Below are 56118 nucleotides of genomic sequence, written 5' to 3'. Positions count from 1 at the left end.
TGCGCATCGCGCGAGCTGGCGCGCGTCCAGCGGTGCGTCCGTGGCGACGACGATCATGCACGAGTTGCCCGCGGTGGCGGCATCCGGACCAGGGACCAGGTCGTGCGCAGGCATCGCGACACCCGCGATCGTCAGCGTGCCACTGAAATTCGACTGCACGAGAGCCCCGACCGTGTGCCGCTCGTCGCCCACGGGCACCGAACGCGAGGACGTGCCGATGCCGCCCTTGAACCCGAGCGCCACGGTGCCGGCTCCCGCGCCGACGCTTCCCTCGTCGACGGCACCCGTCGCGGAGGCGGCCAGCGCCGCTTCGACGTGCGTCTCCCCCAGAGGGCGGGAGCGGATGTCCGACAGGAAGCCGTCGTTCGTCTCGCCGACGACGGGGTTGAGGGTCGTCGTCGCCTCGTATCCGGGTCGCGCGAGCATGTGACCGAGCAGCGCATCGGCGACACGGTACACCGACAGCGTGCTGGTCAGCAGGATCGGCGTCTCGATCATGCCGAGCTCTTGGAGCTGGGTCGCGCCGACGAGTTTGCCGAACCCGTTGCCGACGGCCAGCCCGGCGGGCAGCCATCGTCGATTCGCACCGAGTCCCGTCGGGACGACGGCTGTGACACCGGTGTGCAGCCGGTCGGTGTGGACCGTCGAGTGGCCGACATGGATCCCGGGAACATCGGTGATCGCGTTGTGCGCCCCGCGCGGGAAGGCCCCGGGACCGACGCCGAGATCGGCCAGGCGTGCACGGGATGCGCCGGCAGTCATCGGTCCTCCGCGCCGTCGACACCGAACGCCGCCGCGCCGTCGACGTATGTCGCCACCGGACGGATGTCGCCGAGCTCGGCAGGCGGAACGCGGAAGGGATCACGGTCGAGCGCGACGAAGTCGGCGAGCTGTCCGACGGCGAGGCGTCCGACGCGGTGCCCGAGCCCGGCGGCGAAAGCGGGCGCGGCGGTGTACGCGACGAGCGCCTCTTCGACGCCGAGAGGACGGATGCCGGGCTCTCGGCCGACCGGCGAGTCCACGGTGCCGCGCGTCACGGCGTCGCGCACACCGCGCAGCGGCGCCGACGGCTCCACCGGCGCGTCCGATCCGAACGCGACCACTGCGCCCGCGTCGCGCAGAGCCGCCCACGCGTAGCTTGCGAGATCGTGGCCGTGCAGCATCCGCGCCACCAGCGGGACGTCCGTGCCCCAGTGCGTGGGCTGCTGCGAGGCGATCACCCCGAGCCGGGCGAACCGTGCCACGTCGGTCGGGGCGAGGTGCTGCGCATGCTCGACGCGCAGCCGCAGGCCCGCCCGTGTCGAGGCGGAGTGCGCGCGCTCGTAGGCATCGAGCACCGCCGCGTTGGCCCGATCGCCGATCGCATGGGTCGCCACCGCGATGCCGGCGCCCACCGCGAGGCTGATCAGCCGGTCCAGCTCATCGGGGTCGATCACCTCGATGCCGTGGTTGCCGGGCTCGTCGGTGAAGTCCTGCGCCATGTGGGCGGTATGCGATCCGAGCGCACCGTCCGCGAAGAGCTTCACCGGACCGTTCGAGAACCACACGTCTCCGGCGCCGGTGCGGCGCCCGGTCGCGATCGCCTCTGTCAGCGCATGGGCCGGCGTGCCCTTGTGCACGCGCAGGCGCAGGCCGCCGGCATCCTTCAGGCGAAGGTATGCGTCTCGCGCGTCTTCGCCGTCGAAGTCGGTCACGTGGGTGACGCCCTCCGAAAGCAGCCGCCGGTGGGCGCGCTCCAGCAGCGCGACGAGGTCGATCGAGCTCTCGCGCTCCGCCTGAGCAGCGACCGTATCGGCGGCGGTCTCGCGCAGCATCCCGGTGGGCATGCCGTCGGCATCGCGGTCGATGCGCCCGCCGATCGGATCGGGGGTGGATGCGTCGATGCCGGCCCGCCGCAGCGCCTCGGTGTTGACCCACACCGAGTGGCCGTCGACGCTCGACAGGCAGACGGGGCGATCCGGAGCGAGGGCGTCGAGGGCGTACCGCGACGGAGCGCCGTCCGGCCAGCTGTTGGCGTCCCAGCGACCGCCGGTCACCCATCCGTCGCCCGGCCGATCGTGCAGGTGCGCGCCGACGCCGGCGAGCGCGGCCTCGAGCGTGCGGGCTTCGCGCACGTCCAGTTCGTCGAGGCTGCGGGCCAGGCTCGCGGTGTGGATGTGGGCGTCGTGGAATCCGGCGGTCACCGCCCCGCCCGGCAGATCGCAGACCGGCGTGCCGGGCGGGACCTGCCCGGCGACGGCGTCGTCGTCGCCGATCGCCGCGATCACCCCGTCGACGACCAGCATCGCCTCGGCGGTGCCTCCCTTCCCGTCGAGGAGGTGGATCGCCGGGTGGCGGTACAGGGTCGTGACCATCGGGACTCCTGGGATCGGATTGCGCGGTCGGGCGGGGCTGAGGTCAGTCCAGCACAGCCCGGTGGTGGTCGGTGGCGCGAGAGGTCTCCCCGCGCGGCTTGCGGCCGTCGGCACCGGCCGGCTGGACGCTGAACTCCTGGACGAGGGGGGTGTGGAGGCCCACCAGCACGACGTCGCACACCAGCGAGCCGCGCTCGCAGGGCACCGTCCATCGGAGCGTCGAGCGGTCGGCTGCCGCCACGACGCGGGTGGCGAAGGGCGCGGCATCGTCGCGCACCGGCCCCACCTCGGCGAGCGCGTCGGCGAGCCGGCGCTCCCGCACGGGCTCGGGCACGTCGCGCAGCACGTTGCGGGCGAGCAGGGCGGATGCCTCCGACAAGGGCCGCCCCTCGGCGATGAGCGCGTCGATCCTGCGTGCGGCCGCCACCGTCTGCGGCCACGGCCGGACGATCGCGGCCGGCGCGTCGAGCCGCGTGAGGACGCCGGTCAGGATGTCGGCGGCCACCGCCCCCGCGCCGAAGGCGTCGGAGTTGCCGAACGCGATGACGCCCAGTCCTGTCGGGGCGTGCCAGCGCATGTGCGACGAGAACCCGGGGAGCCCTCCCGCGTGCTGCACGATGCGCCCGAATCGGCGGTCGTGCTCGACGACGAGCCCGTATCCGTAGCCGGCGCCGTCCAGCTCGCGTCCTTCGGAGGCGCCAGCCCCGGTCGGGATCAGCGTGCGGACGGTCTGCAGCTCGCGCCGGGACGACGCGCGCAGCACCTCGTCGGCCCCGGACTCATGCCCCGCGCGCGGGCCCTCGTCGAACGCGCACCCCAGGAAGTGCATCCACGCCGCGACATCGGCCACGGTGCTGAAGAGGCTGCCGATGCACGCCAGCGCCCCCGAACCGACGTAGGGCTCGGGGGTGAACGTGTCGCCGTCATCGAAGGTGCGGAACCCTCGCGCGAGATCCGCACCCCGCGGGTACAGCTCGGCCGCGGCGCGGGTGTCGTGCAGGCCCAGCGGATCGAGCATCCGCTCGCGGATGACATCTTCGACCGGGCGGCCGGTGACGGTCTCGATCGCGCGGCCAATCAGCGAGATGCCCAGGTTCGAGTAGTGGTACTCGGTGGCCGGCCGCGCAGCGAGCGTCAGCCCGGCGGCGACGAGCCCGGCCATCTCCGTGCGGTCCGAGCCGAGATGCTCGTCGCCCCACGGGTTGTCTTCGGCGAGGCCGCCGCGGTTAGACAGCAGCAGGTCGAGGCTGAGGTCGACCCGCTCGTCCCCGAAACGGGCGGCGGCCAGTTCGGGGACGTAGTCCGTCGCCGGCGCATGCAGGTCGAGCAGGCCCTCGTCGCGCAGCGACAAGGCGGTCGCGGCGAGGAAGCTCTTCGACATCGATGCGATGCGGAACACGGTGCCCGGCCGCGTCCTGTCGCCGTCGCGGCGTGGCTCGCCGTGCGCGGCGACCGTGATGATCTCGCCGCGGTGGACGACGGCGGCGACGGATGCCGGCGCCCGCCGCACGGTTGCCGTGTCCAGGCGTGCGGACACCGCGTCGCGGGCGTGATCCGCGAGAAGGCCGAGGTCGTTCACGCGCCGTTTCGCTCCGCCGCGTACGACCGGACGTGGGCCGCGAACCCCGCCACCAGCGCGCGGCTGGCTCTGGCGTTGTCGGCGTCGACGCGCCGCGCCTCGGCCACGAGTTCGGCGACCGGACGATCACCCGGCGCCGGAGTCGTCGGCTCCTCCCAGCGTGTCAGGTCTTCGGCGCCCACCTCGGGGTGGAACTGGACGCCGTAGACGCGCCTGCCGAGCCGGAACGCCTGGTTGGCGACGGCCGCGCTCGAGGCCAGCAGGACGGCGTCAGCCGGAAGCTCGGTGATCATGTCCTGGTGATTCTCGATCATCGGCGCGGTGTCGCCGAAACCGGTGACGAGAGGATCGTCACGGCCCGCCTCGGCGGGCGAGATCATGGTCGCCCCGCGCTCCTTCGGCCCGAACTCGGCCCGCACCTCGCCGCCCGCGACGTGGGCCAGCAACTGGCCGCCCAGACAGATCCCCAGCGTCGGAAAGTCCGCGTCGATGGCCGCTCGGGCGAGGGCGCGCTCCTGCGCCAGCCACGGCGCCTTCTCATCGTCATCGGGCATCAGTCCGCCGCCGAGCAAGACCAGCCCGGCGTATCCGTCGAGGCTCCCGGGCAGACCGTCCGAGCCCAGCACTGCGTCGACCGCGATGCCGTCGGCCTCCAGCCAGTCGCTGAGCCGCCGCGGCGCCGACGCCGCTGCGTTGACGACGACCAGCACTCGCGGCCGCTGCGCCGCTTCGGCGACCGCGCGCGCTGCGGCATCCGTCGCCGGTGTCAGCGCTGCCGCACGTGGCGGGGCCGCCGTCCCCGCCAGGAACGCGAGATGGTCCGCGTCGGATGCCTCCAGCACGCGCAGCACGTTGCGGTGCGCGACGGCTTCGAGATCGTCCTCGGACCACCCCCGACGACGCAGCTCGTCGAGCAGGTCCTGATAGTGCGAGACGTCCTCGAGGCCGTCGGGCATGGCGTCGGTGCCGTCGTAGTCGGCGCCGAGACCGACCGCGTGAACGCCCGCGACCTCGCGCACGTGATCGAGGTGATCGGCGAGGTCCGCGATGCCGACCGGGGGTGCGTCGCCGCGCTCGCCGCCCAGCACCCAGGCATGACGGGCGGGGGAGAGGAACGACGGGACGAAGGCCACCATGACGACGCCGCCCTGGGCGCCGATCGCCCGCAGCACGTCGTCAGGCACGTTGCGCGGATGGTCGCACAGCGCTGCGGCGGCCGAATGGCTCACGATGACCGGCCGGATGCTGGTCCGCAGCGCATCGCGCATGGTCGCTGGCGAGACGTGCGCGAGGTCGACCAGGACGCCGACGCGGTTCAGCTCGCGCACGACCTCGTGACCGAACTCGGTCAGCCCGCCGTGGCGTGCCTCGTCGGTGGCGGAGTCGGCCCAGTCCGTGGTGCGTGACCAGGTCAGCGTGAGGTAACGCGCACCGAGGCGCGCGTACTGGCGCAGCACGGCCAGCGAACCGCCCAGCTGCGCGCCGCCCTCGACGCCGATCAGCGAGGCGATGCGCCCTGCGCCGATCGCGGAGCGGGCGTCCGCCGCGGTGCGGGCGAACTGCAGCCGGTCGGGGTAGGCGTCGATCAGCCGGTGGACGAAGTCGATCTGTTCGAGCGTCGCCGTCACCTGCTCTGCTCCGGCGAGCGCCGGGTCGACCCACACCGACCAGAACTGACCGCCGACACCGCCGGCGGTCAGGCGCGGCAGGTCGGTGTGCAGACCGGGGACGAGGCCATCGAGCCCGGCCGTGCCGTAGCCGAACCTCTCGCGGCGCTCCCAGGCGAGATCGTTGTGACCGTCGATGACGGGGATCATTGTTGCTAGGCCTTCCGTGCGTCGAGTGCCTCGTTGAGTGAAGCGGTGACCTCCGCGTCGACGACGACGGCGGCGCCATCGAGCGAGCGCACCGGGGCGGCGCCGCGCGTGCTCGAGCACAGCCAGACGGCGTCGGCGTCGCGAAGCTCCGCGACGTCGACCCGACGGGTCGCCACCGCCTCGCCCCAGCCTGTCAGCGCCGCGAACACGTCCGCCTGCGTCGTGCCGGGCAGCAGCCCGAGATCCGTGGGCGGGGTCACATAGACGCCGTCCACGCGGGCCACGACGGTGGAGTGCGGTCCCTCGAGCACGAACCCGTCGATGCTCGTGAAGATGACGTCGTGGGCACCGCGTCGCCGGGCCTCGCGCAGCGCCGCCATGTTGACCGCGTACGACAGCGTCTTGGCGCCCTGCAGCAGCCACGGCGAAGTCTGGGCGACATCGTGCCGGTACCCGCGGTCCAGCAGCACCACGTCGAGCTCAGGTGCGCCGTCGCCGGCGCGGGTGTCGGGTGCGAACCCGAGCGCCCACCCCGTCGCGGAGGCGGTATTGGCTTCATCGCCGCGCGACAGCACGAACTTCACCGCACCGCGCGGGGTGTGCCGGCGCAGTTCCTCGGCCGCCGCCAGCACGGCCCCGCGCCACAGCTCCCGTCGCGGCGCCGGCAGATCCAGCATCGCTGCCGAGCGCTCGAACCGGTCCAGGTGCGGCTCCAGAGCCTGCGGCACGCCGTCGACGACGACCACCGTCTCGAAGATGCCGTCGCCGCGCGTCGCGGACAGATCGGTGGCCGTCAGCAGGGCCTTCCGCGGGTCGACGCGCGTGAGCGCGGCGGCGGGCTCGGCATCCGTGCCCAGGTCGAGACGATGCAGGGTCAGAGGGTGCACGAGGGCCTTCCAGGTCAGACGGCCGCAGCCGTGAGGTCGAGGGTGCGGGAGGTATTCTGCAGCACCCAGTCCACGTCGACCTCATATCCGAGGCCGGGTGCGGTCGGGACCTGCACGATCCCGCCGTGCGCGGTCACCGCGGGCACGATGACGTCGCGTGCGTAGTACTTGTCGGAGCCGGAGACGTCCGAGGGCAACGTGAAGCCCGGCAGCGACGAGATGGCGACATTGGCCGCCCGGCCCACCCCGAACTCGTGCATCCCGCCGCACCACACCGGCACGCCCGCGTCCCGCGCGATGTCGTGCGCGCGGCGCGCGGCGGTCAGGCCGCCCATGCGCGACACCTTGATGTTCAGAACGCGCCCGGCATCGAGTGTGAGCATGGTGCGCAGGTCGGCGACGTCGACGATCGACTCGTCGAGGCAGATCGGCGTGTCGAGCTGCGCCTGCAGACGAGCGTGGGCGACGAAGTCGCGAGGGGCGTAGGGCTGCTCGATCATCGTCAGGTCATATGCGTCCAGTGCGCGCAGCACCGCGGTGGACTCGGCCGAGTCGGCATAGGCGCCGTTCGCGTCGACGTGGACGTCGAGGCCGGGATGCGCCGCACGCACCGCCCGCACGGGTTCGATGTCCCACCCTGGGGCGATCTTGAGCTTCACCCGCGCGTAGCCTGCCTGCACCTGGCGCGTGACCTGATCGAGCAGTTCGTCCAGGGTGGACTCGATCCCGAGTGAGACGCCCGCGACGACCTCGGTGCGCGTGCCGCCGAGATCGGCGGCGAGCGGGATGCCCGCCGCCCGCGCGTGAAGATCCCATCCGGCGATCGAGAAGCCCGCTTTGGCGAATTCGTGGCCGCGGATGCGTCGCCATCCCGCTTCGAGGTCCTGGGGTGCCTCCCACGAGGTGCTCAGTGCCGCCGGCACGAGGTATCGCTCCGCGATCGTCCAAGCCGTCGCCGTCGTCTCGGGGCCGTAGTAAGGGTCCGCCGGCGAGGCGATCTCGCCCCAGCCCACGATCCCGTCCGTGTCGGTGGCCTCGACGAGCAGGTGAGTGAGGCCGGTCTTGCGGTGCGAGCTGGTCACGAACCCGTGGACCAGCGGGAGGCTCACCTCGAAAAGGCGCACCCGGTCGATCCTCATTCGCGGTCCTCCTTGTCGGAATCGGGGCGGTAAAGGTGCAGGTCCGCAGCGAGTTCATCGCGCACGGTGAGGCGCCGGCGCGCCCCCTTGGCGCTGGCTGTCGTGAGCGTGCTGAGCAGGTGGCAGGCCGCGGCGACCGCGGTGGGGGAGTCCGCGTACGACGCGGAGTGGGTGTGCACGTGGATGAGCGCCGTGGCGATGTCGGTGAGCGGCGCGTCGGCGCTGTCGGTGATGAGCACGATCTGCCCGCCAGCCTTGTGGAACAGCTCGCCGAAGCGCACCGTCTCTTCGCGGTAGCGACGCATCGTGAACGCGACGAGCACGTCGGATGCGCGGACGTCGGTGAGCACGGTGAGAGGAGTCAGCGCCCGCCCGTCCACCAGGAAGACGTTCGACAGCGTGGCCGACAGGTCGGCGCCGAGCAGCTCCGCGTACGCGGCGGCCTTTCCGCGTCCGCTGATGTAGCGTCGCCGGGCTCCGAGGAGGAGGGCGGCGGCCCGAGGCACGTCGCCGCTTCGGCTGAGCTCTTCGAAGGTGAGGGCGAGGGCGCGGGTCTCGGCCTCGATCACGCGCGCCTGCAGCGCCTCCGCTGAGATGTTCGTGCGGAACCGATCGCCGAACCGCTCACCCGGCGAGACCAGCGTGCGATCGTGCTCGCTGTCGTCGAAGTCGTCGATCGTCGTCATCGCGCTTGCTCCCCTCCGAGGCGTTCAACTGCCAGGTACGCGGCCGTGGTGGCGTTGATTCTCGTGCATGCCACGAGGACGCTGCGCTCTGTGACGAACATTGTCAGAGAGTCCCGCAGTCGGGCCCGGAGTGCGGCGACGTCGGTGCGCCCGGCGGGATCGACCGGACTCCCCGGCCTCGTGGACGGAACAGCGAGCCATGCGGCGCGGCGCACGGTGCCATCCGCTGCGGCGACGGTGCCGCGCGTCACGCGACCCCAGTCCGTCGGGCCGAGAAGCGGCGGCGCCACGCGGCGCAGGTCCTCATACGGGTCGGTCTCGCGATCCAGCGCCCATTCGACGACGACGCGATCGGTCCCGGGGCGATCGTAGTAGTCCGGGACGAACCCGATCCCCTCCGCGCCGAGCGACGTGAAGTTGAAGTGCGCGTTGCGCGCGAGGATCGGATCGAAGGTCCAGCGCATCGTGCGGTGCCCCCAGCCGAGAGCGACGCGGCGCTGGTGCTCCTTGATGAGCCGGCCCACCCCTTCGCCCTGGTGCGCCGCGTCGACGACCGCGGCCTGCGAGTAGTGGAACTCGTCGCCGTTCGCATCGCGTCCGATGAAGCCGTAGGCGAAGCCGATCAGATCGTCCTGCGAGGTGAAGACTCCGACTGCCGAGCCGCCGTTGCGCGCGAGGGCGCTGAGAAGGTTGGGGTTCAGCGAGAACTCCGGTCGGTCGTACCCGAACACCCGTGTGTACAGGGCTGCCGCGGCGCGGAACTGCTCGCCCGAGCGCAGCGTCTCCACACGGAACGACGAAGTGAGGGGATGGGGCACGTTACGTTTCCTATGTTTCAACGCTGGGAACCTGAAATGCGAAGTTATCGCAGTCATTGAATCAGATCAAGGGACAGATATGATTCGTAAGACAGATCCTTGGGGGAACAGATGACCGACATTCCCAACGGTGAGCCGGCTCCCGCCCTGGAGCGGTTGGAGCAGCTGATCCGCATCGAGTCGCCTTCGCGCGACACGCAGGCCAGCCGGCGGATGGCGGACCTTCTCGCCGAGTGGTGGCAGGCCGCGGGCGCGACGGTGCGATTCGAAGAGACGGATGCCGGGACCAGCCTCGTCGCCGAAGCAGACGGCGTCGGCGATCCTCTGCTGCTGGTGGGGCACTCCGACACCGTGTGGCCGCGCGGGGCGATCGACACGGACGTGCCGTGGTCTGTCGAGGGGGACACCGTGCGCGGCCCCGGCGTCTACGACATGAAGGGCGGGCTGCTGGTCATGGTGGCGGCGTTCGAGCGGCTGCGCCATCGGCGGCATCGGAGTCTGCGCGTCGTGGTGGTCTGCGATGAAGAGGTGGGCTCGCCCTCGACGCAAGCGCTGATGCGCCGGTGCGCGACGGGGGTCTCGGGCGCGATCGGCTTCGAGTCGCCGCATCCCGACGGCGCCTTGAAGGTGGGTCGGCGCGGCAGCACCCGGGCGCGGGTGAGCGTCCGCGGACGCGCGTCGCACGCCGCCCTCGACCCCGGCAGCGGCATCTCGGCGATCGATGAGCTCGTCGACCAGCTGATGGCCGTTCGACGCATCGTCGCGGACCCCGAGCTGCCGTCCGAGGTGCTGTGCAATGTGGGCACGATAGGCGGCGGGGGGCGTGCCAACGTGGTTCCGGCCGACGCGCACGCCGAGATCGGAATGCGATTTCAGGATGCCGCCGCCGAAGGCCGCGTGCGGGAGGCGCTCGATTCGCTCGTGCCCGTGCGCCCTGGCGCGCGCGTCGAGACCTCGATCCTCAGCAGCCGGCCGGCGTGGAGCCCGTCGGACGCCGATCGCGGCCTCGTCCGGGCCATCGCGTCGGCCGCAGGGCGCATCGGGCAACGGGTGGTCGGCCGCCCGGCCAGCGGTGCCGGCGACACGAATCTGCTCGGCAGTCTCGGCATTCCCACCGTCGATGGTTTCGGTCCTCGTGGCGGGGGAGCCCACGCGGTCACCGAGCACGTGTCCCTGACGTCGCTGGCGGAGCGCGTCGATCTGCTCGAGGCGTTCCTGGCCGACGTGCCGTAGGGGTGCGCCCCGCCGCCGAACCCCGGTGCTGGTCACCATGCCGCGGTCGCGCTGGGGGGCGGCAGCCGGTGGCCGTGCGGCGTGATCAGGTACACCGTCCGTCGGCTGTGGGACCATGCCATGTCGAATGCCGCGCGCGGATAGGTGCGCAATCCGGCCGCGCCTCCGGGATTGGCCGGATCCGCCGCGAGCACGTCGCCGCGCCGGTCGAAGCCGCGTATGACGAGCAGGTGCCCCGCCGTGGCGTAGTCCGCGCCGGGCAGCTCGCCCGCGCCGAACGAGATCGAGGCGATGAGCGGGATGCCCGATCCCGTCAGCACGGCGGCGTCATGAAGCGACGACAGCCGTGTCACGACGGCGTCCAGGCCCAGTTCGCCCGCGACCGCCGCGTTGAACGACCAGTTGCCGGTGCCGTCGAAGGACGAGTCGTACACGGCGCGCGCGACCCAGGGCACGCGCGCGTCGGCGCCGTCGGGCACGTCTGCGGACGCCGCGTCGGGGATGCGCGCGCCCAGCGTCGAGGCCACCATCGTCAGCGCGGTCGGCGAGCACCACGAGGGACCGCCGCCGCCGAGGTCGTCACGCGCCGGATACGCGCGCTGCGAGAGCGGCTGCACCGCCACGGCGGTGTTCGTGCCCTCGCCGTCCTCTGCGGGGTCTGGAGCCGCGCCGGGTGCGCTGAAGCTCACCGCCGCCAGGCGCAGCGGATGAGCGGATGCCGTGGCGTCGCCGGCCAGCGTGATGCGCAGTTGGACGCCATCCCATCGCCCTCCCGCCCGGGTCGTGAGGATATCGGTGTCGACGATGGGTTCGTGAGTCGCGTGATCGGCCGGATCGGGGGAGGCGGGACTGCGGCGATCGCCCGGCGGACCCCACCACGCCAACTCTTGCCAGGGGTGCCAGTCGCCATCGACGGCGCGCGCGCGGATCTCGATCCGTGCGGGGATGCCGGGCTCGAGGTTCCACGACGCGATGGCCTCGTCCGGGCACGTACCCAGGGGGAGGCGGGCCTCCAGCGCACCAGACGTCCACTGTCGACCCGTCCATCCCGACGTCGTGTCGGCGCGCACGAGTCGCGTGTGCCAGGCCGGAGCGCCGGCGGGCGAGTCGGCCGGCGATGGTGCATGCACGCGGCGTCTCCTTCACGATGATCCGGTACGGATCCTCTCTCATCGGGCAGTGATCGTCAAGGTTCGCCGTTGTGCGCATAATGATCACGAATCAGTGCAGCGGAGCCGGGAATTGCCCGACTTATCTGGTCAAAGTGCAAGCAGGGTGCATCTTCAAGTGAAGGGAATCGTTGCGGAACGAGCCGGATGACGGTCCGCCCGATCGTTAAGATCTCATGAAGATCGGGAACAAATACGTTGACCAGCGGGGCCGCATGCTGTTCCATATGCTGCATCCCTTAAGGTCCAGCATCCCTTTAAGGTCCAGCATCCCGACCTCGCCTCTCTGGAAGGACTCACATGCGAACCCGGCACCGCAAACACCTGATCCGCGCGCTGTCCATCGCCGCCGCTGCCGCGCTGCTCGTGGCCCCGGCGGCTGCGGCCAATGCCGCGGCGCCGACCGGCATCCACGCCGCCGACCTCTCCGATTCCCCCTCGTCCGGCAACGACGCCAAGACGATGCGGATCGCGACGTCGGGCTTCGTCGACACCTTCAACCCGTGGGTGTCGATCTATCTGCTTCCGACGAACCTGATCCGCCACATGTACGAGAACCTCGTCCAGAACAGCGACGTCGACGGCTCGCCCACCAAGGGCCTGGCCGACCACTGGGACGTGACAGACGGCGGCAAGACGTGGACGTTCACCCTGCAGGACGATCTGCAGTGGTCTGACGGCGAGCCCATCACCTCGGCGGACGTGAAGTACACGTTCGACCAGATGATGACCGACCCCGATCTCAGCGTCGCCAACGGCAACCTCGTGACCAACTTCGACTCGGTCGAAGCGCCCGACGACAAGACCGTGGTGATCAACCTGAAGGAGGCCCAGGCTCCCAACCCGGGCATCGAGATCCCGATCCTGCCAGAGCACATCTGGTCCGAGATCTCGAACCCCGCCGAGTACGCGAACGACGCCGACGTCGTGGGTTCCGGTCCGTTCCTGCTGGAGAGCTACAAGGCGAACCAGTTCATCACCCTCAAGGCGAACCCGACGTTCTGGCAGGGCGCCCCGAAGATCGACAAGCTCCAGTACATCTACTACACGAACTCCGACGCACAGGTGCAGGCGCTGCGCTCGGGAGACGTCGACTTCGTCTCGGGCCTCACGCCGACGCAGTACGACGCGCTGCAGGACGTCGACGGCATCACCGTGCACTCCGGCATCGGTCGTCGATACTCATCGTTCAGCATCAACTCGGGTCTGAAGACCGTCGACGGCCAGCCCTTCGGCACGGGCAACCCCGCGCTGGCCGACCTCGAGGTGCGTCAGGCCATGCGCCTCAGCACCGACACGAAGACCCTGCTCGACAAGGTCCTCGGCGGCCTCGGCGACCCGGGCACGAGCTTCGTCCCCGCCTCGTACCCGCAGTGGACGCTGCCCACCGACGACCCCGCGGTCACGGAACTGGCCTACGACCCCGAGAAGGCGAAGGCGAAGCTCGACGCCGCTGGCTGGGCCGTGGGCGACGACGGCATCCGGGTCAAGGACGGCCAGAAGCTGTCGTTCCGCCTGCTCACCGACGCGTCAAGCCCCACCGAGCAGTCCATCGCCCAGTACTTCCAGCCGTGGATGAAAGAGATCGGCATCGACATCCGGGTCGAGTCGTCGGACTCCGACACGATCAGCGCGGCGGCGGTGAGCGGTGACTACGACATCTACTTCAGCGGATGGAGCATCGGTCCCGACCCCGACTACCAGCTCGGCATCAACACGTGTGCCGCGCTCCCGACGGCCACGGACGGCAGCGGGGGCACCCACCAGGACGGCTGGTGTAACGCCGAGTTCGACAAGATGTACCAGGAGCAGCGCACCGAGACCGACCCGGACAAGCGCCAGGCGATCGTGCACGACATGCTCGCGCTGAACTTCACCGACACGGCGCAGATCACCTACTGGTACGCCAGCGGCCTCGAGGCCTACCGCTCGGATCGCTTCACCGGGTTCCGGATGATGCCGGCCGACGGCGGCATCATCGCCAACCAGTCCGGCTACTGGGGCTTCATGCAGGTCAGCCCCGTCGCCGGTGAGGACGGGGCCGCGGGGGCTGACGGGCCGAACGTGGGGCTGATCGTCACCGGCGTCGTGATCGCCGTCATCGTGATCGGCGCGATCGTCTTCGTCGTGGCCCGTCGACGCAAGAGCGCTGACGCAGAGTGATCCCTCCGGTAGCCGCGGCGAATCGCCGCGGCTACCGGAGGTCTGGCCCACCCACGAACAATCCCATGATGAGCGAAGAAGCACATGAGTAGTACAGCCCCACCCACCGAGGCGGTGATCCTCGAAGAGCAGGGCGCAGCCACTGTTCGCAGCAGCCCAGCGGTGCGATTCGCGCTGACCAAGATCGGCGGCGCGGCGATCAGTCTGGTGATGGTGATCCTGCTCGGATTCTTCGCCTTCAAGATCCTGCCGGGCGATCCGGTCGCCAAACTGGCCCGCGAACACCCGATGTCCCCCGAGCAGATGGCTCAGCTGCGAACCCAGCTCGGACTCGACAAGCCGCTGTGGCAGCAGTTCGGCGACTACCTCGTCAACGTCTTCACGCTCAACTTCGGTCAGAGCTACGTCTACAAGCAGAGCGTCGCCTCGTTGATCGGCGAGTACTTCTGGAACACCATCCTGCTCACCGGCACCTCGGCCGTCATCGCGATCACCCTGGGGCTCTGGCTGGGTCAGAAGGCCGGCTGGCGTCCGGGATCACGCTTCGACAAGCTGACGACCGGCACCTCGCTCGTGCTGTGGTCGGTGCCCACCTTCTGGCTGGCGCTGATCCTGCTGATGGTCTTCGGCGGCACGCTGCACTGGTTCCCGACCGGTGGAATGGTCTCGCCCGGCGCGCCTGAAGACACCCTGGGCAGGATTCTCGACGTGATCTCCCACATGGTGCTGCCGGTCATCACGATGGTCGCCGTGGTGTACGCGCAGTACGTGATGGTGATGCGCGCCTCCGTCATGGAGGAGAAGAACGCGGACTATCTCGTCACCGCCCGCGCGAAGGGGCTGAAAGACGATGACCTCCGTCTTCGTCACGCCGTGCCCAACGCACTGCTTCCCACCGTCACCCTCGTCTTCCTGCACATCGGCGGTCTCATCGCCGGAGCAGTCACCGTCGAGACGGTGTTCTCATGGCCGGGGCTGGGCAAGCTCACCTACCAGGCCATCCAGGGCCCCGATCTTCCGCTGCTGCAGGGCACCTTCGTGGTCTTCTCCGCGATCATCATCTTCACGAACCTCGTCGCGGACTTCACCTACCGTCGGCTCGACCCGAGAGTGAGGCGCGGATGAGCGGCTCCACCGCGACCGTCTCACGGTCGCCGCGCAGTATGGCCTGGGCGCGTCGGCGACGCGCGTTCGGCGGGTTCTGTCGTGAGTTCTCGCGCAGTCGCTCGGGCATGGTGGGGCTGGTCTTCCTGGCCGTCATCATCGTGCTGGCGATCCTCGCGCCGGTCCTGGCCCCCGCGTGGATGCTCGATGTGACCAAGCTCCTGGATCAGCCGCGGTTCGCCCCGCCGTCGCTGGAGCACCCGTTCGGAACGGACGACCAGGGCCGCCAGCTCTGGGTGCGCATGATCTGGGGCGCGCGGGTGTCGCTGCTGGTCGGCTTCGCCGCAACGGCCGTCTCGATGATCATCGGCACGATCGTCGGCATCGCCGCCGGACACTTCACCGGCTGGACGGGTGGACTGCTGATGCGCATCATCGACTTCTTCCTCGTGCTGCCGTCACTCATCCTCGCGATCGTGCTGTCGGTCGTGCTGTCGCGCGGGGTGTGGACGATCGTGATCGCGATCGGCCTCACCTCGTGGGCCGGGACGGCTCGGGTGGTGCGGGCGCAGACGCTCTCGGTCGAGTCCCGCGACTACATCGAGAGATCCCGCGTCCTCGGCGCCGGGCATTGGCACATCATCGTCAAGCACCTGCTTCCCGCCGTGCTGCCGCTGGTTCTGGCCAACACGACCCTGACGGTGGGCTCGGCCATCATCGCCGAATCGACGCTGTCGTTCCTCGGGCTCGGCGACACCACCCTCCAGTCGTGGGGCTCCATCCTGAAGAACGCCCTGGACGTCTCGGCCGCCACGGCCGGGTACTGGTGGTATGTCCTCGTCCCGGGCATCGCGATCATGCTGGTCGTCCTCGCCTTCACCCTTGCCGGACGCGCCGTCGAGACGATCGTCAACCCGACGCTGAGGAGCCGCTGAGATGCCGGATCTGACCTTCGACGACGTCTCGATCGTCTACCGCACGGCGGGCCGAGACGGCCGGGGAACGGTCTGCGCCGTCAAGAACGTCTCGTTGCGACTGCCCGCCGGCGGCACGTTGGGGGTCGCCGGCGAGTCCGGTTCCGGCAAGTCGACGCTCGCGTTGAGCGTCCTGCGCCTGCTGCCGGCGAACGCCGCGCTCGAAGGCCGCGTGCTGATCGGCGAGACCGACATCGCCGAGCTGCGCTTCGGCGAACTGCGGGCGCTGCGCTGGGCCGACGCATCCATCGTCTTCCAGGGCGCGATGCACTCGCTCAACCCCGTGCGCACCGTGGGTCAGCAGATCCTCGAGGCGCTGGAACTCCACGTCGCCGAAGGCTGGCGCACCGACAAGGCCCGCAAGGCGCGGGTGATCGAACTGCTGGCCGCGGTCGACCTCGTGCCGGCCAAGGCGGACTCCTACCCGCACGAGCTGTCGGGCGGCCAGAAGCAGCGCGTGATGATCGCCATGGCGCTCGCGTGCGAGCCCGACATCATCATCGCCGACGAGCCGACCACGGCCCTTGACGTGATCGTGCAGAAGCAGATCCTCGACATGATCCGCGAGCTCGTCGCCGACCGCGGCATCTCGATGATGATGATCAGCCACGACCTGTCGGTGCTCGCCACCGCGTGCGAGCGGATCGCCATCATGCGCGACGGCGAGCTGGTCGAGGTCGGCGACTCCTACGAGGTGTGCACGAGCCCGCAGCATCCCTACACGCGGCAGCTGGCTGAGGCGTTCCCGACCATCGGCGACCGCGCCTCGCGGCTGAGCCCGGTCACCCGACGCACCTCGGCACCGATGGCGGCGGCCGCCCGGCAGATCTCGGACGAGGTGCTGCTTGAGGCGCGGCGCGTCACGGTCACCTATCGCGGCCGCGGCAGACCGCTCGCCGCCGTGAAGAACGTCGACCTGAGCCTGCGCCGGGGCGAGATCCTGGCGCTGGTGGGGCAGTCCGGGTCAGGCAAGACCACCCTCGCCCGCACGATCGTCGGCCTCCAGCACGCCGACGAGGGGTCGGTCATCCGCTTCCGCGGCAAGGACATCCCGCGCAAGGGCCGCGCACTGCGCGAGTTCCGCAGCGAGGTGCAGATGGTGCTGCAGGATCCCTCGGCCGCGCTGAACCCGAAGCTCAGCATCTACGAGTCGGTCGCCGAAGGGCTGCGCGTGCAGCGCTACGCGGGAGACGAGCGGGAGCGCGTCGCTCAGGGGCTGGCCGACGCAGAGCTCACGCCGCCGGAGCGGTTCTTCACCGCGATCCCGCAGGAGCTCTCGGGCGGTCAGCGTCAGCGTGCGGTCATCGCCGGCGCGCTCGCCGTCGGGCCTCAGCTGCTCGTCGCGGACGAGCCGGTCGCGTCGCTGGACGCCTCGGTCCGTGGCGAGATCCTCGCCCTGATCCTGTCGCTGCGCGATCGCCTCGACCTCACAGCTCTGGTGATCACCCACGACCTCGGACTGGCGTGGAACATCGCCGACACGGTCGCGGTCATGTACGAGGGCGCGATCGTGGAGTACGGCACCACGGAGCAGGTGCTGCTCGATCCGCAGCATGAGTACACGCGACGGCTGCTCGCCGCCGCGCCGAGCATCGAACGACGTCTGGCATGACCGTACCTCTGGTCGCGCCAGGACGGCTCGCCTATCTCGACTCCCCGCCGCTGCAGCCCGGCGACCGCGTGCGCTTCGTCTCGCCGTCGGGACCCGGCACCGCCGAGAGCCTGGAGCGGGCGGTCGCCTACTACCGCGCGTGGGGACTCGACGTCGTGGTCGGCGACCACGTGCTGGACCCGCATCCGCGCGCGAAGTATCTGGCGGGCGGCGACGAGGAGCGCCGCCGGGATCTGGTCGACGCGTGGGGTGACCCCGACACCGACGCCGTCGTGTGCGTGCGCGGCGGGTACGGTGCGATGCGACTGCTCGACGGGATCGACTGGGACCTCATGAGCGCAGCGGCGCTCCGTCGCGACGGGCGCCCGAAGCTGCTCACCGGCTCGTCCGACATCACGGCGCTGCACGAGGCGTTCCGGGCGCATCTGGACGTGCCGACGCTGTTCTGCCCGATGGCAGGCAACGACGTCTTCCGCGACTCCGCGTTCATCCGCGACGACGTGCGTCGATGGCTCTTCGAGCCGTGGCGCGGCCGTGACATCGTCGGGCCCCGCACGGAAGTGCTGGTGCCCGGCACGGCGGCCGGGCGTTTCACAGGGGGCAATCTGAGCCTGCTGGCCGCGGGGATCGGCGCGCCCGAGGCATCCGATCCTCCCGAGGGGATCCTCTTCATGGAGGACACCGACGAGGAGCCCTACCGGCTGGACGGCTATCTCGTGCAGCTCGGTCGAGCCGGACGCCTCGCCGCCGCATCGGGCATCGTGCTCGGCTCGTGGCACAAGTGCGGTGAGGCCGAGGCCGTGCGCGCGCTCATGGACGAGATGCTGCCGGGGCTGGGCGTTCCGGTGCTGTGGGAACAGGGCTTCGGTCACGACCCCGCCGCGCTCAGCATCCCGTTGAACGTCGACGGCACGCTCGTCGCACACGTCGATGCCCCGATCCGGCTCGTCGTGGGCGGGGACGACTGATGCCGGTCCCCCTGCCCGACCTGGATCCGCGCGTCCGCTGGTCGATCAGCATCGTGGATGCTTCCGATGCGACCGTCCTCGCCGAGCACGAGCCGTCGCGGGTGTGCGAGACGGCGAGCATCGGCAAGGTGTTCCTGCTCATCGAGGTCGCCCGCCGGCTCGAGGCGGGGGAGTTGGACGCGGATGCGCGCATCGAGATCCCCGACGAGCACCGCGTCGCCGACTCCGGGCTGCTGTACCGCATGCGCGATCAGCGGGTGACGGTCGACGACGCCGCCCTGCTCGTGGGTGCGGTGAGCGACAACCTCGCGACGAACGCGCTGCTGGCACTGTGCGGCCTCGAGACGGTTCGTGCGGTCGCGCCCGCCCTCGGCTTGGCCGATACGTCGCTGCACGACTACATCCGCAACGAACGCACCCCCGATCTGCCGTGGACGCCGTCGTACGGCACGGGTGGTGAACTGGCGGAGCTCATGCGCAGACTCGGCGCGGGCGACATCGTGTCCGAGGCAGTGAGCGCACGCGTGCTGGGGTGGCTGTCGGCCGACGTCGACACGTCGATGGTCGCCGATGCGCTGCTGCTCGACCCGCTCGCTCACGTCGAGGCGGAGTACCAGGGCATGGTGCTGCGACACAAGACCGGCAGCACGTCGTTCGCGCGCATCGAGATCGGCCATCTCATCGGCCCCGCGGCCGCCGTCGCCTACGCCGTCGCCGCGAACTGGAAGGACTCGGACGTCGACCTTCGTGCGCCGGTGCTGGATGCGATGCATGCGATCGGCGAATCGCTGCGCGCCCACGTCACCGGTCGCCGGCGTGACGGTGTGTCACTCGCCTGAGCCGAGAGGTGCTTGGCACGCACCTTCGCTCGACACAGACCGTGACGATGCGCAACCCGCTGTCACATTTCGGAACGCGGCGACGCACGGGCCGCCGCCGGCTTCGTCGCGACCTAACGTGACTCGCATGTCCGACTCACCCTTCGCCGTCGCGCTCGAGGTCGACGACCCCGCCGCCGATGCGCACGACGCGCTGTCGCCGCGCCGGCTGGCCGCGCGCATCGCCGCCGCCGAGCGCTTCGGCTTCACCGCTGTGACCATCCACGACTCGGCGCTGCCCGCGGGCGATCGCGCCGCGCGCCTGGACGCCGTGCAGCGGGCCGCGTTCGCCGCACCTCTCACGGCCGCGATCGGCCTTGTCCCGGTCGCGCAGGTCGCGTTCGGCGAGCCGTTCCATATCGCCACGCAGCTCGCCAGCCTCGACTGGGCCTCGAATGGACGCGCGGGCTGGATCGCCGCGGCATCCGGAACCGCCCGCGAAGCGGCCGCCTACGGTCGCGAGCCGCTCGCCGGCGAGGCCCTGCGGCGCGAGCGCGACGACGTGATCGAGGTCGCCCGGCGACTGTGGGATTCGTGGGAGGACGACGCGGTGATCCAGGATGCCGCCACCGGCCGCTACCTCGACGCCGACCGCCTGCACTACGTCGACTTCGAGGGCGAGACGTTCTCGGTGAAGGGCCCGCTCATCACGCCCCGGCCGCCCCAGGGCCAGCTGGTCGTGGTCGCCCCCGCGGGAGCCGCCGGCGTCGATGTCGCCCTCGTCCATGCGGCGGACCTCGCCGGGATCACCGAGGCCGCCGCCCGCGCCCGCGCGCAGGGCGCGGCGCTCGTGTGGGCCGAGGTCGATGTCGTGCTCGACGCCCGCGGTGTGCCGGCGTCCCGCCGTGCCGAACGGGTGGGGTCCGCGAGCGACCGCCTTCGTCACGTGGGCGACGCCCCCGGGCTGGCCGCATTGATCGCGCAGCTGGCAGGCGTCGTCGACGGCGTCCGACTGCACCTGGCCGACCTCGACGTCGACCTCGAAGAGACCGGGCGCGCGGTGCTGCCGGCGCTGCGCGAGCGGATCGGGTTCCGCTCGCCGCGCCCCGCAGACACGCTTCGCGACGCGCTCGGCCTGGAGCGCCCCCTCAGCCGCTACGCCCCCACCGCTGTGAAGGAGTCCGCATGACCACGCAACGCCGCATCCGGTTCGGAGTGTTCTTCCAGGGCGTCAACTTCGGCACGATCTGGTCGAGTGACCGCAGCGCATCGCAGTACGACTTCGAGACCTTCCGGCGCGTGGCCCAGACCGCCGAACGGGGACTGTTCTCGGCGTTCTTCCTGGGTGAGGGCCTGCGGCTGCGCGAGCACTTCGGGCGCATCCACGACCTCGACATCGCCGGCCGCCCCGACGCGCAGACGCAGCTGGCCGCGCTTGCCGCAGTCACCGAGCGCATCGGCCTGGTCGCGACGCAGAACACGACCTACAACGATCCGTACGACCTCGCCAAGCGCCTGAACTCGCTCGATCTGCTGAGCCAGGGCCGTGCCGGGTGGAACGTCGTCACCACCGACAACGCGTGGACCGGCGCGAACTTCCGCCGCGGCGGCTACCTCGACCATGCCGACCGCTATCGCCGCGCGCGCGAGTTCGTCGCGGCCACGCAGCGCCTGTGGGATGCCGGGGCAGGCGCCGTCGGCACCCAGGTGAACGTCGACGGCGACCTCGTGTCGTTCGCCGCGCCTGCGCCGCTGCCGCCGAGCGCGCAGGGTCGGCCGGTGATCTTCCAGGCCGGCGACTCGGACGAAGGGCGCGAGTTCGCGGCATCCACCGCTGATGTCATCTTCTCGGCGCACCCCGGCCTCGAGGAGGCCATCGCGTTCGCCGCCGACGTGCGCCGGCGCTTGCCCGCGCACGGGCGCGGCCCCGACGATCTCAAGCTCTTCCCCGGCGCGCAGTTCATCCTGGCCGAGACGGATGCCGAGGCCCGCGAGAAGGCGGAGTGGGTGACCCACGCGCAGGTGTCGCCGCAGACGGCGGTGCGCTTCCTCGAGCCGATCTGGGGTCGCGACCTGTCGGAGTACGACGCCGACGGGCCGCTGCCTGACATCGACCCGGTCGTCGACGAGGTCGACGGCCAGCGCGGATCGGCTTTCCAGGGGAGGCGCGCGCTCGAGACGGCGCGCCAGTGGCGCGAGAGCGCGGCCGCCGAGAACCTGTCGATCCGCGAGTTCGTGATCCGCCGCTCGTCGCTGCGCACGTTCGTGGGTGGGTACTCGACGATCGCCGACCGCATCGTGCAGTACGTCGACGCGCACGCCGTCGACGGGTTCAACGTCTCGCCGTACCTCGTGCCCGACGGCCTCGACGACATCGTCGACGGCCTCATCCCCGAGCTGCAGGAGCGCGGCGTCTACCCGACCGAATACGCGGGCACGACGCTGCGCGCGAATCTCGGGCTGCCCGAGATCGTCGAGCGCGGCGAGCTCGCCGCGTGACACTGGTATCACCACCCCCGACGAGAGGAACCCCATGACCGACACCTGCGCCACCGAGACCGAGCTGGCCTTTGACGCCCCGCTCATCACCGCGGAGGAGGCCGCGGCCCGGGCCGCCGCGGGCGCGCTCGTCGTCGACGTGCGCAGCGACGCCGGACGTGCGAGCGACGGCGTGATCCCCGGCTCGATCCGCGCCGACCGGGACGCCCTCGACGCGCAGTTCCTCATCGACTCGCCCGACAAGCTCGCCGAGGTCACCGACTGGGATCAGGACATCGTGATCGTGTGCGGATCGATCCGCGGATCGGGCCCGGTCGCCGAGCAGCTGCGCGCCAAAGGGTTCACCAACGTCGCCCACCTCGACGGCGGGTTCCCCGCGTGGAAGGAGTCCGGCGCGCCGACGGCCGAGGCAGACCCCGCGTAGGCCGACGGCTCTCGCGCCCCCGACGCAGGGCGCGCCGACCCGCGTAGGCTCGATGCCCATGGCCCTCGGCGCAACCGTCCACACGTTCGACATCCAGCTCGCCGACGTCGATCGAGGGGTGTACGAGAGCCTCACGCTGCGCGTGGCGCGGCATCCGTCCGAGACCGACTCGTTCATGCTCACGCGCGTGCTCGCCTACTGCCTCGAGTACCAGGAGGGCATCTCCTTCAGTGAGGGCATCTCGGCGACCGACGAGCCGGCCGTGCTCGTGCGCGACCTGACCGGGCGCATGACCGCGTGGATCGAGGTGGGGGCTCCGGATGCCGAGCGGCTGCACTTCGGCAGCAAGCTCACCGGTCGCACGACCGTGTACACGAATCGGGACCCGCAGAAGGTGCTGCCGACGTGGGCGGGCAAGCGCATCCATCGCGCCGAAGGCATTGTGCTGCACAGCTTCGATCCCGGCTTTCTCGACGGCGTCGTGAGCGCGCTCGAGCGGCGCAACGACATGACGGTGTCGGTCACCGAGCGCCACCTCTACCTCGAGCTCAACGGGGCGAGCTTCGCAAGCGCCGTCCACGACCACCCTCTCTCGTAGCGCGGGAGGTGCGGTCGACCGGCGTCGCCGGGCCGTGTAGCGTCTTGCCTCATGACTATCGATGTACGCTCCGACACCGTCGACGGAGTGCTGAGGCGGTCCGCCGCGAAGTCCCCGAACCGCCTCGCCCTTGTCTTCCAGGATCGGCACTGGACCTACCGCGAGCTCGACGACGCCGTCAGCCGCGCGGCCGCCCACCTGCGATCGCTGGGCGTCTCGCCCGGTGACCGCGTCGCCGCCTACGGCGTGAACTCCGACGCGTACACGATCGCGTTCCTCGCGTGCGCGCGGGCCGGGTTCATCCACGTGCCGATCAACTACGCGCTCACCGGCGACGAACTGCGCTACCTCGTGGAGCAGTCCGGCAGCAGTGTCGCCCTCGTCGACCCGGGGCTGCGCGCAAACTTCGAGGCGGCCGTCGGCGGACTCGACGTGGCGCGGATCATCGCGCTCCGAGATGCCGACGGGTCGCTCCTCGCGCACAGCGCCGAGGGCGAGGTGCCCGCGATCGAGACCGCGGCCGCCGCGTCCGATCTCGTTCAGCTGCTCTACACCTCGGGCACGACCTCCAGGCCCAAGGGCGCCATGATGACCCACTCGGCCCTCGTGCACGAGTACGTCTCGTGCGTGATCGAGCTGGGGCTTGCGGCATCCGACTCGCCCCTCATCTGCATGCCGCTCTATCACTCAGCCGGCATGCACGTGTTCATGCTTCCGTACCTCGCGGTGGGCGCCACCATCCGGCTCATGGAGAAGCCCGACATCGCCGAGATCCTGCGCCTGGTCGAGGCCGAGCGCATCGGGTCGCTGTTCCTCGCGCCGACGGTGTGGGTGCCGCTGGCATCGCACCCCGACCTCGAGACGCGCGACCTGTCGTCGCTGCGGAAGGCGCAGTACGGGGCATCCATCATGCCGGTCACCGTGCTGGCCCGCCTGCGCGAGCGCTACCCCGACATCGGGTTCTACAACTGCTTCGGCCAGTCCGAGATCGGCCCGCTGGCGACCGTGCTGCAGCCCGAAGAGCACGAGGAGCGCCCGTCGTCGTGCGGCCGGCCGGTGTTCTTCGTCGAGGCCCGCGTCGTCGACGAGCACGGCCACGACGTGCCGCCTGGCACGGCCGGCGAGGTGCTCTACCGCTCTGCCCAGCTGGCCGTCGGGTACTGGGACAACCCGGATGCCACGGCCGAGGCCTTCCGCGACGGCTGGTTCCACTCGGGCGACCTCGTCACCCGCGACGCCGAGGGCTACATCACGGTCGTGGACCGCATCAAAGACGTCATCAACACCGGCGGCATCCTGGTCGCCTCGCGCGAGGTCGAGGACGCCATCTACACCCACCCAAGCGTCGCCGAGGTCGCGGTCGTGGGTCTTCCCGACGAGAGGTGGATCGAGGCGATCACCGCCGTCGTGGTGCTGCGCGGCGATGTCGACCAGCTGGTGGAGGACATCGACGTGATCGCCCACGTGAAGGGCCGCATCGCGCCGTTCAAGGTGCCCAAGCGGGTCGTGTTCGTCGAGGAGCTGCCCCGCAACCAGAGCGGCAAGCTGCTCAAGCGAGAGCTGCGCGCGACGCTCTGACGGCGCGGCGCTGCGGCGCGCGAGGCGCGTATGGAGCATTGTCGAAGGATGGAACGCAATGGCGCGGACGCGCTCGAGAGACTGATCGCGGCGCTGCCCGCCGACGCGGTGGTCGCCGACCCTGCCCGCATGGACGCCTACCGGTGGGATCGTGCCGGCGACCCCGGCGCGGGCGTGCCGCTGTGCGTCGTGCGCCCCGCGTCGACCGACGACGTGCAGGCGGTGGTGCGCATCGCCGCCGCCACCGGCACCTCCGTCGTGCCGCGCGGTGCGGGGTCGGGCCTGTCGGGCGGCAGCACGGCGGTCGAGGGCGGGATCGTGCTCTCGATGGAGCGCATGCGCACGATCGAGGTCGACGCGGTGACCCGCACCGTCGTGGCGGGCCCCGGTGCGCTCAACGCCGAGGTCAAGGCCGAGGCCGCGCGGCACGGCCTGTGGTACCCGCCGGATCCGTCGTCGTTCGAGATCTGCTCGATCGGCGGCAACGTCGCCACGAACGCCGGGGGCCTGTGCTGCGTGAAGTACGGCGTCACGAGCGACTATGTGCTGGGCATGGTCGTCGTGCTCGCCGACGGCAGCATCGTGCGCCTCGGGGGTGCGAGGCTGAAGGATGTCGCGGGCCTGTCGCTTACGAAGCTGTTCGTCGGCAGCGAAGGGACCCTGGGCATCATCACCGAGGTCACGCTGCGGCTGCTTCCGGCCCAGAAGCCGCCCACGACCCTGGTGGCGACCTTCGCCACCCTCGAGGCGGCCGTGGGGGCGGTCCTGGGCATCACCGGCACGATGCGCCCGTCGATGCTCGAGTTCATGGACCGCGTGACGATCAGCGCCGTCGAGGACGCCACCCGCATGGGACTTGACACGGATGCCGCGGCCATGCTGATCGCGCAGTCCGACGAACCCGGCGGCCACGCCGCGTGGGAGGTCGAACGGATGACCGCGGTGTGCGTGGAGCAGGGCGCGGTCGAGGTCTTCTCGACCGACGACCCCGCCGAGGGCGAGGCGTTCGTCGTCGCTCGCCGCATGGCGATCCCGGCCGTGGAGCGCCTCGGCGCGCTGCTGCTCGAAGACGTCGGCGTCCCGCTTCCGCGGCTGCACCACCTGGTCGAGGGCATCGCCGACATCAGTGGCCGCAACGACGTGACGATCGCGCTCATCGCGCACGCGGGCGACGGCAACACGCATCCGCTCATCGTCCTGGACCCCGTCGATCACGCCCAGCAGGAGCGGGCGCGCACGGCGTACGGCGAGGTGATGGATCTCGCGATCGCGCTCGGCGGCACGATCACCGGCGAGCACGGTGTCGGTCGCCTCAAGCGCCCGTGGCTGCGCGACTACCTCGGCGACGACGTGCTCGCGCTGAACGAGCGCGTCAAGGCGGCCCTCGATCCGGCAGGCATCCTGAACCCCGGCGCGGTCTTCGCCGACGCCCGGGGTCTCGACGGCGGGTGAGGCGGGCGGACGGACGGCGAGACCGGCGTTCCTCAGCCGAGCGCGCTGGCGAGCTCTGCGCGTGAGGCGATGCCGAGCTTGCGGTACGCCGACGACAGGTGCGCGCCGACGGTGCGATGCGAGAGGTAGAGCCGCTGGGCGATCTCGCGGTTCGAGTCGCCGCTCGCGGCCAGCGCGGCGACGCGCAGTTCTTGAGGGGTCAGCGCGGCCAGGGTCGCCTCGGCATCCGTCTCGGGCACATGCTCGCCTGTCGCGGCGAGTTCGGTCCGCGCGCGAGCGGCCCACCCCGGCGCCCCCGAGCTCGTGAGCAGCGCGTTCGCCGCACGCAGGTGCGGGCGTGCGAGCCGCACGTGCTTGCGGCGCCGCTGGCGCATGCCGATCGCGAGTTCGAGCTTGCCTCGCGTGAAGGTGCCGGTGAGGGCGTCGACGTCCACCGCGTCGTATGCCGCCTCGAGGTCGTCGTCGGCACGCATCAGCAGGTCGGCGATCCGCAGCGCGTCGTCGAGGATCGGTGACTGCCACCGCGGGAACCGGTCGCTCGACATATGGGCGACGGCGCGTTCGACGACCTCGCGGCGACGTGCGCGCATGGCCGCGACCGCGGCATCCGGGAGCACGATCGCGGCGAAGACCGGATGGTAGGCGGGATCAGCCGGATCGAGGATGCGGGCGAGGTGTGCGCACGCCTCGCCATCGTCGCCGTTCGAAAGGGCGGCGAGTCCCTCGGCCACGACGAGGGTCGTGCGCATGGCCGGTGTCTCGAGCGCCGCCTCGGCGACGGCGGAGCCGGCCGTGATCCAGTCTCGGTCGGGACGCTCGCCGTCGGCCGCGCGGAAGACGCACGAAAGGTCGCGCGCTGCGGCGACGCCGATCGGGTCGTGCGTGTCGACTGCGATCGTGGCGGCCTCGTCCGTGGCGGAGCGCCCTTCGGCGAGATCCCCGCGCACGTAGCAGTTCCAGGCGAAGGACAGCAGCAGATGCGGCAGTCGCTGCAGCTGGCCCTGCTCGCGCAGTGCGCTGAGCGAGCGTCGCATGTACGCCTCGGCCTCCTCGACCCGCCCCGAGTTGGTGAGCGCGTAGCCGAACATCCACGCCAGCTCCGGGTCGAGCGCCGCGATCTCGGCCGGCTTCCGCACGGGGATCGTGAGGTCTCGCGCGGTCAGCGGCGACGCGAGGGCCGAGATGACGAGCATGCGGGGATCGTCGTCGGGCAGGCCGAACGCGCGGGCGGTGTGCAGGATGCGCTCGCCGCTCGTGTCGTCGAGGGACGAACCCCACGCGAGCGTCGCCAGGAACTGCAGCGCACCCATCGCCCGGTCCGCTTCGCCCGCCAGCCGCATGTCCGTCACCGCCTGCAGCGCAGGCCCGATCTCGCCGCCCAGGCGCACGCGGCCGCGATTGGGCAGCAGTTCGGCGAGCCAGGCAGCCCGGGCACGGATCGCCGGCGCGAGGTCGTGCTCGCCGAGCGCATCCAGGATCGCTGCCGCCTCCGCGTAGTCGCCCCCCTGCTCGGCGCTCTCGGCGGCGAACAGAAGCCGGCGGGTGCGCCCGGCCTCGTCGGGGCTCACGTCGGCGGCTCGGCGGAGCGTGCTCGCAGACGCGGACAGGTCGCCCGCCGAGGCCCGCTGCGCGGCGAGGGTCTCAAGCTCTGCGGCCAGCGATTCGTCCGGCGCGGTCGCGAGGTGCGCCCGCAGCGCGACCGTCCGGCGGCGGTCGAGGGTCGTGACGAGCCCGCCCGCGGCGGTCGCCCATTCGCCGGGCGTCGCCGAGTGCAGGATCGCGTGCCGAACGAGCGGATGCCGGAACTGCACGGCGCGACCCGAGACGGTCACGAGCCCCGACGCCTCCAGCTCGCGGACGGACGTCGCGGGAACCTGCTCGCCGACGACGGCGCTGGCCGCCGCGGTCACCTCGGCCGGATCGGGACGATCGTCGAGGGCCGCGACGACCGCGACCAGCCGTGCCGCAGGCGACAGCGCCGCGAACCGGTCGGCGAACGCGTCCACGAGACGCTCGGTGAGCGGCCTCGCGACGGCGGGTCGCTCGTGGACGGGCGGGAGTTCCATGAGCGCGAGCGGATTGCCCTGCGCGGCATCCAGCAGCAGTCGACGCTCGGCGGCGGTGACGCCGCCGCGCCTGCGGTCGAGAAGCCGGTCGGCCTCGATGAACGACAGCGGCTGCATCGGGATGCGCTCGATCGATGGGTCGTCGGGCGGCACGGCGGCACCGGGACGGGTCGTCATGACCATGACGATGGGCTCGTGGGCGAGTCGCCGGGCCACGAACAGCAGGGCCGTCCGGGTCGCCTCGTCGAGGAAGTGCAGGTCTTCGGCGATCACCAGCAGCGGCGACTGCGCGCCGGCTTCGGCCAGCAGCGACAGCGTCGCCAGCCCGATGAGCAGCGCAGGCGGCTGCGGCGCGTCGCTCAGCCCGAAGACGGCTTCGAGGGCGCTGCGCTGCGGCGTTGCGAGCTGGTCGAGGCCGCCGAGGAACGGGCTGAGCATGAGGTGCAGACCCGCGTACGGGATCGCGGATTCGGCCGCCGTCCCGGTCAGCGCCGCGATCACCCGGCCACGCGATCGCGCCGCGACGGCGGCCTGCTCGACGAGGGCCGTCTTGCCGATCCCCGGCTCGCCCACCACGAGCAGGGCACGCCCGCCCGCGTCGACGCCGTCGATCGCGTGCTCGAGCTGCGCCCGCTCGCGAGCGCGCCCGACGAAGTCGGACCCGGATGCGGTCATTCCTGGATTCTGGCAGTCCTCGTGTCGCGCGGGCTAGGTAGCGGCACGCGGATGCCGCGGAAATCCGGGTACCCCTGACGGATGCCGCGCACGCCGCCCGGCGGATACCGTTCGACCATCCGCCACCGTCCCGATCGGAGCACACCATGACCCTCACCGCCAACGAACTCGCCGAGGTCGAGCGAGCCAACGCCTCCGGCAGACTGCCCGTCGCGTTCGTCCACGGACTGTGGCTGCTCTCGAGCAGCTGGGATCGCTGGCGCGCGATGTTCGAAGAGGCCGGATTCACCACGATCGCGCCCGGCTGGCCGGACGACCCGGAGTCGATCGACGACGCGCGCGCCAACCCCGACGCCTTCGCGTCGAAGATGGTGCAGGAGGTCACCGACCACTACCTCGAAGCCATAGCCAGGCTCGACGCCAAGCCGGCCGTGATCGGCCACTCGTTCGGCGGACTCATCGCCCAGAAGATCGCGGGGGCCGGGGCATCGGTCGCCACCGTCGCGATCGATCCGGCGCCCTTCCAGGGGGTGCTGTCGGTTCCGCTGTCGTCGATCAAGTCGTCCGCGCCCGTCGTCGGCAACCTCCGAAGCCTGAAGCACGGTGTCACGCTGTCGTTCGAGCAGTTCCAGTACGGCTGGGCCAACGCGCTCGACGAGGACGAAGCCCGCGCCCTCTACGACGAGTTCCACGTCGCGGCCGCCGGGAACCCGATCTTCCAGGTCATCACGGCGAACCTCAACCCCTTCACCGAGACGAAGGTCGACACCAACAACCCCGAGCGCGGGCCGCTGCTCATCATCGGCGGCGAGAAGGACCACACCGTGCCGGTCACTCCGACCGAGTCCGCGTACAAGATTCAGTCCAAGAACCCCGGCCTCACCGAGTTCGTCGTGATGCCGGACCGCGGGCACTCGCTCACGATCGACCACGGGTGGAGCGAGGTCGCGCAGGCCGCGCTCGACTTCCTCGTGCGCACGACCGCTCCGGCAACGGCCGGCTGAGGCGCAGGCGCGCCCACCGTGTGGGGGTGCGCGCACATCGGGGCGAGGCATCCGTCTAGCGTTGTCGATATGGATCTGCAGCTCGAAGAACGCGTCATCCTCGTCGTCGGCGGGCACGGGCTGGTCGGCAGCGCCGTGGTCGCCAGGCTCCGCGCGGAGGGGGCGATCGTCGTTCCGGCTTCGCGGCACGCGCCGGACGGCATCCGCATGGATGCCGCCGACGACGCGTCGGTGACGGCTGGCATCGCTCAGGTCATCGCCGACCACGAGCGCCTGGACGGGGTCGTGGTGGCGGCCGCGCCGAGCGCGCGGACCCTCGACCCCGACCGCAACTCCGACCCCGAGCAGGTCGTCGACGCGATCGAGGGCAAGGCGATGACGTTCCTGCGGGTCGCGAACGCGGCCATTCCGTATCTGGTCGAGCGCGGCTACGGGCGTGTGGTCGGAGTGAGCGGCCAGGGCGCCTTCGTCACGGGCAACATCACCGGTTCGGTGCGCAACGCCGCCCTGATCGTCATCGCGAAGAACCTCGCCGACAAGGTCGCGGGCACGGGCGTGACCGTCAACGCCGTGAACCCCGGCATCGTCACGCCCACGCCGCAGACCGACATCCCGGTGGGCATCGGCGGTCAGTCGCGCCCGAGCGATTCGGCGGACCTCATCGCGTTCCTGGTGTCGCCGCTCGCGGGGGCGATCTCGGGCGAGTCGATCGCGGTCGGCCACCGGGTGCGCGGCGTCGCGAACCTGTGACCCCCGGCGTCCGGCCGGGGCTGGTCCGAGGCCGGTCGTGCACGAGGCGGCCGGCTGAAGCGCGCGACCGCCGCCTGCCGGGGTTCGCGGCGAGGCGTCGGCATCTCACCTTCGCCGTCGCCGAGATCGGCGGCGGCATCGGCCGGGGCTGGAGGTCGGCGCGATCGGCCCCCGAGGGCCCGGGTCCGTGGCATCATGTGGGCATCCGGCCCGTTTGACCCGTCCACGCGAGGAGGCAGCGATGACCCGCGCCGCACTGTACGACAGCACCGGCGGTCCCGAGGTGCTCCATGTCGAAGAGGTGACGGATGCCGCACCCGGCCCGGGTGAGGTGGCGGTGCGCGTGCGCGCCGCAGGGCTCAACCCCTACGACAGCAAGGTGCGGCTGGGCGCGGTGCCGTCGCAGGCGCCCTTCCCGCGGCGCATCGGGTCGGACCTCGCCGGGACGGTCGAAGCGGTCGGCCCGGACGCGCTCTACTGGGACGGCACTCCGGCGGCGGTGGGCGACGAGGTGCTCGGCAGCGGTCGCGGCTCGGTCGCGCAGCGCGCGATCGCGTCGGCGAAGAACCTGACCCGTCGCCCCGAGAGCCTGCCGGTCGAGGTGGCCGGCGCCCTGAACGTGGCCGCCCTGACGGCACTCTCGTGCCTCGTCACGGTGCCGGTGGGGGAGGGCGACACGGTGCTCGTCGGCGGGGCGAGCGGTGCCGTCGGCTTCATCGCGGCGCAGCTGGCGATCGGCGCCGGGGCGCGAGCGATCGGAACCTCATCGGAGCGCAGCTTCGATCTGCTGCGGTCTGTCGGCATCGAGCCGGTCGCTTACGGCGACGGCCTCGCCGAGCGCCTGGCATCCTTTCCGCCGGTGACGGCGGTGTTCGACTGCCACGGGCGAGAGGCCCTCGACGCCGGGGTCGCGGTGGGCGTGCCGGTCGACCGCATGGTGGCAATCGCCGCCTACGGCGCGCTCGACGAGATCGGGGCTCACAACGTCGAGCGCACCGCCCGCACGGCCGCGAACCTCGCGGTGCTGGCGGAGTCGGTCGCCGATGGGCGCCTCGTCGTGCCGATCGCCGCGACGTTTCCCCTCGACGAGGTGGTCGCCGCGTTCACGCAGCTCGAGTCCTCCCACGCTCCGGGCAAGATCGTCGTGCGTCCCTGAGGGTCGCGGCGCCCGGACGGGCCCGACCCGTGGCACAGTCGACGGGTGACCACCGCTCGTCCCGCTGCGCAGTTCCTCGGCCTCGCCGGCCTGGTCGCGGCTGGGTCCGCGGTCGGCACGCTGGTGCGGGCGAGCCTCGAGCTGGCGTTCCCCGCGGGTCCGGGCCAGTTCCCGTGGACGACGTTCCTCATCAACATCGTCGGCAGCTGCGTGCTCGCCGCGCTCATCGAGACGCTCGCGTTCGCCGGCCCCGACACCGGTGGGCGACGGATGCTGCGACTGGCCCTGGGCACCGGAGTGATCGGCGGCTTCACGACCTACAGCACCTTCGTCCTCGAGATCGACAACCTCGTGGGCGATGGGCGCGGGGTGCTCGCGGTGGCGTACGCGCTGCTCAGCGTCGTGCTGGGGCTCGTGGCGGCGATGATCGGCGCGGGGGTCGCAGCATCCGTGGCCCGCGCCCGTGCCGGGGGCGAGGAGGCGCCGTGATCCTCGTGCTGACGGCGCTCGCGGGCGGGCTCGGCGGCGCGCTGCGCTTCGTCGTCGACACCGGTGTCGGCAAGCTCAACCGCACGTCGTTCCCGCTGGGCACGATCGTCGTCAACGCCACGGCGTGCTTCCTGCTCGGCCTGGTGAGCGCGTACACGATCGGCCACCTCGACACCGACGGCCTGCACGAGATCGTCGGCGTCGGCTTCCTGGGCGGCTATTCGACGTTCAGCTCGGCGTCGGTCGAGGGCTACGGGCTGATCCGCAAGGGCCGGTGGATCGCGGGGATCACGCACGCCGGAGGCATGCTGGTCGTCAGCCTCGCGGCGTCGGTTCTCGGTCTTGTCGCCGGCGGCCTCATCCCGTGAATGTGACGACACGCACTGGTGCCTGAGGACGGCGCGCCGTAGAGTGGCCGCGTGCTGACCTGTCGCTGTCGTTGTCGCTGAGCCCCGCGCTCGCCCTCCGACGACCCCGACAGCGCCCGCGCGATCTTGACGCGCGGCACGAACCCTCAGGACACAACCGTGCGTTACGCCCGCAGCATCGCCGATCTCGTCGGCAACACCCCGCTCGTCCAACTCACCCGCGTCACCGACGGCATCGCGGCCACGGTGCTCGCGAAGGTGGAGTACTTCAATCCCGGCTCGTCGTCGAAGGACCGCATCGCGCGCAACATCATCGACGCCGCTGAGCGTGACGGCCTCTTGAAGCCCGGCGGCACGATCGTCGAGCCGACCAGCGGCAACACCGGCGTCGGGCTTGCGCTGGTCGCGCAGCAGCGCGGCTACCGCATGATCTTCGTCGTGCCCGACAAGTTCGCCGGCGAGAAGGTCGCCGTGCTGAAGGCCTACGGCGCCGAGGTGGTCACCGTGCCGACCCACGTGCCGCCCGACGACCCGAACTCGTACTACAGCGTGTCGGACCGCCTCGCCCGCCAGATTCCCGGCGCGTTCAAGCCGAACCAGTTCGCCAACCACAACGGCCCCCGCGCCCACTACGAGACGACCGGTCCCGAGATCTGGCGCGACACCGACGGGCGGGTGACCCACTTCGTCGCCGGCGTCGGCACCGGCGGCACGATCACCGGCACCGGCCGTTTTCTGAGGGATGCCTCGGCCGACGAGGTGCGGATCATCGGCGTCGACCCCGAGGGGTCGATCTACTCGGGCGGCCCGCTGCACGGGTATCTGGTCGAGGGCGTGGGCGAGGACTTCTGGCCCGAGACCTTCGACCCCACGGTCGTGCACACGTATGAGCAGGTCGGCGACGCCGAGGCCTTCGCGATGACGCGCCGGCTCGCGCGCGAGGAGGGACTGCTCGTCGGCGGATCCAGCGGCATGGCCGTCGTCGGCGCGCTGCGGGTCGCGCGCGACCTGCCGGCCGACGCCGTGGTGGTGGTGCTCCTGCCCGATCACGGGCGCGGCTACCTGTCGAAGCTGTACGACGACGACTGGATGCGCGCGCACGGGTTCGACGTCGAGTCTTCGGCCGAGGCATCCGTCACCGCCGTCACCACCACCGACACCCCTTCAGGGAGCATCGCATGACCGACACCACCCCCGGATTCGACACCCAAGCCGTGCACGCCGGCCAGGCGTTCGACCCCACGACGGGTGCGGTCATCCCGCCCGTGCATTTTTCGACGACCTACGCGCAGGACGGCATCGGGGGGTTGCGCGAGGGGTACGAGTACGGCCGCAGCGGCAACCCCACGCGCACTGCGCTCGAGACCCAGCTCGCCGCGCTCGAGCGCGGTCGCCACGGGCTCTCGTTCGCGTCGGGTCTCGCCGCCGAAGACGCCCTGCTGCGCGCGGTGCTGCGCCCCGGCGACGAGGTGCTGCTCGGCAGCGACGTCTACGGCGGCACCTACCGCCTGATCGCGCGCATCCTCGGGCCGTGGGGCGTGCGGCTGCGCGTGGTCGATATGAGCGACCTCGCGGCGGTGGCTTCCGCCCTCTCGGAGCGGCCCGCCCGCATCGTGTGGGTCGAGACGCCCAGCAACCCGCTGCTGCGGATCACCGACATCGCGGGGCTGGCGCGCCTCGGCCACGACGCCGGAGCCCTCGTCGTCGTCGACAACACCTTCGCGTCGCCCGCGCTGCAGCAGCCGCTCGCGTTGGGCGCCGATGTCGTCGTGCACTCCACCACGAAGTACCTGGGCGGGCACTCCGACGTCGTCGGCGGGGCCCTCGTGCTCAGCGACGACGAGGTGTACGAGCAGGCGAAGTTCCTGCAGTTCGCCGCCGGGGCCGTGTCGGGGCCGCTCGACGCGTGGCTCACGACCCGGGGCGTCAAGACCCTCGGGATCCGGATGCAGCGGCACAGCGAGAACGCGCTGGCGGTGGCATCCTTTCTCGAGTCGCACGAGCGGGTCGCGCGCGTGTACTACCCGGGTCTGCCGTCGCACCCCGGGCACGAGCTGGCCGCGCGGCAGATGTCGGCGTTCGGAGGCATCGTGTCGGTGGCGCTGGCGGATGCCGCGACCGCGCGCCGCTTCGCCGAGTCGACGAAGCTCTTCACGCTCGCCGAGTCGCTCGGGGGCGTCGAGTCGCTCGTGAACTACCCCGACGCGATGACGCACGCCTCGGTGCGCGGAACGGAGCTCGCCGTGCCCGAAGAGGTCGTGCGCCTGTCGGTCGGCATCGAGTCGGTCGACGACCTCGTGCGCGACCTCGACCAGACCCTCACCTCCCTCTAACACCCCCCCACCCCCCGCCCCCCACCCGCCCCGCGCCCCCGTGCCCCCGTGCACAACGCAGGAATTGCACGCACGCGTGCGCCGCGGTGCGCGGATTCCGCGTGCGGCGGGTGCCGAGATCGCGCAGGAGTCCTGCGTTGTGCACGGCACCGCGGGGGGTGGGGGGGTGGGGGTGGGGGGGGGGTTAGAAGGAGGAGAGGTTGGCGCGCAGGCCGCCGGCGGTGAAGTCCGAGCGGAGGATGCCGCGGCGTCGCAGGATCGGAACCAGTTCGTCGAGCGTGCGGTGCAGGGTCACCGGGTGCAGGTCGCCCGAGAAGATGAGTCCGTCGTTGCCCGCGTCGTCGCCGAGCGCCTCGATGAGGTCGGCGAGCTCGTTCGCCGTGCCGACCGTGCCGCTGATGCCGTCGCCGATGCGCCCGAGGCGCGCTTTGCCGGCGAGGATGTCGCGGAACGGGGCATCCGCGAAGCTGTCGAACCGGCCGCGCAGCCCCTTGATCGTGCCCTGCGACACGTGCTCGCCGAAGATCGCGGGATCCAGCGGCTTGTCGAGGTCGAGCACGGTGAGGTCGGTCTCGAGGTCGCTCGACCAGGCCTCGGCCACGGCGAGCAGATCCGCGTCGCTCGGTGAGGCGGAGGCGCGCACGATGCGGTCGGCCTCGTCGGTGTCGGCGGCGACGATCGGCTTGAACACGAACATCGTCTTGATCGCGTCGGCGTCTCGGCCCTCGGCTTCGGCCGCGGCGCGCACGCGCTCGCGGTAGGCGCGGATCTGGTCGACGTCGAGGTTCGACAGTGCCAGTTGGATCTCGGAGTTCGCCCCCGCGAACCCGATCCCGCGCGGCGATCCGCCCGGCGAGGCGACGACCGGCTCGCCGTCGATGCCGCCCGGCAGCGGCTCGGCGTTGAGCGGTCCGTCGAACGACCAGTACTGCCCGCGGTGCCGGGCCGCCGTGATCTTCGTACCGTCGGCGTAGATCTGCGTCGCGGGGTCGGCGATGAGCGCCTCGTCGCCCCAGCTGCGCCACAGCAGCCGCAGCGCGTCGAGCCACTCCTGCGCGCGGTCGTACGCGGCATCGTGCGGGAGGCGCTCCTGGCCGAAGTGGTGGGCGCTGCCCACGTCGGTCACGACGTTGATGCCCACGCGCCCTCGGCTGAGGTGCTGCAGCGATGCAAGTTGGCGTGCCGCGGTGTACGGGTGCCAGCCCGCCGGATTGGCTGTCGGGATCACGCCGAGGTGGCGCGTCGCCGCGAAGAGGTAGGGCGCGAGGGTCCACGGGTCATGCTTGGGGCCCCCATAGGCCTTGCGCACGCGCAGGTTCAGCGTCTCGGGCGAGATGCCGACCGACAGGGCGTCTTCGATGAGCACGAAGTCGAACCCGGCCTGCTCGAGTTCGCGCGCCGAGTGCTGGTAGAGGTCGGGCTCCTGCCAGCGCCAGTTCCACTCGTAGTACGGCCGCGCCCAGCCATGCGGGCCGAAGCCGCGCGAGAGGAACCAGCCGAAGTGCTGCTGCTTCGTCACGCAGCGGCCTCCGCGACGGCGTCGGCGGGAACGCCCCCGGCGGGCGCGGCGGGCGGCCCGTCCACGAACCCCGGGATCGCCGCGGCGACCGCCTCGAGCGCGTTCGCGAGGTCGGCGATGAGATCGGGGGCGTCCTCGAGCCCGATCGATAGCCGCAGCAGCCCGGGACCGATGCCCGCGGCATCCCGCTCGTCGTCCGTGCGCAGCGCGTGCGTCGTCGTGCCCGGGTGCAGCACGAGCGAGCGCGAGTCGCCGAGGTGCGTCATGTGGGTGAACAGGCGCAGCGCGCGCGTGAAGGCGTCGGCGGCCGCGAGCCCCCCGCGCAGCGTGAACGAGAACACGGATCCGAAGCCGTCGGGCAGGTACCGCACGGCGAGGTCGTGGTCGGGGTGCGAGGCGAGCCCGCTGTAGTCGACCGACTCGACGCCCGGCTGCGCCGCGAGCCAGCGGGCGATCTCGAGGGCCGACGCCGAGTGCTGCCGCACGCGCAGCGACAGCGTCTCGACGCCCTGCAGGATGAGGAAGGCGTTGAGCGGCGAAGGCGCCGGGCCGAACCGCATCGCGACCGACCGCGCGTAGTCAAGGAGCGCGTTCGATCCCGAGCGCTCGACCGGAGTGCGGCCGTCGGCGCCGCGCTGCTCGGTCAGCTGAGGGTAGCGGCCCGCCGACGAAGCCCAGTCGAACCAGCCGCCGTCGACGACGACCCCGCCGAGCACCGTGCCGTGGCCGGCGAGGAACTTGCTGGCCGAGTGCACCACGACGTCGGCGCCGTGCTCGATCGGCCGCAGCAGGAACGGGGAGGCCAGCGTGTTGTCGATCACGAGCGGCAGCCCATGGCGGTGGGCGACGTCGGCGACGAGTCTCACGTCGAGCACCTGGTTGCGGGGGTTGGCGATCGACTCGGCGAACACGAGCCGCGTCTCGGGACGGATGGCGGCGGCCCAGGCATCCGGATTCCGCGTGTCGGCCACGAAGTCGACCGTGATGCCGAGCCGGCCGAGGTTGTCGCGCAGAAGCTCCCGCGTGCCCTCGTACGCGTGCGCGGACGACACGATGTGGTCGCCGGCCGCCGCCAGCGCGAGCACCGCGGTCGTCGTGGCGGCCTGGCCGGTCGAGACCAGAAGCGCCCCCGCGCCGCCCTCGAGCGCGGCGATGCGGCGCTCGACGGCCGCATTCGTGGGGTTGGCCACACGCGTGTAGCTGTAGCCGTCGCTCGTGCCGTCGAACCGCGCGCGGCCATCGTCGAGTCCTTCGAACTCGAACCCGGCCGTGAGGTAGATCGGGGTGGCGCGCGCGCCATGGGTGTCGTCGCCCGCCTTGCCGGCGTGCAGCTGGCGGGTCGCGAAACCCAGCTCTCGCTCGTCGATGTGCATCAGCGCTCGCCCTCGCGCGGCGCGGTCCCGTGGGTGGTCATCCTGCGACCCTATTCGGGAGGGGGCGGATGCGGCGCATCGGGCGTCATGCACGGCAACACGCCGGTCACGGCCTGCGCCACCATCGTCGCGCGCGCCGGGCGTCGGCGGCGGGAGGAGCGGATGCGTCACCCGAGGCCGCTTCGTCGCGCCCGAGACGGTAGCGCGCGGCGTTCAGGCGAGGGCCGTCGTGCGTCGGCGCTCAGCCCACATGATCGCGCCACGAGTGCTGCGGGTCGTAGCCGAGCAGACGCCGGGCTTTGTCGATCGACAGCAGCGTCTCGTGCGCGCCGACCTCGCGCGTGACGGGAACGTCCGGGAACACCTCGGCGATGAGCTCTGCGTTCGGGCGCGTCATGACGGTGTCGGCGGCGGCGATGATGAAGTTGTCGAAGCCTGCCGGCGCGACCTCGAGCGCCCGTTCGATGGCGTGCGAGGCGTCGCGCGCGTCGATGTAGCCCCACAGGTTCCACTTGCGGGCGCGGGCGTCGGCGTCGTACGACGGGAAGGCCGCGTAGTCCTCAGGCGCCATCACGTTCGAGAACCGCAGGGCGGTGACCGAGAGATCCGGATGCCACCTGACGAGCTCGCGCGCGAGCTGCTCCTCGAGCGTCTTGACGATCGAGTACACCGACTCGGGGCGCGGCGGATACTCCTCGTTCACCGGGATGTACGGCGGAGGAACGTCGAACGGCAGACCCAGGACCGTCTCGCTCGACGCCGCGACGATGCGACGGATGCCGACGCGCACCGCCGCCCAGAACACGTTGAAGGTCGCCGTCATGTTGTTGCGGAAGGTGTCGGCGTCTGTGCGGAGCCCGGGCGCCGGAATGGCCCCGAGATGCACCACCGCGTCGAACGGCGCCGAGCGGTCGACGCCGGCGAAGGCATCCGCCACCTGTCCGTAATCGGTGAGGTCGAGGCGGACGAAACCCGGTTCGCGGGCGCCGACGATGTCGAACGCCACAACGTCGTGACCCGCTGCCCGCAGGTGCCTGAGGACGACCGATCCGAGCTTGCCGCTGGATCCGGTGAGAGCGATGCGCATACGTCAACCCTGGCACGGGGGTTCACCCCGTGCGTGTGCGCACACCATACTTGAACCGGCGTTCGCCCCCTCACCCCGATCCAAGGACACTTCGTCATGGCACGAATCCCCGCATCCGGAACCCAGCACGCGATCCGCGCCGGCCACTACGAGGCCGTCATCGCGAGCGTCGGCGCGTCGCTGCGCAGCCTGACGTTCGGCGGCCGCGACCTGGTCGTGCCGTTCGACGCCGACGAGGTGCGCCCGTCGCACCGCGGCGAGACGCTCGCGCCGTGGCCGAACCGCGTCGTCGACGGGCAGTACTCGTTCGGCGGCGTCGACTACCAGCTCGCCCTCACCGAGCCCACGCGCGGCCACGCCCTGCACGGGCTCGCCACCTGGCTCGAGTACGAGGCGATCGACAAGGGGCCCGACCACATCACGCTCGCCACCGTGATCTCGCCGCAGACGGGCTATCCGTGGCGGATCCTCGTGCGCACCACGTTCTCACTGGGCGTCGACGGGCTCACCCAGACCGTCGTCGCGTCGAACTGGAGCGACACGCCGGCGCCGTGGGGCACCGGGCCGCACCCGTACCTCGTCGCCGGCCCGGGGCGCGTGGACGAGTGGACCCTCGAGCTGCCCGCCGACGAGGTGCTGGCCGTCACCGATGACCGGCTCATCCCGACCGGGGTGCGCCCGGTCGACGCCGACGACGCGGCGCGCTTCGACTACCGCTCCGCGCGCGCCATCGGCGCCGCCGAGATCGACCACGCCTACACGGGCCTGATCCGCGGGGCAGACGGCCTCACGACGGTTCGGCTCACGGTCCCCGAAGGCGCGGGCGTCGCGCTGACCTGGGATGCCGCGTGCCCGTGGGTGCAGGTGCACACCGCCGATCGACCCGATCCGGCCGTCAACCGCATCGGCCTCGCGGTCGAGCCGATGACGTGCGCGCCCGACGCCTTCAACGCCGCCCGGTACGACTACGACGCCGGGCTCGTCGTGCTCGAGCCGGGAGCGTCGGCGACGGCATCCTGGCGCATCGCCGCCATCGGCTGAGTGCTGCAGCCGGGCAGCGGCCGCACCGATCGCAGACGAACAGGTGGGCCCCGGAGATCCCCGGGGCCCACCGTCATGCGTGCCGCGCGCCCGCACCCGAACGGGGCTGCGGCGGTTCTGTCAGTCGCGCACGTTCTCCCGAACATCGTTGCGCTTCTGAACAGACTCCTTCTCGGCCTCCGCCTTCTTCACAGCAGCGTCGGCCTTCAGCTCGTCGACCTTGTCTGAGACACGGTCCGTGGTGTCCTCCCACGCGTCCTTCAGTCGGTCGCTGACGGCTTCTGCCGTCTTCTTCGCGTCATCCATGAATCCCATGGCCTCTCCCTTCGTGAAGGCGTGAGTCCACGCTACGAGGGCACTCTGAGATCGAGAGGGGGTTGCCAAGCGGGGGTGCGTTCTGCTACAGGCGGCGAAGCGGTCACAGGGGACTGCGCGTGTCGATCGCCGCGCGCAACGCACGGCGCATGAACCGCCAGTAGTGCACGGGGGTCGCGCGGGTGAGCACGTCGACCGGTCGCGACTCGCGCCCGACCATGGTCCGCGCCCGCCGGCGCACGGTCGCCTCGACGATGCGCGCCGCCGCGTCGGCGGGCTCGGTGTGGTACATCGCGGCCTGCGCGGCGGCGGCGCGGTCGGCGACGGCGGGGTCGATCGCTGCGGCGTAGCGCCCGTGCAGGATGATTCCGGTCTTCACCCCGGCCGGGTACACCGCCCCGACCGACACGGTCGAGTCCTCGAGCTCGTGCCGCAGCGCCTCGGTGAACCCGCGCACCGCGAACTTGCTCATCGCGTACGGGATGCGCCCCGCGGGAGCCGCCAGGCCGTAGATCGACACGAGATGCGTGATGTGCGCCGCGGGCGCTCGCCGCAGCGCCGGCAGCAGCGCCTTGGTGATGTTGACGGTGCCCCACAGGTTCACGTCCATGAGCCAGCGCATCTCTTCCATCGTGAGCTGGTCGAGATCGCCCAGCATCGAGGACCCGGCGCACGTGATCAGGGAGTGAAGACGCGGGTGGGATGCTTCGACCTCGCGCGCCGCGTCGCGCACCGCGTGGTCGTCGGTGAGGTCCACGACGTGCATCGTGTGCCCGTCGCCGGCGAGCGTCGCCGCGACCGCTGCCAGACCGTGGGCGTTGCGGTCGAGCAGGGCGATGCGCGCTCCTCGCGCCGCGAGTTGTCGGGCGGTCTCGGCGCCCATGCCGCTGGCCGCTCCGGTGATCGCGGTCGTCCCCGAGCGCACGTCGAGGGGAGGCATCCTGGTCATCGTCGTCCTTCGGTCGGGTGCCGTGCTGTCTGTCGATTGTCGCCCATTCGCGCATGGTCGCCGTTCGTCGATCCCCGCCCTCCGGGTTCGGCGGATCGTTACGGGGTCGTTGCGCGTCGGCGAGTGTGACGGCCTTAGCGTCGATTGCAGGAGGCCGACGGATGCGACGGATCAGCGCGATCGCGGTGCACGCAGTCGTCGTGCTCGCGGGGGTGCTCGCGCTGGCCGGGTGCGGAGTCGTCCCCGCGGTCGGACCCGATCCGCGAGTGCCGGCGGTGCCCGTCGCGGCGGTGACGTGCCCCGAGACCTACGAGGAGGGCTACGCCGAGGCGGGGCTCGTGCCCGATGGGTTCGAGGCTGTCGCCGTGCTGCGCTGCGACCCGTATGCGGGGTGGCAGGACGCCGAGGGAACCTGGCAGGGAGTTCGCCTCGAACGACTCGAGGGAGACCTCGAGCCCGTGCTGGCCGCCCTCGCGAAGCCGAGCGATCCGAGATCGCTCGGACCGTGCACCGCCATCGGGTACCTCCTGCCCGAGCTGTGGCTCGAGGGATCCGACGGAACGTTCGTGCGGCTCGCGATTCCGGTGAACGGCTGCGGCGCTCCGAAGGACGTGGGGCTGGATGCCGCGCTCGGCGCGCTCGACGTGGTCGCCGAGACCCTCACCCCCGACGCACTCGTCGAGTCCGCCGAGGCGCTCGCGGCAGGGTGCGCGAGCACGGCGCAGTTCCTGGTCCTCGCGGAGGCGGAGGACGTGGGCGGCTCGCCGGAGCCCGACCCCGACGGCATCGGCGGCGGGGCGCTCGTCCCGTACGAGCTGCCCGGGTGGCCGGATCCCGCCGCCGTGCGCGGCGCGCGCCTGTGCGACTACGACGACGCCGGGTTCACGGCGGTGCGCGAGCTCGCGGCTGCCGATGCGCAGGCGATCATCGCCGCCGCGCTGCTCGCCCCGCCCGCGCGGCCGTGCGCCGAGACGGCGGCCCGAGCGGTGACGGTGCAGCTGTCGGTCGCCGGTGAGGACGCGGCGGTGCCCTCCGGCGCGGAGACCGTCACGGTCGAGCTCGACGGATGCCGCCGCCTGATCGATCCCACCCTGCGAGCGCGAGCGGCCACGCCGGAGCTTCTCGCACTCGTGACGCCCGCGGGCTGAGTCTCACCCCGAATCCGGCCGCGAAGCGACGGTCGGCGGCGCTGTACCCTCGACGGAAGGGAGGTGGCGGATGCGTCGGAACGCCGCGGCGATCGCCGAGGGTCTCGCGATCGCTCGTGCCGCGGCACGGCTCGCGATCCGCAACCACATCCTCGTCGAGTCCATCGCCCACGACGAGCCGTTCAGCTTCGAACGCGAGCAGCCGTTCGCCCGCGACGCGCTGCTCGCGCTCGCGGACGAGCAGGATGCCGCTGCCGGGCTCATGCGTCGCCAGCGCAAGAAGGCGTGGGGCAAGTACTCCGAGTCCGACGGCACGCACGACTACCGCGACCGCGACACCCGCAACCTGCGCAGGCGTCAGCGGCAGTACTCGGGGGTCGCCAAAGGGCTGCGCGTCATGGCGGACGACCCCGAGGCGCTCACCGCCCTGATCGAGAACGCGCGGGATGCCGCGTGGGGCGACGTCGAGTCGAACCTGCAGCGGCGCCTGCGCGTCGAGGGGATGCATCCCGAGAACGACCCGGACTACGAGCGCATGCGGGGCGCGCGCATGCAGGCGCTGCGGCTGGTCGATCTTGCGCGGCTTTCGGCCCACCAGCGCCGACGCAAGGAGGCCGCTGAGCCGGCGCTCGAGACCGAGTAGCGCACGACCCGCCCGGGCTCCGGCGTCGATTTCGCCAGTCGCTGACCGTGGGGTATTCTTGACGATTGTGCGCGAGAGCGTGCGCAGGCGCCTGTAGCTCAATGGATAGAGCATCTGACTACGGATCAGAAGGTTGGGGGTTCGAGTCCCTCCAGGCGCGCACTGTGTTGAGACAGTAACTCACGAAGACCCGCGGATTCCCGCGGGTCTTCGTTTTGTCTCCGGGACACCGAGTTCATCATCGGCCCCCTGGCAGACAACCCTCGGAGGCTCGGTAAGCCACTGCGCGAACCGCTCGTACCCCTGTACTCGGCGCGCCGCGGCGAGTACCGCGTGCTGTATCGCATTGAGGATGACCGCCTGGTCATCGAGATCGTCACCATCGTGCATCGCCGAGACGCCTACACCGACGCTGAACCGGGCATCCCGCACCACACTCACACCAGGTACGAATCCTCGAGACCGAGCGATCGGGGGCACATCGAAGCAGCCTGCCGTCGCGATCGGATCGGGTCGGAAACCCCTCAGGCCTCCACGTACTCTTGCCGGACCGCGCCCCGGGTGGCGGTCTCGATGTACCCGAAGTCGTGGTCGGAGTTCAGGATGACGGCGTCGTTGACGACCGCGTATGCCGCGATGAGGCAATCGAACGCCGCCGCCGCGCGCACGAACCCTGAGTCCCATAGGGCCTGCTGGACGTCCAGGGCTTGCTGCTCGTCAGGGTGTTCCCATGCGGGCAGCAACTGTTCCATGTCCGCGCGGAGTTGTCGGTACTCCTGCGGGGTCCGGGCCGAATGGCAGTACTCGAGAACTTGAGGGGGACAGGTGATGATCAGGTGGGCGGGTGAGAGCTCCCGGAGCCGTGCCGCAATCGCTTCGCTCGTTGAGGCCTTCTGCCAGATGCTGTTGTCGACGAGATAGGTCGTCACTGGCCGGCAATCGCCGTCGCCGGCGGGATCGTCGGAGCGTCGATCTGGTCGGGCTCGAACTTTCGAGCGATGATCCGCTCGACGGCGGCGGGCTGGCGACGAACGGCGATGAGAGTGCGCAGGGCGAGATCCACCGTTTCGCGATTGGAGGTCGTGCCGGCGAGTTCTTTCGCCCGGCGCAGTTCGTCCGGGTCGATATCGATTGACGTGACGGTCATGATTCCCCCTTCGTTTGTATAGAGCAGTATATAGACCCTCGCCCAGCTCCGAATCGATCTCAACCGGCCAACGCCCGGCGAGGGATCCGACGGGGCTCACACCAGGTACGAATCCACGAGCAGAGGCCCGCGGATCTCGCGGAGCGTGTCGATGAGACGCCGAAGGCCCGCACCGTTCCAGGTCGCCAGCTGCAGGTCGTGCGGCCCGAGCGGCTGGAGCCTGCCCGTGCGGATGCGCACGACCTCCCATCCCGCGGCGCGCAGTGCGCGGTCCTTGCGTCGGTCGGCGTCCTCGCGGTTGCCGACGTGCTCGAGGCCGTGACGGCCGGTGCTGTCGTACTCGACGGCGACCCGCAGCTCGGGAAGCGGGATGTCGGGCCACACCTCCATGTGGTCGAAGAACGGTCGCGACACTCGCACGGCGTTGCGGCCCTGGGTCACCGCGAGGCGTGCGAACAGGTCGGCGCGCACGCGCGCCTCGGCCTGGGACGCGGGCTTCGGTGCGCACTCCGAGCAGAACGCTTCGCCCACGGGCAGGTCGGGCGTCTTCGGGCACACGCGCTGCTTCGGCCGAGGTCGCCGAGGCCGCAGCACCGTGCGCTCCACGGGGTTTGCGACCGCGGCGGGAACGGGGGATCCGAGAGAGGTCACCGCGTCGCGCATGGGCAGAGCCCGCGCAGGCCGCGCGAGGTCTGCGCACTCTGGGCACCAGGCCGAGCGGCGGCGCTCGCGCGCGGGCCGTCGGCGCTGCTCGTCGGGGGTCGCGGCGAAGGTGTGACCCGCCTCGCACTGCCACAGCAGCAGCACATCGGCCGCCGGCGGGATCTGCGTCAGGACGATGCCGGCGTTCAGATCCGGATGGTATTGGCGGATGAGCGCGGGAAAGGGCGCCCACGCCTCGCGATAGCTTCCCACCGGGTACGGAACCTCCGCGCCCTTGGAGAACTGGCGGCGCGCCCACCACAGCTGCACTCGTTCCGGCATGCGAGCAGGGTATGCGCGACCGCCGACATCGCTTCGCGGGCCCCGGTGCCGCGCTCATTCATGCTCGGGAAGCACCGGCGTGGACCATCCCGGGTCGCGTCCCAGCTGCGCGGCGCGGGCGACGGATGCCGCGCCGAAGCGCTCCCGCACGGCATCAAGCACCGTGTCGAGCCGCTCGCCCTCGTCCCCGTCGATCGGCAGCTCGGGTGGAAGCGTGTCGGCGCGTGCGAGCTGCGAGAACGAGATGCCGATCAGGGTGATGCCGCGCTCGGCGATCTCTGGCTGCGCCGCCTCGAGCAGTCCCTGAGCGACCAGGAGAAGCACGGCGGTGCGGTCCGACGCGGCGCGCAGCGAGCGGGAACGGGTGGCCTTGGCGTAGTCGCCGAAGCGCAGCCGCAGCACGACCGTGCGACAGGCCCGGCCGCCGTCGCGCAGGCGCCGGGCGAGCCGGTCGATGATCTGGGTGAGGATCACCTCGAGCTCGTCGGGCGAACGGGGTCGGGTGCCGAGCGCGCGCTGCGAGCCGATCGAGCCGCGGCGACGCGTGGTGTCGACCGGGCGCGGATCGCGCAGGCGGGCCAGCGCGTGCAGGTGGGCGCCGGCCGCCTTGCCCAGCACCCGCTCGGCGGTCGCCTCTTCGAGCTCGGCCAGCTGTCCGACGGTGCGGATGCCGAGGCGGTGGAGCTTCTCGGCGGTCACGGCGCCGACACCCCACAGGCGCTCGACCGGCAGGGGCAGCAGGAACTCCGCCTCGCGCTCGGGCTCGACCACCAGCAGCCCGTCGGGCTTGCTGACGGCGCTCGCGACCTTCGCGAGGAACTTCGTGCGCGCGACCCCGACCGAGATGGGCAGCCCGACCTCTGCGCGCACCCGCTCGCGCAGACGCACGGCGATCTGCTCGGGCGTGCCGGAGATGCGCCGCAGGCCACCGACCTCGAGGAACGCCTCGTCGATCGAGAGCCCTTCGACGAGCGGTGTCGTGTCGCGGAAGACCGCGAACACGTCCCGGCTCGCCGCGGAGTACGCGTCCATCCGGGGCGGCACGACGACGGCGTCCGGGCACAGTTCGCGCGCCTGCCGCCCGCCCATCGCTGTGCGCACCCCGCGGGCCTTGGCCTCGTAGCTCGCCGCGAGCACCACGCCGCCCCCGACGATGACCGGCCGCCCGCGCAGCGCGGGCGCGTCCCGCTGCTCGACCGACGCGTAGAACGCGTCCAGATCGGCGTGCAGCACCGTCGCCTCGCCCCGCATCGCGTCTCCTCGCCAGATCTGTCGTCTGCGGATGATCGCACCAACCGGCGACATCGCGATCTCGGATCGATGTCCGGCCCCCGGACTACGCTCGGGTCCGTGCCGACCCTCGATGATGTGCGCCTGACGGCGGCCGGGCTGCCGGGCAGCGACGAGCGCGCCACCACGGGCGGGGCCGCGTGGTTCGTGCGCAGCAAGCTGTATGCGTGGGAGTGCCACCCGTGGCCGAGCATCCCCGACGACGTCCGCGCGGTCATCGCGAGCGAGCTCGTGGTCGCGGCGAAGGTGGCCGATCCGATCGACGCGCTCGCGCTCGTCGAGATGCGGCCCGACGTGTTCCTTCGCACGACGACCGCCTGGAACGAGCCGAAGATCGCCTTCCGCATGGCCGCGATCGAGGTCGATCATCTGGCGGAGCTCATCACCGAGGCGTGGCGCGCGCAGGCCCCGCGCTACCTCCGGCGGGAGTTCGACGCGGGGGCGTGAACCGGCCCGTGCGCGTGCAGGACGCGAGACGCGACAGAGGCGCTCGTGTCACACTGGCCGCGTGAGATTGCAGCAGATCGCCCAGCACGCGGACGACCTCGACCGCGCCGCGGAGTTCTACTCGGCGCTCCTCGAGTCCGAGCCCGTCGCGCGGTTCGATCCGCCCGGACTCCTCTTCTTCGACCTCGACGGGGTGCGCCTGCTGCTGGATCGCAACGCGCCTTCGGCGCTCGTGTACCTGCACGTCGACAACGTCCATGACACCCTGGAGCGTCTCGACGGGCTCGCCGAGGTCGTTTCACGACCGCACGTGATCTTCACCCACGAGGACGACGCGCTCGGTCCTTCAGGCCACGACGAGTGGCAGGCGTTCATCCTGGACTCCGAAGGCAACACGGTCGGGCTGATCGCGCTGCAGCGGCACTGACGAGCGGATGCCCCGTCTGCCGCGTCAGCTGTCTGGGGCGGGCCCCCGCAGCTTGGCGGTGAGTTCGCGCAGCCGCGCCAGCTCGTCGTCGCTCAGCACCGACATGCGCGTCGCGATCGATCGGCCGTGCTCCTTCGCGACGCGGCGGAACAGGCTCACGCCCTCGGGGGTCGCGCGCACGAGTGACCCGCGCCCGTCCTCAGGGTCGGGGCATTTGGTGATCAGGCCGCGTGACACCATGCGATCCACCAGGCGCGAAACGCTCGGTTGGCTGATCAGCATGTTGCGGGTCACCTCTCTCAGGCGCGCGGTCTGCTCGGGGGCCCTGGTCACCGTCAGCAGCACGTCGTACTCGGCCTGATTGAGCACCGCGGGGTCGAAGTCGATCGCGATCGTCTCGAAAACCTCGTGCTGCGCGCGGAAGAGGCTTTCCCAGGCGTCGATCGCGAGGTGCCGGTCGGTCATGCTCCCCAGAGTAGAGCTATGCGTGCGAATGCGGTGTGCGAAATGGCAGCCGATTCCGCCCGTAGGCTGAAGCAATGGCGCGTGGGTTCAGGTTCGTCTTGGCGGCTGCGATCGCGGCGGTGATCCCGCTCGCGGCGCTGGTTGTGGGGGCGCCGGCCGCAGCGAGCGAGGGCGTGGGGACCGTCTCTGTGCTCGCCGACAGCGGCGATGTCGACGCCTTCACGTTCGACAGCATGGATGCGACCTACACGCTCGGCCGCGCCGAGGACGGCACGAGCACGGCGACGGTGGTCGAGACGTTCGTCGCCGTCTTTCCCGACTACGACCAGAACCGGGGGATGCGCCGGCTCCTCCCGGACTCGTACCAGGGCGCGCCGCTCAACCCGAACCTCGTGTCGATCACCGACGAGAACGGCAACGCGCGCTCCGAAGAGGTCGAGTCCGACGATGGCGTGTATGTGATGACGTCGCGGTCGGGCGAGTATCTGCACGGCCGTCAGACTTTCGTCTTCACGTACACGCTCGAGAACGTGACGCGCTATTTCTCCGACACCGGCACGCTCGAGTTCTATTGGGACGTCAACGGCGTCGACTGGCGGCAGCCGTTCGGCACGGTTACGGCGACGGTCGTCCTCCCGGCCGAGCTCGCCGACACGCTCACCGGCGCCATGGCCTGCTATGAGGGCTATCAGGATGCCTCGACCCAATGCCCCATCTCGGCGACGACGAGCGACGGCGCGAAGCGCGTGCAGGCGATGGCAGGTCCCCTCGAGCCGTTCCAGACGATGACCGTCGCGATCGCCTTCGTGCCCGGCACCTTCGCCACCTTCGACGCGTCGTACTTCGCCTCGCCGTGGGGATGGGCGCAGGCGATCGCGGCGCTCCTGGCGCTCGGGGCGATCGTCGTCGCGGCGGTCTCGCGCCGGCGTCACCTGCGCGACGCTCCGGGGCGTCCGACGATCATCGCCGAGTACACCCCGCCCCGCCAGATCGACGCGCTCGAGAGCGCGGTGCTGCTGGGCCTGACGCCCAAGGCGATTCCCGCTGAGGTGCTCGAGCAGGCGGTGGTCGGCAGCATCCGGATCGTCGAGGGCGACCGCTCCTGGACGGGCAAGGTCAAGCTGAAGGCTGTGCTCGTCGACCTCTCGCGCGCCGACGGCGACGGGCGGATGCTGCTCGAAGGCCTGTTCCCGTCGGGCATCCCGGGCGAGGAGTTCGAGTTCGGCAGCGCCAGCAGCCGGTTCTCGACGACGGCGCAGGCGATCCTCAAGGCGGCGAACAAGGAGCTCGACCGGCGCGGCTTGCGGCGCAAAGTGCCCGCCTCGGCGCGGGCGCTGCCGCTCGTGCTGACGCTCATCGCCGAGGTCGCCCTGTTCGTGTTCGGCTTCGCGGCGCTCGCCGCGTTCGTCGACCCGCTCTGGCCGATCCTCGCTATGGTGTTCGGCGCTCTCGCGTTCATCGCCGTCGTCGCGCTCGTCGCGCGCAAGCCCCTCACCGCCGAGGGGGCTGAGGTGCGCGACCACCTCAAGGGGCTGCGCGAGTTCATCGAGTGGGCCGAGGCCGACCGCATCCGCATGCTGCAGTCGCCGACCGGAGCCGAGCGCGTGCCGGTCAACCCCGGCGACCCCGCGCAGATGCTCAAGCTCTACGAGACCCTGCTGCCGTACGCTGTCGTGTTCGGGCAGGAGAAGGAGTGGTCGAAGCACCTCGCCGACCTCTACGGCCCCGACAACAACCCGTCCTGGTACTATGGCACCTCGAGCTTCAACGCGGCCGCATTCTCGGCCGGCATCGCCTCGCTCTCGGCGAGCGCGTCGGCGTCTTCGTCGACGTCGGGCGGTTCCGGCGGCGGCGGTTCCGCCGGTGGCGGCGGTGGCGGTGGCGGCGGCGGGGGCGTGTAGCCGAGCGGATGCCGCGAGCCGCGGCGCACCTCGTGCGAGCGATCCGGGATCCGTGAGATCTCGATACACCCGCGCTTCGCGCGGGCACTCGGTCTTGCCGCGGCCCGCATCAAGAGTAAGGGCCGGTCGGAGAGGCTACCGACCGGCCCTTGTCCCTTGCACCAAGAGTGTCCTGCAATCACATGTCGGGAACCGCCACAGCAAACGGTTACCGTGAGAGCATTCTATAACGGCGAGGTAACGATCGCAAGGATTCTCGTTACCTTTTTGTGATCGGACCGTCGAGTGTCGTGTCTCACTCGACCTGCGAAATTCTCACCGATCCGGAAATCGTCTCACTCCACCCGAAAATTCTCACGCGACCTGATCGTTGCCGTGGCGTGTCTCCGAAGCGTGGCCGCGCCCGGGAGTAGCTTGACGCGCAAAGCCGGAGGCATCGCCCGACGGAGCAACATGTGGCGGTCGCCTCCGTAGAGGAGGTGCGCGATGACTCTGACCGAAAGCTGGCTGGCGGCGATCGACGGAACGAACGCTCTCGCGAGCACGATCGAGTTTTCCAGACACGGCCTCCTCCAGCACGCAGATCCCGTCGACGCGGCGCGCGTGATGTTCGAGGATGCGGATCCGGTGCGCGAGTTTCCGTCCTGGCCGGGCAAGCGCAACTTCGAGGGCAAGCTGTGGATGGCCTCGACGAGCCGGCACGTCCCGTTCGAGTCGTTCTGGGAGCGCATCATTGTGATCGCAGAAACCCCAGAGCTCGTCGCACCCGTGAGCGACGCCGTCCTCTCCGTGATCGCCCCAACGGATCCGACCAAGGTGTCGATGCAAACCAGTGAAGCACTCGCTCAGCTGCGCGCGCTTATCCAAGGACAGCTCGGTAGCTTTTCTCGCGGGCTTGTGCTCGTGATCACTGGGCTTACGGGGACGCTAGTTGCGATTCTGCTCTACGGTCTCGTCATGATGCGTCGCAAGGACTTTGGGAGACGGCGAGCACTCGGAGCAACGCGCGGCCTGATTGTCGTGCTACTCGTCACTCAGACAGGGCTACTGGCCCTCGCCGGCATCGCTCTCGGGCTAGGAGTATCGTTGCTCACCCTTACCGTCATTCGTGCGCCGCTGCCGGGAATGGAGTTCACCGCTGCCCTCACCATCCTCGCTCTCGCGGCCTCGCTTGTCGCTGCGCTCGTCCCCGCGCTCATTGCGAGCCTGCGCGAACCCATTCGCGAGCTACGCGTCCCGTAGTGCGCCGACGGATCGCGCCTGTCATCTACCAATAGGTGACGAATGTCTCGGGGTCCGGGCACGATTCAAGAATCTCGTTCATGCGGCCCGAGCTTGCCAGAGCCTGGGCGGCGTCTCGGTGGGGTGACCAGCGAGACTCCGCCGGAGAGCCAAGATAGGACTGGAGTGACGGTGCGTCCGAAGTGTCGAAACCTGCCTCAGTCAGGCACCGTGCGGCCTCGACCTGGAGATGAAATAGGCGCGTTAGGGTCTCGCTCGATGGCGGTTGTCCACAAGCGGGGCACGCTTCGAGCAAGCAGTCGCTTGCTGCTTGGTTGTACCCCTCCATCTGCTCATCGGTCAACTCGATCGCCGTCGAGCCATCCTCCTGAATTTCACTGTCGTGAGATCCGACGGTCGCTGGTGCGGGTGCGCCGGTATCGGTGCGGTCAATGCCGGCGGACCTGGCGGCAGGACATAGGGCAGTGGGAGCTCCTGCACCCCCGCCGCCCGCGCGAGCTCTTGACTCGTCAGCCGGGAGATGCATTCCGGACGCGGGGAATCAGGGAGGATGCGCGTACGACAAGCGATGGCGTTGCGACGTGTTCGCTCTCCACGGCCGAGCCGGAGTGATCGAGGAGGAGCTGTGCTGCCAGGCTGCCGATCGCGGCGTTGCCGGGGTCGACGGTGGTGAGCGCGATCTCTCGCAGTCCTGAGAGAAACGTGTTGTCGTATCCGGTGACCGCAACGTGCTCACCGGTGCGTTCCGAATAGCTGGCGATGGCGGCCATCGCACCCACAGCGGCGAGGTCGTTCACCGCGGTGATCGCCGTGGGCGGCTTGGGCCCGTCGAGCAGAAGCCCAGCCGCTCCAAAGCCGGCTGATTCGGAGTAGTCCGAAGTCGAGACGCGGATGTGCTCGGTGAGCCCGAGTTCGGTCATCGCCTCCCGGTAGGCCTCGGCTCGCGCCGCGGCGACCGCGCCGCCCGCACCGCCGACGTGGGCGATGTCTGTATGTCCGAGTTCCGCCAGATGCCGGACGACGAGTCGCATGCCGGCCGCGTCGTCACTGCGGACGACCTGCGCCTGGGGAAGGCCATCAGGGATCGCGCTGGCGACGACGATGGGAGCCTCGAGTGCCAGCGACGCGATATCGGGCATGTCGGGGACGGATCCGACGATGAGGATCCCCTTCGGTCGGAGGTCGTGGAAGAGGCCGAGAAGTCTGCGGTCGAGGAAGTGCTGATCATCGAGTCGCGGGAGCGTCGCGCTTGTCATCAGACTCACCTCGCCCGCTGCGGCAAGAGCGAGACGCGCCGCATCCACGATCTCGGCGAAGAGCGGGTTGTGCAGGTCTGCGACGAGGATCGCGAAGAAGCCGCCGCCGCTGCCGGCCAAGGATCGCGCGACGAGGTTCGGGCGGAATCCGAGCACGTCGGCGGCTTCGAGGACGCGTGCGCGGCGGGCTTCGCTGACCGTGTGGGGCTTTGCGTAGACCAGAGAGACCAGCGACTTCGACACCCCCGCGAGCTCTGCGACATCACGAATCGTCGGGCGCTTCGTCACCTGACCCTCCACATCCTCGTTACTCGGCCCGTCGTTCTAAGTTATCACGGGGCGGATTCATCGTTCACGAAACGAGAGATTGCTCTTGACATCGGGCGCGATGCATATAAGTATGGCGGAGACATGGACCGGTCCAAGAACCGATCCGGCAACGAGGCCAGCCTCGGCCGATCCGGTGTCTCATGGGTCGTTCTCATTCCGAGTAGCAACGAAGGAAATTCAATGAAGAAGTTCACTCCGCTGATCGTCGGGATCGGCGCACTCACGCTCATTCTCTCGGCGTGTTCCGGTGGCAGCAACCCCGGCGGCGACGCGAACGGCGGCTCAGGCGTCGAAGGCCAGAAGGTGTTCATGCTCCTGCCGAACTCGACCACGACGCGCTTCGAAGCGCGCGACGCCCCGTACTTCGAAGAGGCGCTCGCGACCGAGGCGCCGGACGCAGACCTCACCGTGCTGAACGCAGACGGTGATCCCGAACGGCAGCAGCAGCAGGTCGAGGACGCCATCACGCAGGGCGCGTCGGTCATCGTGCTGGTCTCGGCCGACGCCAACCTGGCGGCGGGCTCACTGGCCATAGCCGATCAGGCAGGCGTGCCCGTCGTGCTGTACGACCACGACGCCATCGGCGGTCCCGCTGCTGCGCAGGTCGTCTTCGATTCGCTCGCCGTGGGTCAGGAGCAAGGCAAGCGCGCCGCGGAGCTGATCGGGGCCATGGATGGCGACGCACTGAAGGTCGCCCGCATCAAGGGCAACCCGGGCGAGTACGGGACGGGCCAGTACACGAGGGGCCAGGACGAGTACCTCCAGCCCCTCATTGACAGCGGCAAGATCGACGTCGTCTGTGAGCAGAACATCACCAACTGGGACCCGGTCCAGGGCCAGGCCTTCATGGAGGACTGCCTCGCGCAGCAGAGCAATGACCTTGACCTCATCGTGGCGATGAACGATGGGTTGGCGGGTGCGTCGATCGCGGCGCTGACCACTCAGGGGCTGGAGGGGACGATCCCCGTCACAGCCGGTCAGGACGCGAACGTCGAGTCGCTGAACTACATCGTCCGGGGCTTCCAAGACAACACGATCTTCAAGGATCTCCGCCTTGAGGCGGAGGCGGCCGCGAAGGTAGTCGCCGCCCTCCTCGCGGGCGACCCCGTGCCGGCCGAGTTGATCAACGGCGAAGTCGACAACGAGTTCCAGCAGGTGCCTGCCGTCTTCCTCCCCGTGCGGAGTGTCACGCTCGACAACATTCAGGTCGTCGTCGACGCCGGCGTGTGGACCTGGGAGCAGATCTGCCAGGGCGCCGAGCAGACCGAGACCTGCGTGGAGAAGTTGCAGTGAGCGACAACACCGCACAGGTGGTCCGGCCCTCGCGAGAGTTCGAGGGCCGGGCTCCCCTGCTCAGCCTCACCGGCATCAAGAAGTCCTACGGAGCCGTCAACGTGCTCAGGGGCGTGGACCTTCAGATCCGCCCCGGTGAGGTCGTGGCACTCGTCGGTGACAACGGGGCGGGCAAGTCCACCCTCATCAAGACCGTGGCCGGCATCGTTCGGCCCGACGAGGGGGAGTACCTCTTCGATGGCCGCGAGGTTGAGATCAAGTCTCCGCACGACGCCACCGCCCTCGGCATCCAGACGGTCTATCAAGACCTTGCGCTGTGTGACAACCTCGACGCCGTGCAGAACCTGTACCTCGGCCGGGAGCTCGCGGGGGCGCCGCTGCTCGGACGCCGCATCCGTCGCGCCGAATCGCAGAAGCGAGCGAAGGAGGTGCTGAAGCAGCTGCGGCTCGACAGCATTTCGCTGACTCGCCCCGTGGGCGCTATGTCGGGCGGACAACGTCAGAACATCGCGATCGCCCGCTCGATCCTGTGGAAGCCGAAGCTCGTGCTCCTCGATGAGCCCACCGCCGCGCTCAGCCACAGCGCGGCAGCACAGGTCGGCGAACTCATCAAAGGGCTCGCCGCCGACGGCCTGGGGGTCCTTGTCGTCTCGCACGACATCCACCAGTTCGTCCTCGACGTCACCGATACCACCTACGTCCTCCGGCTGGGTCGGGTCGCCGCTCGGTACAACTCCAAGGAGGTCAGCGGCGAGACCATCGTCAATGCGATGGTCGGCGGCAACGAGGGAGTGAACTCAGCGCGATGAGCACCACCAACACCACAGGACCCGGCGGCACGCTCGGCGTCTGGGACCCGGCCACAGACGCCGCGATCGAAACGCCTTCGGGAACCATTCAGACTCCCGTCCCACGCCGCCGAGAGGTCCTCGTCGCCCTGGCGACCAACTTCCGAGCGCTTCCCGTGCTCGTGGCCCTCCTCGCGCTGGTGATCTTCTTCTCCACCCAGTCCGATGTGTTCCTCTCCAGCCGAAATATCTCCAACCTGTTGGTGCAGACGGTCGTCACCGGAACCATCGCCCTCGGACTCGTATTCATACTGCTCGTCGCCGAGATCGACCTGTCCGTCGCTGCGATCAGCGGTGTCACCTCCGTGCTCATGGCCAAGCTGGTCGTCGAAGCGGGGTTCCCCGGATGGTTCGCGGTCGTTGTGGCGATCGCCCTCGGAGCGCTCATCGGAACGTTCACGGGAGCATGGGCAACGCGATTCCTCGTTCCAACCTTCGTCGTGACACTAGGACTCGGCCTCGTGCTCAATGGCATTCAGCTGGCGCTGCTGCCGGACGCAGGGCGATACAGCCTGCTCGGCACCGGCATTGTGGACATCGCCGGAACCTACCTGACAGGGGTCTGGTCATGGGTGTTCCTGATCATCGTGGTGGCCGCGATCGGCTTGCTCGCGCTCAGCCGCCACAACCGCAGCCGGACCTTCGGCATCGAGTCCTCGCTCCTGCGCATCGTCATCTTGCCGGTCGTGGGAACGCTCGTCGTGGGCGGCATCCTCGTTGCGGCGCTGAACACCAGTCAAGGCGTGCCCGTTCCGGTCGTGATCTTCATGGTGCTGCTCGGCCTCGCCGGCTATCTGCTCAGCGAGACCCGGTTCGGTCTGCACCTGTACGCGGTGGGCGGCAAAATCGACGCCGCCTCTCGCGCGGGGATCTCCGTCGCTCGCATCAAGATGATCGCGTTCGCGTTGAGCGGTGGCCTCGCCGCCCTCGCCGGTGTGATCGCCGCCTCCCGCCTACTCGGCGTCTCCGTCTCCTCCGGTGGGGGTATCGGCGGCGGGGCGCTCCTGCTGAACGCGATTGCCGCCGCCGTCATCGGCGGGGTCAGCCTGTTCGGCGGCCGGGGCCGCGCGTCCTCCGCACTGCTGGGGGCGCTCGTCATCGGCACCGTGAGCAACGGACTCAACCTCATGGGCGTCGAGACCCAGGTGCAGCTCGTCGTCACCGGCGTTCTGCTGGTGCTCGCTGTCACCCTCGACCGCACCATTGAGCGGGTCACGGGCCCCACCAAGTAGACAACATCCGATTCGAATCTTCAGGAGAAACACGTGACCGCCTCCGGCGACAATCCCCGCACCGTAGGTGTCGGCCTCATCAGCGTCGGCTGGATGGGACGACTGCACAGCCGTGCCTACTCTGTTCTGCCCTTCTTCTTCCCCGAGCTCGGGATCCGTCCGCGCCTCGTCGCTGCCGCCGACACCGCGGCGGCAGGTCGGGAGTATGCCCACCGGGTACTCGGCTTCGCGCGCACCTACTCGGACTATCGCGAGGTTCTCGCCGACCCCGAGGTGGACGTCGTGTCCATCTGCGCGCCGAACTTCCTGCACGCGGAGATCTCCATCGCCGCGGCAGAAGCCGGCAAGCCGTTCTGGGTGGAGAAGCCGGTAGGCCGCTCCGCGATCGAGACCGGGGCGGTGCGAGACGCGGCCGTCACGGCGGGCGTGCCCACCACGATCGGCTTCAACTACCGTCACGTCCCGGCC

53 protein-coding genes, 1 tRNA gene and 1 pseudogene (2 of these 55 running past the window's edge) are annotated in these 56118 nt (G+C 70.5%); 33 read left to right on the top strand and 22 right to left on the bottom strand.

Annotated features, from left to right (window positions below; all coding sequences use genetic code 11):
* The 8 genes in view from AB1K54_RS11860 to AB1K54_RS11825 are tightly spaced (at most 43 nt apart) and all read right to left on the bottom strand, a layout consistent with a single transcriptional unit that may run on beyond the window.
* Positions 1-762: the 5' portion of a P1 family peptidase gene (locus AB1K54_RS11860; protein ID WP_371202959.1), read on the bottom strand. The gene continues 273 nt to the left of window position 1, outside the view; the window shows 762 of its 1035 coding nt (coding positions 1-762); the start codon lies at positions 760-762; the stop codon falls past the left edge of the window.
* Complete coding sequence (locus AB1K54_RS11855) at positions 759-2354, bottom strand: amidohydrolase (protein WP_371202958.1); 1596 nt, start codon at positions 2352-2354, stop codon at positions 759-761. The genes AB1K54_RS11860 and AB1K54_RS11855 overlap by 4 nt, the downstream gene beginning before the upstream one ends.
* Before the next feature lie 43 nt (positions 2355-2397).
* Positions 2398-3933: a serine hydrolase domain-containing protein gene (locus AB1K54_RS11850; RefSeq protein WP_371202957.1), complete on the bottom strand. Its 1536-nt coding sequence runs from the start codon at positions 3931-3933 to the stop codon at positions 2398-2400.
* Positions 3930-5750 carry a membrane dipeptidase gene (locus AB1K54_RS11845; protein WP_371202956.1) on the bottom strand — a complete coding sequence of 607 codons (1821 nt, stop codon included), beginning with the start codon at positions 5748-5750 and terminating at the stop codon, positions 3930-3932. Before AB1K54_RS11845 ends, AB1K54_RS11850 begins: the two co-directional genes overlap by 4 nt.
* 5 nt (positions 5751-5755) lie before the next feature.
* Positions 5756-6637 (bottom strand): aminotransferase class IV, encoded by an 882-nt coding sequence (locus tag AB1K54_RS11840; protein ID WP_371202954.1) that lies wholly within the window; start codon positions 6635-6637, stop codon positions 5756-5758.
* A 14-nt stretch (positions 6638-6651) separates the two neighbouring features.
* On the bottom strand, positions 6652-7776 hold the full coding sequence (menC, locus tag AB1K54_RS11835; protein ID WP_371202953.1) for an o-succinylbenzoate synthase: 1125 nt from the start codon (positions 7774-7776) through the stop codon (positions 6652-6654).
* Entirely contained in the window at positions 7773-8462 is a 690-nt protein-coding gene (locus AB1K54_RS11830) for a MurR/RpiR family transcriptional regulator (RefSeq protein WP_371202952.1), read from the bottom strand. The genes menC and AB1K54_RS11830 overlap by 4 nt, the downstream gene beginning before the upstream one ends.
* Positions 8459-9280 (bottom strand): hypothetical protein, encoded by an 822-nt coding sequence (locus AB1K54_RS11825; RefSeq protein WP_371202951.1) that lies wholly within the window; start codon positions 9278-9280, stop codon positions 8459-8461. Before AB1K54_RS11825 ends, AB1K54_RS11830 begins: the two co-directional genes overlap by 4 nt.
* Positions 9281-9391: 111 nt before the next feature.
* Here AB1K54_RS11825 and AB1K54_RS11820 point away from each other — a divergent pair, with 111 nt between their 5' ends.
* Positions 9392-10513, top strand: coding sequence for a M20/M25/M40 family metallo-hydrolase (locus tag AB1K54_RS11820; RefSeq protein WP_371202950.1), 1122 nt, complete (start codon positions 9392-9394; stop codon positions 10511-10513).
* A 32-nt stretch (positions 10514-10545) separates the two neighbouring features.
* On the opposite strand, the gene AB1K54_RS11815 is transcribed toward AB1K54_RS11820, so the two are convergent.
* Together AB1K54_RS11815 and AB1K54_RS11810 are read right to left on the bottom strand one after the other, a co-directional pair.
* Entirely contained in the window at positions 10546-11643 is a 1098-nt protein-coding gene (locus AB1K54_RS11815) for a C39 family peptidase (RefSeq protein ID WP_371202949.1), read from the bottom strand.
* Between the two features lie 56 nt (positions 11644-11699).
* Positions 11700-11909, bottom strand: a complete 210-nt coding sequence (locus AB1K54_RS11810; protein ID WP_371202948.1) for a hypothetical protein — start codon at positions 11907-11909, stop codon at positions 11700-11702.
* A gap of 73 nt (positions 11910-11982) precedes the next feature.
* Between AB1K54_RS11810 and AB1K54_RS11805 the strand changes: the two genes are divergently transcribed.
* From AB1K54_RS11805 to AB1K54_RS11750, 12 genes are all read left to right on the top strand, one after another.
* Positions 11983-13845 carry an ABC transporter substrate-binding protein gene (locus AB1K54_RS11805; protein WP_371202947.1) on the top strand — a complete coding sequence of 621 codons (1863 nt, stop codon included), beginning with the start codon at positions 11983-11985 and terminating at the stop codon, positions 13843-13845.
* Positions 13846-13929: 84 nt separating this feature from the next.
* Positions 13930-14970 (top strand): ABC transporter permease, encoded by a 1041-nt coding sequence (locus AB1K54_RS11800; RefSeq protein WP_371202946.1) that lies wholly within the window; start codon positions 13930-13932, stop codon positions 14968-14970.
* A complete protein-coding gene (locus tag AB1K54_RS11795; protein WP_371202945.1) occupies positions 14967-15884 on the top strand; it encodes an ABC transporter permease in 918 nt (305 codons plus the stop codon). The genes AB1K54_RS11800 and AB1K54_RS11795 overlap by 4 nt, the downstream gene beginning before the upstream one ends.
* A gap of 1 nt (position 15885) precedes the next feature.
* Positions 15886-17535 (top strand): ATP-binding cassette domain-containing protein, encoded by a 1650-nt coding sequence (locus AB1K54_RS11790; protein ID WP_371202944.1) that lies wholly within the window; start codon positions 15886-15888, stop codon positions 17533-17535.
* Positions 17532-18503: an LD-carboxypeptidase gene (locus AB1K54_RS11785; RefSeq protein ID WP_371202943.1), complete on the top strand. Its 972-nt coding sequence runs from the start codon at positions 17532-17534 to the stop codon at positions 18501-18503. Before AB1K54_RS11790 ends, AB1K54_RS11785 begins: the two co-directional genes overlap by 4 nt.
* A complete protein-coding gene (locus tag AB1K54_RS11780; protein WP_371202942.1) occupies positions 18503-19342 on the top strand; it encodes a serine hydrolase in 840 nt (279 codons plus the stop codon). The genes AB1K54_RS11785 and AB1K54_RS11780 overlap by 1 nt, the downstream gene beginning before the upstream one ends.
* 127 nt (positions 19343-19469) lie before the next feature.
* Positions 19470-20510, top strand: a complete 1041-nt coding sequence (locus AB1K54_RS11775) for an LLM class flavin-dependent oxidoreductase (protein WP_371202941.1) — start codon at positions 19470-19472, stop codon at positions 20508-20510.
* Positions 20507-21820, top strand: coding sequence for an NtaA/DmoA family FMN-dependent monooxygenase (locus AB1K54_RS11770; RefSeq protein ID WP_371202940.1), 1314 nt, complete (start codon positions 20507-20509; stop codon positions 21818-21820). The genes AB1K54_RS11775 and AB1K54_RS11770 overlap by 4 nt, the downstream gene beginning before the upstream one ends.
* A 34-nt stretch (positions 21821-21854) precedes the next feature.
* The gene (locus AB1K54_RS11765) at positions 21855-22244 is read left to right on the top strand and encodes a rhodanese-like domain-containing protein (RefSeq protein WP_371202939.1); all 390 of its coding nucleotides are present in this window, start codon (positions 21855-21857) and stop codon (positions 22242-22244) included.
* A 58-nt stretch (positions 22245-22302) separates the two neighbouring features.
* Positions 22303-22842 carry a YaeQ family protein gene (locus tag AB1K54_RS11760; protein ID WP_371202938.1) on the top strand — a complete coding sequence of 180 codons (540 nt, stop codon included), beginning with the start codon at positions 22303-22305 and terminating at the stop codon, positions 22840-22842.
* 51 nt (positions 22843-22893) lie between these two features.
* A complete protein-coding gene (locus tag AB1K54_RS11755) occupies positions 22894-24420 on the top strand; it encodes an acyl-CoA synthetase (protein ID WP_371202937.1) in 1527 nt (508 codons plus the stop codon).
* A 48-nt stretch (positions 24421-24468) separates the two neighbouring features.
* Positions 24469-25872, top strand: coding sequence for an FAD-binding oxidoreductase (locus tag AB1K54_RS11750; protein ID WP_371202936.1), 1404 nt, complete (start codon positions 24469-24471; stop codon positions 25870-25872).
* Between the two features lie 32 nt (positions 25873-25904).
* Here AB1K54_RS11750 and AB1K54_RS11745 read toward each other — a convergent pair whose 3' ends face one another.
* The gene (locus AB1K54_RS11745) at positions 25905-28613 is read right to left on the bottom strand and encodes an AAA family ATPase (protein WP_371202935.1); all 2709 of its coding nucleotides are present in this window, start codon (positions 28611-28613) and stop codon (positions 25905-25907) included.
* A 146-nt stretch (positions 28614-28759) separates the two neighbouring features.
* Between AB1K54_RS11745 and AB1K54_RS11740 the strand changes: the two genes are divergently transcribed.
* From AB1K54_RS11740 to AB1K54_RS11710, 7 genes are all read left to right on the top strand, one after another.
* Positions 28760-29617 (top strand): alpha/beta hydrolase, encoded by an 858-nt coding sequence (locus AB1K54_RS11740; RefSeq protein WP_371202934.1) that lies wholly within the window; start codon positions 28760-28762, stop codon positions 29615-29617.
* A gap of 69 nt (positions 29618-29686) precedes the next feature.
* On the top strand, positions 29687-30367 hold the full coding sequence (locus AB1K54_RS11735; protein ID WP_371202933.1) for an SDR family NAD(P)-dependent oxidoreductase: 681 nt from the start codon (positions 29687-29689) through the stop codon (positions 30365-30367).
* Positions 30368-30608: 241 nt separating this feature from the next.
* Complete coding sequence (locus AB1K54_RS11730) at positions 30609-31523, top strand: NADP-dependent oxidoreductase (protein WP_371202932.1); 915 nt, start codon at positions 30609-30611, stop codon at positions 31521-31523.
* Positions 31524-31568: 45 nt separating this feature from the next.
* On the top strand, positions 31569-32012 hold the full coding sequence (locus AB1K54_RS11725; RefSeq protein WP_371202931.1) for a CrcB family protein: 444 nt from the start codon (positions 31569-31571) through the stop codon (positions 32010-32012).
* Positions 32009-32380, top strand: a complete 372-nt coding sequence (locus tag AB1K54_RS11720; RefSeq protein WP_371202930.1) for a CrcB family protein — start codon at positions 32009-32011, stop codon at positions 32378-32380. Before AB1K54_RS11725 ends, AB1K54_RS11720 begins: the two co-directional genes overlap by 4 nt.
* A 159-nt stretch (positions 32381-32539) precedes the next feature.
* Entirely contained in the window at positions 32540-33562 is a 1023-nt protein-coding gene (locus AB1K54_RS11715; RefSeq protein ID WP_371202929.1) for a PLP-dependent cysteine synthase family protein, read from the top strand.
* On the top strand, positions 33559-34713 hold the full coding sequence (locus tag AB1K54_RS11710; protein ID WP_371202928.1) for a cystathionine gamma-synthase: 1155 nt from the start codon (positions 33559-33561) through the stop codon (positions 34711-34713). Before AB1K54_RS11715 ends, AB1K54_RS11710 begins: the two co-directional genes overlap by 4 nt.
* A gap of 184 nt (positions 34714-34897) precedes the next feature.
* Here the strand turns inward: AB1K54_RS11710 and AB1K54_RS11705 are convergent, their stop codons facing one another.
* The 3 genes from AB1K54_RS11705 to AB1K54_RS11695 form a co-directional block, all read right to left on the bottom strand.
* A complete protein-coding gene (locus AB1K54_RS11705; RefSeq protein WP_371202927.1) occupies positions 34898-36232 on the bottom strand; it encodes an LLM class flavin-dependent oxidoreductase in 1335 nt (444 codons plus the stop codon).
* On the bottom strand, positions 36229-37605 hold the full coding sequence (locus AB1K54_RS11700) for an O-acetylhomoserine aminocarboxypropyltransferase/cysteine synthase family protein (RefSeq protein ID WP_371202926.1): 1377 nt from the start codon (positions 37603-37605) through the stop codon (positions 36229-36231). The genes AB1K54_RS11705 and AB1K54_RS11700 overlap by 4 nt, the downstream gene beginning before the upstream one ends.
* A 241-nt stretch (positions 37606-37846) precedes the next feature.
* Positions 37847-38692 (bottom strand): NAD-dependent epimerase/dehydratase family protein, encoded by an 846-nt coding sequence (locus tag AB1K54_RS11695; protein WP_371202925.1) that lies wholly within the window; start codon positions 38690-38692, stop codon positions 37847-37849.
* Positions 38693-38788: 96 nt separating this feature from the next.
* Here AB1K54_RS11695 and AB1K54_RS11690 point away from each other — a divergent pair, with 96 nt between their 5' ends.
* Positions 38789-39733, top strand: a complete 945-nt coding sequence (locus AB1K54_RS11690; RefSeq protein ID WP_371202924.1) for an aldose 1-epimerase family protein — start codon at positions 38789-38791, stop codon at positions 39731-39733.
* 120 nt (positions 39734-39853) lie between these two features.
* Here the strand turns inward: AB1K54_RS11690 and AB1K54_RS11685 are convergent, their stop codons facing one another.
* Complete coding sequence (locus AB1K54_RS11685; protein ID WP_371202923.1) at positions 39854-40048, bottom strand: hypothetical protein; 195 nt, start codon at positions 40046-40048, stop codon at positions 39854-39856.
* 103 nt (positions 40049-40151) lie between these two features.
* Positions 40152-40997, bottom strand: a complete 846-nt coding sequence (locus AB1K54_RS11680) for an SDR family NAD(P)-dependent oxidoreductase (RefSeq protein ID WP_371202922.1) — start codon at positions 40995-40997, stop codon at positions 40152-40154.
* Between the two features lie 161 nt (positions 40998-41158).
* Between AB1K54_RS11680 and AB1K54_RS11675 the strand changes: the two genes are divergently transcribed.
* The 4 genes and pseudogenes from AB1K54_RS11675 to AB1K54_RS11660 form a co-directional block, all read left to right on the top strand.
* Positions 41159-42145: a hypothetical protein gene (locus AB1K54_RS11675; protein WP_371202921.1), complete on the top strand. Its 987-nt coding sequence runs from the start codon at positions 41159-41161 to the stop codon at positions 42143-42145.
* Between the two features lie 70 nt (positions 42146-42215).
* Positions 42216-42788 carry an asparagine synthase gene (locus AB1K54_RS11670; protein ID WP_371202920.1) on the top strand — a complete coding sequence of 191 codons (573 nt, stop codon included), beginning with the start codon at positions 42216-42218 and terminating at the stop codon, positions 42786-42788.
* A gap of 87 nt (positions 42789-42875) precedes the next feature.
* Positions 42876-42948: transfer RNA gene (locus tag AB1K54_RS11665), tRNA-Arg, on the top strand.
* Positions 42949-43025: 77 nt separating this feature from the next.
* Positions 43026-43181, top strand: a pseudogene (locus tag AB1K54_RS11660) (type II toxin-antitoxin system RelE/ParE family toxin); the annotation flags it as partial.
* 131 nt (positions 43182-43312) lie between these two features.
* Here AB1K54_RS11660 and AB1K54_RS11655 read toward each other — a convergent pair.
* The 4 genes from AB1K54_RS11655 to dinB all read right to left on the bottom strand — a co-directional run bounded on the left by AB1K54_RS11655 (position 43313) and on the right by dinB (position 46170).
* Positions 43313-43717, bottom strand: coding sequence for a PIN domain-containing protein (locus tag AB1K54_RS11655; RefSeq protein ID WP_371202919.1), 405 nt, complete (start codon positions 43715-43717; stop codon positions 43313-43315).
* Positions 43714-43935: a type II toxin-antitoxin system VapB family antitoxin gene (locus tag AB1K54_RS11650; protein ID WP_371202918.1), complete on the bottom strand. Its 222-nt coding sequence runs from the start codon at positions 43933-43935 to the stop codon at positions 43714-43716. The genes AB1K54_RS11655 and AB1K54_RS11650 overlap by 4 nt, the downstream gene beginning before the upstream one ends.
* Before the next feature lie 96 nt (positions 43936-44031).
* Positions 44032-44919, bottom strand: a complete 888-nt coding sequence (locus AB1K54_RS11645; RefSeq protein ID WP_371202917.1) for a zinc-ribbon domain-containing protein — start codon at positions 44917-44919, stop codon at positions 44032-44034.
* Positions 44920-44973: 54 nt separating this feature from the next.
* Positions 44974-46170 carry a DNA polymerase IV gene (gene dinB / locus AB1K54_RS11640; RefSeq protein ID WP_371202916.1) on the bottom strand — a complete coding sequence of 399 codons (1197 nt, stop codon included), beginning with the start codon at positions 46168-46170 and terminating at the stop codon, positions 44974-44976.
* Between the two features lie 99 nt (positions 46171-46269).
* Here dinB and AB1K54_RS11635 point away from each other — a divergent pair, with 99 nt between their 5' ends.
* Both AB1K54_RS11635 and AB1K54_RS11630 read left to right on the top strand, forming a co-directional pair.
* Entirely contained in the window at positions 46270-46656 is a 387-nt protein-coding gene (locus AB1K54_RS11635) for a hypothetical protein (RefSeq protein WP_371202915.1), read from the top strand.
* A gap of 61 nt (positions 46657-46717) precedes the next feature.
* On the top strand, positions 46718-47083 hold the full coding sequence (locus tag AB1K54_RS11630; RefSeq protein WP_371202914.1) for a VOC family protein: 366 nt from the start codon (positions 46718-46720) through the stop codon (positions 47081-47083).
* 24 nt (positions 47084-47107) lie between these two features.
* Here the strand turns inward: AB1K54_RS11630 and AB1K54_RS11625 are convergent, their stop codons facing one another.
* Positions 47108-47548 carry a MarR family winged helix-turn-helix transcriptional regulator gene (locus AB1K54_RS11625; protein WP_371202913.1) on the bottom strand — a complete coding sequence of 147 codons (441 nt, stop codon included), beginning with the start codon at positions 47546-47548 and terminating at the stop codon, positions 47108-47110.
* Positions 47549-47622: 74 nt separating this feature from the next.
* Between AB1K54_RS11625 and AB1K54_RS11620 the strand changes: the two genes are divergently transcribed.
* Complete coding sequence (locus tag AB1K54_RS11620; protein ID WP_371202912.1) at positions 47623-49449, top strand: DUF2207 domain-containing protein; 1827 nt, start codon at positions 47623-47625, stop codon at positions 49447-49449.
* A gap of 486 nt (positions 49450-49935) precedes the next feature.
* Positions 49936-50691 (top strand): FtsX-like permease family protein, encoded by a 756-nt coding sequence (locus tag AB1K54_RS11615; RefSeq protein WP_371202911.1) that lies wholly within the window; start codon positions 49936-49938, stop codon positions 50689-50691.
* A gap of 509 nt (positions 50692-51200) precedes the next feature.
* Here AB1K54_RS11615 and AB1K54_RS11610 read toward each other — a convergent pair.
* Positions 51201-52235, bottom strand: coding sequence for a LacI family DNA-binding transcriptional regulator (locus tag AB1K54_RS11610; RefSeq protein ID WP_371202910.1), 1035 nt, complete (start codon positions 52233-52235; stop codon positions 51201-51203).
* A gap of 222 nt (positions 52236-52457) precedes the next feature.
* Here AB1K54_RS11610 and AB1K54_RS11605 point away from each other — a divergent pair, with 222 nt between their 5' ends.
* The 4 genes in view from AB1K54_RS11605 to AB1K54_RS11590 are tightly spaced (at most 33 nt apart) and all read left to right on the top strand, a layout consistent with a single transcriptional unit that may run on beyond the window.
* On the top strand, positions 52458-53570 hold the full coding sequence (locus AB1K54_RS11605) for a substrate-binding domain-containing protein (RefSeq protein WP_371202909.1): 1113 nt from the start codon (positions 52458-52460) through the stop codon (positions 53568-53570).
* Positions 53567-54379 (top strand): ATP-binding cassette domain-containing protein, encoded by an 813-nt coding sequence (locus tag AB1K54_RS11600; RefSeq protein ID WP_371202908.1) that lies wholly within the window; start codon positions 53567-53569, stop codon positions 54377-54379. Before AB1K54_RS11605 ends, AB1K54_RS11600 begins: the two co-directional genes overlap by 4 nt.
* Positions 54376-55650, top strand: a complete 1275-nt coding sequence (locus tag AB1K54_RS11595) for a sugar ABC transporter permease (RefSeq protein ID WP_371202907.1) — start codon at positions 54376-54378, stop codon at positions 55648-55650. Before AB1K54_RS11600 ends, AB1K54_RS11595 begins: the two co-directional genes overlap by 4 nt.
* A gap of 33 nt (positions 55651-55683) precedes the next feature.
* Positions 55684-56118 carry the 5' end (the start) of a Gfo/Idh/MocA family protein gene (locus AB1K54_RS11590; protein ID WP_371202906.1) on the top strand. It continues 774 nt past the right edge of the window, so 435 of the gene's 1209 nt are visible here — the first part of the coding sequence; the start codon lies at positions 55684-55686; the stop codon falls past the right edge of the window.

The organism is Microbacterium sp. BWT-B31 (genome assembly GCF_041379855.1).
Taxonomy (GTDB): domain Bacteria; phylum Actinomycetota; class Actinomycetes; order Actinomycetales; family Microbacteriaceae; genus Microbacterium.
This window is presented reverse-complemented; position numbering and strand designations above follow the sequence as displayed.

Excerpts from the sequence above, each read along its gene's own strand:
- menC (WP_371202953.1), bottom strand. The coding sequence starts at position 7,776 with ATGAGGATCGACCGGGTGCGCCTTTTCGAGGTGAGCCTCCCGCTGGTC.
- AB1K54_RS11675 (WP_371202921.1), top strand. The coding sequence starts at position 41,159 with ATGCGACGGATCAGCGCGATCGCGGTGCACGCAGTCGTCGTGCTCGCG.
- AB1K54_RS11845 (WP_371202956.1), bottom strand. The coding sequence starts at position 5,750 with ATGATCCCCGTCATCGACGGTCACAACGATCTCGCCTGGGAGCGCCGC.
- AB1K54_RS11710 (WP_371202928.1), top strand. The coding sequence starts at position 33,559 with ATGACCGACACCACCCCCGGATTCGACACCCAAGCCGTGCACGCCGGC.
- AB1K54_RS11805 (WP_371202947.1), top strand. The coding sequence starts at position 11,983 with ATGCGAACCCGGCACCGCAAACACCTGATCCGCGCGCTGTCCATCGCC.
- AB1K54_RS11855 (WP_371202958.1), bottom strand. The coding sequence starts at position 2,354 with ATGGTCACGACCCTGTACCGCCACCCGGCGATCCACCTCCTCGACGGG.
- AB1K54_RS11700 (WP_371202926.1), bottom strand. The coding sequence starts at position 37,605 with ATGCACATCGACGAGCGAGAGCTGGGTTTCGCGACCCGCCAGCTGCAC.
- AB1K54_RS11775 (WP_371202941.1), top strand. The coding sequence starts at position 19,470 with ATGTCCGACTCACCCTTCGCCGTCGCGCTCGAGGTCGACGACCCCGCC.
- AB1K54_RS11680 (WP_371202922.1), bottom strand. The coding sequence starts at position 40,997 with ATGACCAGGATGCCTCCCCTCGACGTGCGCTCGGGGACGACCGCGATC.
- AB1K54_RS11770 (WP_371202940.1), top strand. The coding sequence starts at position 20,507 with ATGACCACGCAACGCCGCATCCGGTTCGGAGTGTTCTTCCAGGGCGTC.
- AB1K54_RS11735 (WP_371202933.1), top strand. The coding sequence starts at position 29,687 with ATGGATCTGCAGCTCGAAGAACGCGTCATCCTCGTCGTCGGCGGGCAC.
- AB1K54_RS11745 (WP_371202935.1), bottom strand. The coding sequence starts at position 28,613 with ATGACCGCATCCGGGTCCGACTTCGTCGGGCGCGCTCGCGAGCGGGCG.
- AB1K54_RS11740 (WP_371202934.1), top strand. The coding sequence starts at position 28,760 with ATGACCCTCACCGCCAACGAACTCGCCGAGGTCGAGCGAGCCAACGCC.
- AB1K54_RS11730 (WP_371202932.1), top strand. The coding sequence starts at position 30,609 with ATGACCCGCGCCGCACTGTACGACAGCACCGGCGGTCCCGAGGTGCTC.
- AB1K54_RS11625 (WP_371202913.1), bottom strand. The coding sequence starts at position 47,548 with ATGACCGACCGGCACCTCGCGATCGACGCCTGGGAAAGCCTCTTCCGC.
- AB1K54_RS11670 (WP_371202920.1), top strand. The coding sequence starts at position 42,216 with ATGCGTCGGAACGCCGCGGCGATCGCCGAGGGTCTCGCGATCGCTCGT.
- AB1K54_RS11620 (WP_371202912.1), top strand. The coding sequence starts at position 47,623 with ATGGCGCGTGGGTTCAGGTTCGTCTTGGCGGCTGCGATCGCGGCGGTG.
- AB1K54_RS11605 (WP_371202909.1), top strand. The coding sequence starts at position 52,458 with ATGAAGAAGTTCACTCCGCTGATCGTCGGGATCGGCGCACTCACGCTC.
- AB1K54_RS11780 (WP_371202942.1), top strand. The coding sequence starts at position 18,503 with ATGCCGGTCCCCCTGCCCGACCTGGATCCGCGCGTCCGCTGGTCGATC.
- AB1K54_RS11795 (WP_371202945.1), top strand. The coding sequence starts at position 14,967 with ATGAGCGGCTCCACCGCGACCGTCTCACGGTCGCCGCGCAGTATGGCC.
- AB1K54_RS11765 (WP_371202939.1), top strand. The coding sequence starts at position 21,855 with ATGACCGACACCTGCGCCACCGAGACCGAGCTGGCCTTTGACGCCCCG.
- AB1K54_RS11750 (WP_371202936.1), top strand. The coding sequence starts at position 24,469 with ATGGAACGCAATGGCGCGGACGCGCTCGAGAGACTGATCGCGGCGCTG.
- AB1K54_RS11800 (WP_371202946.1), top strand. The coding sequence starts at position 13,930 with ATGAGTAGTACAGCCCCACCCACCGAGGCGGTGATCCTCGAAGAGCAG.
- AB1K54_RS11760 (WP_371202938.1), top strand. The coding sequence starts at position 22,303 with ATGGCCCTCGGCGCAACCGTCCACACGTTCGACATCCAGCTCGCCGAC.
- dinB (WP_371202916.1), bottom strand. The coding sequence starts at position 46,170 with ATGCGGGGCGAGGCGACGGTGCTGCACGCCGATCTGGACGCGTTCTAC.
- AB1K54_RS11830 (WP_371202952.1), bottom strand. The coding sequence starts at position 8,462 with ATGACGACGATCGACGACTTCGACGACAGCGAGCACGATCGCACGCTG.
- AB1K54_RS11615 (WP_371202911.1), top strand. The coding sequence starts at position 49,936 with ATGACTCTGACCGAAAGCTGGCTGGCGGCGATCGACGGAACGAACGCT.
- AB1K54_RS11790 (WP_371202944.1), top strand. The coding sequence starts at position 15,886 with ATGCCGGATCTGACCTTCGACGACGTCTCGATCGTCTACCGCACGGCG.
- AB1K54_RS11690 (WP_371202924.1), top strand. The coding sequence starts at position 38,789 with ATGGCACGAATCCCCGCATCCGGAACCCAGCACGCGATCCGCGCCGGC.
- AB1K54_RS11695 (WP_371202925.1), bottom strand. The coding sequence starts at position 38,692 with ATGCGCATCGCTCTCACCGGATCCAGCGGCAAGCTCGGATCGGTCGTC.
- AB1K54_RS11685 (WP_371202923.1), bottom strand. The coding sequence starts at position 40,048 with ATGGGATTCATGGATGACGCGAAGAAGACGGCAGAAGCCGTCAGCGAC.
- AB1K54_RS11650 (WP_371202918.1), bottom strand. The coding sequence starts at position 43,935 with ATGACCGTCACGTCAATCGATATCGACCCGGACGAACTGCGCCGGGCG.
- AB1K54_RS11645 (WP_371202917.1), bottom strand. The coding sequence starts at position 44,919 with ATGCCGGAACGAGTGCAGCTGTGGTGGGCGCGCCGCCAGTTCTCCAAG.
- AB1K54_RS11595 (WP_371202907.1), top strand. The coding sequence starts at position 54,376 with ATGAGCACCACCAACACCACAGGACCCGGCGGCACGCTCGGCGTCTGG.
- AB1K54_RS11810 (WP_371202948.1), bottom strand. The coding sequence starts at position 11,909 with ATGGAACAGCATGCGGCCCCGCTGGTCAACGTATTTGTTCCCGATCTT.
- AB1K54_RS11820 (WP_371202950.1), top strand. The coding sequence starts at position 9,392 with ATGACCGACATTCCCAACGGTGAGCCGGCTCCCGCCCTGGAGCGGTTG.
- AB1K54_RS11755 (WP_371202937.1), top strand. The coding sequence starts at position 22,894 with ATGACTATCGATGTACGCTCCGACACCGTCGACGGAGTGCTGAGGCGG.
- AB1K54_RS11785 (WP_371202943.1), top strand. The coding sequence starts at position 17,532 with ATGACCGTACCTCTGGTCGCGCCAGGACGGCTCGCCTATCTCGACTCC.